The sequence below is a fragment of the Actinomadura sp. 6K520 genome (genome assembly GCF_004349245.1).
GTDB lineage: Bacteria > Actinomycetota > Actinomycetes > Streptosporangiales > Streptosporangiaceae > Spirillospora.
Genome location: NZ_SMLC01000034.1, coordinates 1 through 55,910 on the forward strand (window position 1 = coordinate 1; position 55,910 = coordinate 55,910).

The 55,910-nt window shown below is 74.6% G+C and carries 53 protein-coding genes and 1 tRNA gene (1 of these 54 running past the window's edge); 26 read left to right on the plus strand and 28 right to left on the minus strand.

Annotated elements, in window-relative coordinates; translation table 11 throughout:
* The 4 genes from E1289_RS11870 to E1289_RS11885 all read left to right on the plus strand — a co-directional run.
* A partial coding sequence (locus E1289_RS11870; protein ID WP_131978991.1) for a LacI family DNA-binding transcriptional regulator occupies positions 1-1,009 on the plus strand: 1,009 nt, incomplete at its 5' end.
* Between the two features lie 114 nt (positions 1,010-1,123).
* Positions 1,124-4,048 carry a glycoside hydrolase family 48 protein gene (locus tag E1289_RS11875; RefSeq protein WP_131978994.1) on the plus strand — a complete coding sequence of 975 codons (2,925 nt, stop codon included), beginning with the start codon at positions 1,124-1,126 and terminating at the stop codon, positions 4,046-4,048.
* A gap of 77 nt (positions 4,049-4,125) precedes the next feature.
* Complete coding sequence (gene dinB, locus E1289_RS11880; protein WP_131978997.1) at positions 4,126-5,316, plus strand: DNA polymerase IV; 1,191 nt, start codon at positions 4,126-4,128, stop codon at positions 5,314-5,316.
* 73 nt (positions 5,317-5,389) lie between these two features.
* Positions 5,390-6,196 (plus strand): SAM-dependent methyltransferase, encoded by an 807-nt coding sequence (locus tag E1289_RS11885; RefSeq protein WP_131979000.1) that lies wholly within the window; start codon positions 5,390-5,392, stop codon positions 6,194-6,196.
* Between the two features lie 3 nt (positions 6,197-6,199).
* On the opposite strand, the gene E1289_RS11890 is transcribed toward E1289_RS11885, so the two are convergent.
* Positions 6,200-6,958: a hypothetical protein gene (locus tag E1289_RS11890; protein ID WP_243712765.1), complete on the minus strand. Its 759-nt coding sequence runs from the start codon at positions 6,956-6,958 to the stop codon at positions 6,200-6,202.
* Between the two features lie 316 nt (positions 6,959-7,274).
* Here E1289_RS11890 and E1289_RS11895 point away from each other — a divergent pair, with 316 nt between their 5' ends.
* The 3 genes from E1289_RS11895 to E1289_RS11905 all read left to right on the plus strand — a co-directional run bounded on the left by E1289_RS11895 (position 7,275) and on the right by E1289_RS11905 (position 11,805).
* The gene (locus E1289_RS11895) at positions 7,275-9,086 is read left to right on the plus strand and encodes a histidine kinase (RefSeq protein ID WP_131979003.1); all 1,812 of its coding nucleotides are present in this window, start codon (positions 7,275-7,277) and stop codon (positions 9,084-9,086) included.
* The gene (locus tag E1289_RS11900; RefSeq protein ID WP_131979006.1) at positions 9,077-9,751 is read left to right on the plus strand and encodes a response regulator transcription factor; all 675 of its coding nucleotides are present in this window, start codon (positions 9,077-9,079) and stop codon (positions 9,749-9,751) included. Before E1289_RS11895 ends, E1289_RS11900 begins: the two co-directional genes overlap by 10 nt.
* Positions 9,752-10,029: 278 nt before the next feature.
* Positions 10,030-11,805, plus strand: coding sequence for an ATP-binding protein (locus E1289_RS11905; protein WP_131979009.1), 1,776 nt, complete (start codon positions 10,030-10,032; stop codon positions 11,803-11,805).
* On the opposite strand, the gene E1289_RS11910 is transcribed toward E1289_RS11905, so the two are convergent.
* The 3 genes from E1289_RS11910 to E1289_RS11920 all read right to left on the minus strand — a co-directional run bounded on the left by E1289_RS11910 (position 11,802) and on the right by E1289_RS11920 (position 13,948).
* Positions 11,802-12,431, minus strand: coding sequence for a TetR/AcrR family transcriptional regulator (locus E1289_RS11910; RefSeq protein WP_243712766.1), 630 nt, complete (start codon positions 12,429-12,431; stop codon positions 11,802-11,804). The genes E1289_RS11905 and E1289_RS11910 overlap by 4 nt on opposite strands.
* 157 nt (positions 12,432-12,588) lie before the next feature.
* Positions 12,589-12,993 carry an STAS domain-containing protein gene (locus tag E1289_RS11915; protein WP_131979012.1) on the minus strand — a complete coding sequence of 135 codons (405 nt, stop codon included), beginning with the start codon at positions 12,991-12,993 and terminating at the stop codon, positions 12,589-12,591.
* Between the two features lie 85 nt (positions 12,994-13,078).
* Positions 13,079-13,948 (minus strand): PaaX family transcriptional regulator C-terminal domain-containing protein, encoded by an 870-nt coding sequence (locus E1289_RS11920; RefSeq protein ID WP_243712767.1) that lies wholly within the window; start codon positions 13,946-13,948, stop codon positions 13,079-13,081.
* 132 nt (positions 13,949-14,080) lie between these two features.
* On the opposite strand from E1289_RS11920, the gene E1289_RS11925 reads away from it, so the two are divergent.
* The 4 genes from E1289_RS11925 (at position 14,081) to E1289_RS11940 (ending at position 17,758) form a co-directional block, all read left to right on the plus strand.
* On the plus strand, positions 14,081-15,595 hold the full coding sequence (locus E1289_RS11925) for a long-chain fatty acid--CoA ligase (protein ID WP_131979015.1): 1,515 nt from the start codon (positions 14,081-14,083) through the stop codon (positions 15,593-15,595).
* Positions 15,592-16,416: an IclR family transcriptional regulator gene (locus E1289_RS11930; RefSeq protein WP_131979017.1), complete on the plus strand. Its 825-nt coding sequence runs from the start codon at positions 15,592-15,594 to the stop codon at positions 16,414-16,416. Before E1289_RS11925 ends, E1289_RS11930 begins: the two co-directional genes overlap by 4 nt.
* Before the next feature lie 107 nt (positions 16,417-16,523).
* Positions 16,524-17,543 carry an aromatic ring-hydroxylating dioxygenase subunit alpha gene (locus E1289_RS11935; RefSeq protein WP_131979020.1) on the plus strand — a complete coding sequence of 340 codons (1,020 nt, stop codon included), beginning with the start codon at positions 16,524-16,526 and terminating at the stop codon, positions 17,541-17,543.
* A 14-nt stretch (positions 17,544-17,557) separates the two neighbouring features.
* Positions 17,558-17,758, plus strand: coding sequence for a hypothetical protein (locus E1289_RS11940; RefSeq protein ID WP_165970447.1), 201 nt, complete (start codon positions 17,558-17,560; stop codon positions 17,756-17,758).
* Between the two features lie 59 nt (positions 17,759-17,817).
* Here the strand turns inward: E1289_RS11940 and E1289_RS11945 are convergent, their stop codons facing one another.
* Complete coding sequence (locus E1289_RS11945; protein ID WP_131979025.1) at positions 17,818-19,767, minus strand: PhoX family phosphatase; 1,950 nt, start codon at positions 19,765-19,767, stop codon at positions 17,818-17,820.
* Positions 19,768-19,891: 124 nt separating this feature from the next.
* Positions 19,892-20,761 (minus strand): PHB depolymerase family esterase, encoded by an 870-nt coding sequence (locus E1289_RS11950; RefSeq protein ID WP_131979028.1) that lies wholly within the window; start codon positions 20,759-20,761, stop codon positions 19,892-19,894.
* Positions 20,762-21,288: 527 nt separating this feature from the next.
* Between E1289_RS11950 and E1289_RS11955 the strand changes: the two genes are divergently transcribed.
* Positions 21,289-21,741 (plus strand): MaoC family dehydratase, encoded by a 453-nt coding sequence (locus E1289_RS11955; RefSeq protein WP_131979031.1) that lies wholly within the window; start codon positions 21,289-21,291, stop codon positions 21,739-21,741.
* Between the two features lie 15 nt (positions 21,742-21,756).
* Here E1289_RS11955 and E1289_RS11960 read toward each other — a convergent pair whose 3' ends face one another.
* From E1289_RS11960 to pfkB, 9 genes are all read right to left on the minus strand, one after another.
* Positions 21,757-22,359 carry a TetR/AcrR family transcriptional regulator gene (locus tag E1289_RS11960; RefSeq protein WP_131979034.1) on the minus strand — a complete coding sequence of 201 codons (603 nt, stop codon included), beginning with the start codon at positions 22,357-22,359 and terminating at the stop codon, positions 21,757-21,759.
* Positions 22,360-22,498: 139 nt separating this feature from the next.
* Complete coding sequence (locus E1289_RS11965; protein ID WP_131979037.1) at positions 22,499-23,260, minus strand: DeoR/GlpR family DNA-binding transcription regulator; 762 nt, start codon at positions 23,258-23,260, stop codon at positions 22,499-22,501.
* 30 nt (positions 23,261-23,290) lie between these two features.
* Positions 23,291-25,045 (minus strand): phosphoenolpyruvate--protein phosphotransferase, encoded by a 1,755-nt coding sequence (gene ptsP, locus E1289_RS11970; protein ID WP_131979040.1) that lies wholly within the window; start codon positions 25,043-25,045, stop codon positions 23,291-23,293.
* Positions 25,038-25,322: an HPr family phosphocarrier protein gene (locus E1289_RS11975; protein WP_131979043.1), complete on the minus strand. Its 285-nt coding sequence runs from the start codon at positions 25,320-25,322 to the stop codon at positions 25,038-25,040. Before E1289_RS11975 ends, ptsP begins: the two co-directional genes overlap by 8 nt.
* Positions 25,323-25,338: 16 nt before the next feature.
* On the minus strand, positions 25,339-26,379 hold the full coding sequence (locus tag E1289_RS11980) for a zinc-dependent dehydrogenase (RefSeq protein WP_131979046.1): 1,041 nt from the start codon (positions 26,377-26,379) through the stop codon (positions 25,339-25,341).
* Positions 26,376-26,870, minus strand: coding sequence for a PTS sugar transporter subunit IIA (locus tag E1289_RS11985; RefSeq protein WP_131979049.1), 495 nt, complete (start codon positions 26,868-26,870; stop codon positions 26,376-26,378). The genes E1289_RS11980 and E1289_RS11985 overlap by 4 nt, the downstream gene beginning before the upstream one ends.
* Positions 26,863-27,162 (minus strand): PTS lactose transporter subunit IIB, encoded by a 300-nt coding sequence (locus tag E1289_RS38945; RefSeq protein WP_207928922.1) that lies wholly within the window; start codon positions 27,160-27,162, stop codon positions 26,863-26,865. Before E1289_RS38945 ends, E1289_RS11985 begins: the two co-directional genes overlap by 8 nt.
* A 39-nt stretch (positions 27,163-27,201) precedes the next feature.
* Positions 27,202-28,398, minus strand: coding sequence for a PTS mannitol transporter subunit IICB (locus E1289_RS11990; protein ID WP_207928923.1), 1,197 nt, complete (start codon positions 28,396-28,398; stop codon positions 27,202-27,204).
* Between the two features lie 82 nt (positions 28,399-28,480).
* Positions 28,481-29,407: a 1-phosphofructokinase gene (pfkB, locus tag E1289_RS11995; protein WP_243712768.1), complete on the minus strand. Its 927-nt coding sequence runs from the start codon at positions 29,405-29,407 to the stop codon at positions 28,481-28,483.
* A gap of 354 nt (positions 29,408-29,761) precedes the next feature.
* Between pfkB and E1289_RS12000 the strand changes: the two genes are divergently transcribed.
* Positions 29,762-30,643 carry a DMT family transporter gene (locus E1289_RS12000; RefSeq protein WP_131979055.1) on the plus strand — a complete coding sequence of 294 codons (882 nt, stop codon included), beginning with the start codon at positions 29,762-29,764 and terminating at the stop codon, positions 30,641-30,643.
* A 57-nt stretch (positions 30,644-30,700) separates the two neighbouring features.
* On the opposite strand, the gene ligA is transcribed toward E1289_RS12000, so the two are convergent.
* The 5 genes from ligA to E1289_RS12025 all read right to left on the minus strand — a co-directional run bounded on the left by ligA (position 30,701) and on the right by E1289_RS12025 (position 36,841).
* Positions 30,701-32,692, minus strand: coding sequence for an NAD-dependent DNA ligase LigA (gene ligA / locus E1289_RS12005; protein WP_131979058.1), 1,992 nt, complete (start codon positions 32,690-32,692; stop codon positions 30,701-30,703).
* A gap of 34 nt (positions 32,693-32,726) precedes the next feature.
* Complete coding sequence (locus E1289_RS12010; RefSeq protein WP_131979061.1) at positions 32,727-33,905, minus strand: PucR family transcriptional regulator; 1,179 nt, start codon at positions 33,903-33,905, stop codon at positions 32,727-32,729.
* A 104-nt stretch (positions 33,906-34,009) separates the two neighbouring features.
* Positions 34,010-35,305: an acyltransferase gene (locus tag E1289_RS12015; protein WP_165970448.1), complete on the minus strand. Its 1,296-nt coding sequence runs from the start codon at positions 35,303-35,305 to the stop codon at positions 34,010-34,012.
* Positions 35,306-35,524: 219 nt separating this feature from the next.
* The gene (locus E1289_RS12020; RefSeq protein ID WP_131979067.1) at positions 35,525-36,322 is read right to left on the minus strand and encodes an SAM-dependent methyltransferase; all 798 of its coding nucleotides are present in this window, start codon (positions 36,320-36,322) and stop codon (positions 35,525-35,527) included.
* A gap of 75 nt (positions 36,323-36,397) precedes the next feature.
* The gene (locus E1289_RS12025; RefSeq protein ID WP_131979070.1) at positions 36,398-36,841 is read right to left on the minus strand and encodes a hypothetical protein; all 444 of its coding nucleotides are present in this window, start codon (positions 36,839-36,841) and stop codon (positions 36,398-36,400) included.
* A gap of 235 nt (positions 36,842-37,076) precedes the next feature.
* Between E1289_RS12025 and E1289_RS12030 the strand changes: the two genes are divergently transcribed.
* Entirely contained in the window at positions 37,077-37,637 is a 561-nt protein-coding gene (locus tag E1289_RS12030; RefSeq protein ID WP_131979073.1) for a DUF2269 domain-containing protein, read from the plus strand.
* Positions 37,638-37,658: 21 nt separating this feature from the next.
* Here E1289_RS12030 and E1289_RS12035 read toward each other — a convergent pair whose 3' ends face one another.
* Entirely contained in the window at positions 37,659-38,606 is a 948-nt protein-coding gene (locus E1289_RS12035) for a sensor histidine kinase (RefSeq protein WP_131979076.1), read from the minus strand.
* Positions 38,607-38,847: 241 nt separating this feature from the next.
* On the minus strand, positions 38,848-39,936 hold the full coding sequence (locus tag E1289_RS12040; RefSeq protein ID WP_131979079.1) for a glutamate--cysteine ligase: 1,089 nt from the start codon (positions 39,934-39,936) through the stop codon (positions 38,848-38,850).
* Positions 39,937-40,124: 188 nt separating this feature from the next.
* On the opposite strand from E1289_RS12040, the gene E1289_RS40100 reads away from it, so the two are divergent.
* On the plus strand, positions 40,125-40,253 hold the full coding sequence (locus E1289_RS40100) for a hypothetical protein (protein ID WP_279487328.1): 129 nt from the start codon (positions 40,125-40,127) through the stop codon (positions 40,251-40,253).
* Between the two features lie 6 nt (positions 40,254-40,259).
* Here E1289_RS40100 and E1289_RS12045 read toward each other — a convergent pair whose 3' ends face one another.
* From E1289_RS12045 to E1289_RS12055, 3 genes are all read right to left on the minus strand, one after another.
* Positions 40,260-40,442, minus strand: coding sequence for a hypothetical protein (locus E1289_RS12045; protein ID WP_131979082.1), 183 nt, complete (start codon positions 40,440-40,442; stop codon positions 40,260-40,262).
* Between the two features lie 2 nt (positions 40,443-40,444).
* Positions 40,445-40,654: an HGxxPAAW family protein gene (locus E1289_RS12050; RefSeq protein ID WP_131979085.1), complete on the minus strand. Its 210-nt coding sequence runs from the start codon at positions 40,652-40,654 to the stop codon at positions 40,445-40,447.
* Between the two features lie 136 nt (positions 40,655-40,790).
* Entirely contained in the window at positions 40,791-41,969 is a 1,179-nt protein-coding gene (locus E1289_RS12055; protein ID WP_131979088.1) for an acyl-CoA dehydrogenase family protein, read from the minus strand.
* A gap of 121 nt (positions 41,970-42,090) precedes the next feature.
* Here E1289_RS12055 and E1289_RS12060 point away from each other — a divergent pair, with 121 nt between their 5' ends.
* The 8 genes from E1289_RS12060 (at position 42,091) to E1289_RS12095 (ending at position 51,007) form a co-directional block, all read left to right on the plus strand.
* A complete protein-coding gene (locus E1289_RS12060) occupies positions 42,091-43,929 on the plus strand; it encodes a methylmalonyl-CoA mutase subunit beta (protein ID WP_131979091.1) in 1,839 nt (612 codons plus the stop codon).
* The gene (gene scpA, locus E1289_RS12065; RefSeq protein ID WP_131979094.1) at positions 43,926-46,136 is read left to right on the plus strand and encodes a methylmalonyl-CoA mutase; all 2,211 of its coding nucleotides are present in this window, start codon (positions 43,926-43,928) and stop codon (positions 46,134-46,136) included. The genes E1289_RS12060 and scpA overlap by 4 nt, the downstream gene beginning before the upstream one ends.
* Positions 46,133-47,125, plus strand: coding sequence for a methylmalonyl Co-A mutase-associated GTPase MeaB (meaB, locus tag E1289_RS12070; RefSeq protein ID WP_131979097.1), 993 nt, complete (start codon positions 46,133-46,135; stop codon positions 47,123-47,125). The genes scpA and meaB overlap by 4 nt, the downstream gene beginning before the upstream one ends.
* 78 nt (positions 47,126-47,203) lie before the next feature.
* On the plus strand, positions 47,204-48,187 hold the full coding sequence (locus E1289_RS12075; RefSeq protein WP_131979100.1) for a GNAT family N-acetyltransferase: 984 nt from the start codon (positions 47,204-47,206) through the stop codon (positions 48,185-48,187).
* A 156-nt stretch (positions 48,188-48,343) separates the two neighbouring features.
* A tRNA-Asn gene (locus tag E1289_RS12080) sits at positions 48,344-48,415 on the plus strand.
* 26 nt (positions 48,416-48,441) lie between these two features.
* On the plus strand, positions 48,442-48,882 hold the full coding sequence (locus tag E1289_RS12085; protein WP_131979103.1) for an HNH endonuclease: 441 nt from the start codon (positions 48,442-48,444) through the stop codon (positions 48,880-48,882).
* A gap of 196 nt (positions 48,883-49,078) precedes the next feature.
* Entirely contained in the window at positions 49,079-50,110 is a 1,032-nt protein-coding gene (locus tag E1289_RS12090) for a hypothetical protein (RefSeq protein WP_243712769.1), read from the plus strand.
* A gap of 51 nt (positions 50,111-50,161) precedes the next feature.
* Entirely contained in the window at positions 50,162-51,007 is an 846-nt protein-coding gene (locus tag E1289_RS12095; RefSeq protein ID WP_131979106.1) for an endonuclease/exonuclease/phosphatase family protein, read from the plus strand.
* Here E1289_RS12095 and E1289_RS12100 read toward each other — a convergent pair.
* Positions 51,001-52,056, minus strand: coding sequence for a Gfo/Idh/MocA family oxidoreductase (locus tag E1289_RS12100; protein WP_131979109.1), 1,056 nt, complete (start codon positions 52,054-52,056; stop codon positions 51,001-51,003). The genes E1289_RS12095 and E1289_RS12100 overlap by 7 nt on opposite strands.
* A 49-nt stretch (positions 52,057-52,105) precedes the next feature.
* Positions 52,106-52,900: a class II aldolase/adducin family protein gene (locus E1289_RS12105; RefSeq protein WP_131979111.1), complete on the minus strand. Its 795-nt coding sequence runs from the start codon at positions 52,898-52,900 to the stop codon at positions 52,106-52,108.
* Between the two features lie 125 nt (positions 52,901-53,025).
* Between E1289_RS12105 and E1289_RS12110 the strand changes: the two genes are divergently transcribed.
* The 3 genes from E1289_RS12110 (at position 53,026) to E1289_RS12120 (ending at position 55,447) form a co-directional block, all read left to right on the plus strand.
* A complete protein-coding gene (locus E1289_RS12110) occupies positions 53,026-54,186 on the plus strand; it encodes a helix-turn-helix domain-containing protein (RefSeq protein WP_131979114.1) in 1,161 nt (386 codons plus the stop codon).
* A gap of 62 nt (positions 54,187-54,248) precedes the next feature.
* Positions 54,249-55,118, plus strand: a complete 870-nt coding sequence (locus E1289_RS12115; protein WP_207928924.1) for an LLM class flavin-dependent oxidoreductase — start codon at positions 54,249-54,251, stop codon at positions 55,116-55,118.
* Entirely contained in the window at positions 55,118-55,447 is a 330-nt protein-coding gene (locus E1289_RS12120) for a multidrug efflux SMR transporter (protein ID WP_131979121.1), read from the plus strand. The genes E1289_RS12115 and E1289_RS12120 overlap by 1 nt, the downstream gene beginning before the upstream one ends.
* A 31-nt stretch (positions 55,448-55,478) precedes the next feature.
* Here the strand turns inward: E1289_RS12120 and E1289_RS12125 are convergent, their stop codons facing one another.
* Positions 55,479-55,910 carry the 3' portion of an AraC family transcriptional regulator gene (locus tag E1289_RS12125; protein ID WP_131979124.1) on the minus strand. 387 nt of this gene lie beyond the right edge of the window, so 432 of the gene's 819 nt are visible here — the last part of the coding sequence; its start codon lies off the right edge, out of view; its stop codon occupies positions 55,479-55,481.

Genomic DNA, 55,910 nt, shown 5'->3' on the forward strand with positions numbered 1-55,910 from the left:
CGTCCTCTCCGCCCGCCCGCCGACACTCGCGCACGTCGCCCAGCTCGCCGGAGTCTCCCCGGCGACCGCGTCCCGCGTGCTCAACGGCTCCGCCCGGGTGAGCCGGGCCGCCCGGCTCCAGGTCGAGGCCGCCGTCGAGCGGCTCGGCTACGTCCGCCGCCGCGCGGGCTCCCCCGACCGCGTCTCCTCCGGGACGATCGCCGCCGTCGTGTGCGAGGACGGCTGCCGCGTCCTCGGCGACCCCTACTTCGCGCGCCTGCTGTGGGGCGTGCGGCGCGAGCTCGCGGGCCGCGCGCCGCTCGTCGTCCTCATGGCCGGCCGGGCGGAGGAGTGGCGGGCGACCACCGGCTACCTGCGCGGCGGGCAGGCCGAGGGCGTGCTGCTCCTCGGCGCCCGCCGCGACCATCTCGCGCCGCTCGTGCAGGCGGCCGCGGGCGCACCGGTCGTGCTGGCCGGCCGGCCCCTGGAGGACGTCGCGCTCCCGTACGTCGACGTCGACAACCTGGGCGGGGCGCAGGCCGCCGTCCGGCACCTGCTCGCCTCCGGGCGGCGCCGCATCGGCACGATCGCCGGGCCCGCCGACATGGGCGCCGGCGTCGACCGGCTGGCCGGCTACCGGCTCGCCGCGCAGGAGGCCGGCATGGGCGTCAACGGGCTCGTCTGCCAGGGCGACTTCGGCCGGCTGTCCGGTGAGCGGGCGATGCGCCGGCTGCTGGAACGGCGGCCGGACGTCGACGCCGTCCTCGCCGCGTCCGACCAGATGGCCGTGGGCGCCCTGAGCGCGCTGCGCCGCGCCGGCCGCCGCGTCCCCGACGACGTGGCCGTCGTCGGATTCGACGACGCCCCGGTCGCCCGGCAGGTCCGGCCCCGGCTGACCACCGTCCAGCAGCCGGCCGAGGACCTCGGCGCCCGGCTGGCCCGCGAGCTGCGGGCCTGCACCGGGGGCCGGCCCGCCGGCGAGCGCGCCGTCGTGCTGCGCACCAAGCTGATCATCCGGGAGTCCGGCTGACGACCCCGGGCTGACGCGGGCCGCTCGTCCCGCCCCTCTCCGCACCGCCACCGGACTCCGCCGGTGGTGGAGCCCGCCGTGCCCGGAGAACGGGCTCTAGAGGAAGGAACACAGGTGAGAAGACGACAACGATGGCGCGTGCTCACCGCCGTGGGCACCGCGCTGACGCTGCTCTTCGGCGGCCTTGGGGCCGTGGTGCCCGCGCGGGCCGCCGCGGCGTCCTGCAAGGTCGCCTACACGGCCAACGACTGGGGCAGCGGCTTCACGGCGAGCATCGACATCACCAACCAGGGCGACCCCCTCGACGGCTGGGAGCTCACCTACTCCTACTCGGGGAACCAGCGGCTGACCAGCGGCTGGTCGGGCAGATGGTCCCAGTCGGGCTCGGAGGTCACCGTCACCAGCGAGAGCTGGAACGGGTCACTGGGCACCGGCGCGACCGTCAACGTGGGCGCGCAGTTCACCTACAGCGGGACGAACGCCGAACCCACCGCGTTCACCCTCAACGGCACGCGCTGCAACGAGAGCGCGCCCGCGCCGACCGTGGCGCTGACCAGCCCGTCCGCCGGGGCGACGTACTCGGTGGGCGCCTCGGTGCCGCTGGCGGCGACCGCCCAGGCCGCGGACGGAGAGTCCATCGCCAAGGTCGAGTTCTTCAACCAGGACGGGATCCTCGGCGCGGCCGACACCACGGCCCCCTACAGCCTGAACTGGACGCCGTCCGAGGCCGGCGCCCACTCGGTCTACGCGAGGGCGACCGACGGCAACGGCACGACAGGCGAGTCGACCCCGGTGGGCATCACGGTGACCGCGGAGGCGAGCGTCGTGGCGAGCCCGGCCGCGCTGACCGTCGCGCAGGGCTCGACCGCCACGTTCGGCGTGCGGCTGTCCGAGGCCCCGTCCGGCGACGTGACCGTGACGACCGCCCGCACCGCGGGCAACAGCGGCCTGTCGGTCACCGGCGGCGGCACGCTCACGTTCACGCCGCAGAACTGGTCCACCGCCCGCAACGTGGAGATCACCGCGGACGACTCCGGGACCGGCACCGCCACGTTCACCTCCACCGCGCCCGGCTATTCGGCCGCCGAGGTGACGGCGACGCAGGTCGAGACCGGCGGTGACACCTACACCCAGCGGTTCCTCGACCAGTACGACAAGATCAAGGACCCGGCGAACGGCTACTTCAGCCCCGAGGGCATCCCGTACCACTCGGTCGAGACGTTCCTGATCGAAGCCCCGGACCACGGGCACGAGACGACGTCGGAGGCGTACAGCTACCTCATCTGGCTGGAGGCCATGTACGGCAAGGTCACACAGAACTGGCAGCCGTTCAACGACTCCTGGTCGCTGATGGAGAGGTACATGATCCCGACCAGCGAGGACCAGCCGACGAACTCCTTCTACGACCCGTCCTCGCCCGCCACCTACGCCGCCGAGCATCCCGACCCGAGCGACTACCCGAGTCCGATCGACGACAGCGTCCCCACCGGCCAGGACCCGATCGCGTCGGAACTGGAGGCCGCGTACGGCACCGACGACGTCTACGGAATGCACTGGCTGCAGGACGTGGACAACGTCTACGGCTACGGCAACACGCCGGGCGGCGGCTGCGAGGAGGGGCCCGGCGCCGACGGCCCGTCCTACATCAACACCTACCAGCGCGGCTCCCAGGAATCGGTGTTCGAGACCGTCCCGCAGCCGACGTGCGACAGGTTCGAGTACGGCGGCCCCAACGGCTTCCTCGACCTGTTCATCGAGGACGACTCCTACGCCGAGCAGTGGAAGTTCACCAACGCCCCCGACGCCGACGCCCGCGCCATCCAGGCCGCGTACTGGGCGAACGTGTGGGCCGGTGAGCAGGGCAAGGCCGGCGAGGTCTCGGCCACCGTCGCGAAGGCGGGCAAGCTGGGCGACTACCTCAGGTACGCGTTCTTCGACAAGTACTTCAAGGAGATCGGCGACTGCCACCCCGCCACGTCCTGCCCCGGCGGGACGGGCAAGAGCAGCGCCCACTACCTCCTGTCGTGGTACTACGCGTGGGGCGGCGCGCTGGACTCCGGCGCCGGCTGGGCGTGGCGCATCGGCGACGGCGCCTCGCACTTCGGCTACCAGAACCCCTTCGCCGCCTGGGCGCTGGTGAACGACCCGGCGCTCGCCCCGCGCGGCGCGACGGCGAAGGCCGACTGGGAGACCAGCCTCACCCGGCAGCTGCAGCTCTACAAGTGGCTGCAGTCCGCCGAGGGCGGCATCGCGGGCGGGGTCACCAACAGCTGGGAGGGCAGCTACAGCACACCGCCGTCCGACCTGACGACCTTCTTCGGCATGGCGTACGACTGGCAGCCCGTCTACCACGACCCGCCGAGCAACCAGTGGTTCGGCTTCCAGGCGTGGTCGATGGAGCGGGTCGCCGAGCTGTACCAGGTCACCGGTAACGCCGACGCCGAGGCGATCCTCGACAAGTGGGTCGACTGGGCGCTGTCGGAGACGACGGTGGACCCGGCCACGGGCACCATCCAGATCCCGTCCACGCTGAGGTGGTCCGGGGCGCCCGACGCCGACTGGTCGTCCGCGAGCGGAATGCCGCCGGCGAACAGCGGCCTGCACGTCTCCGTCGAGGACCACACCGACGACGTCGGCGTCACCGCCGCGTACGCCAAGACCCTGACGTACTACGCGGCCAGGTCCGGCGACGAGGACGCCAGGCAGACCGCCAAGGATCTCCTCGACGCCCTGTGGCAGCACACCGACGGCAAGGGCATCGCCGTCGAGGAGACGAAGGGCGACTACGACCGCGTCAACGACCCGGTCTACATCCCGCCGGGCTGGAACGGGACCATGCCGAACGGAGACCCGATCAACTCGAACTCGACGTTCATGTCCATCCGCTCCTTCTACGAGGACGACCCCGATTTCGACCGTGTGTGGGCCTACGCCAACGGCGAGACCTCCACACCGCCGGTGTTCACCTACCACCGGTTCTGGGCCCAGGCCGACATCGCCCTGGCGATGGCGGACTACGGCCGCCTCTTCAACGAGTGACCCCCTTCGGGGCCCGCGGCGGAGCCACCCCCGCCGCGGGCCCCGCAAGGGCGGACCGGCGCGGACTATGCGAACATATGTTCGTGTCGGGTGGTGCTGTGATCTTGCATGCCGATCTGGACGCGTTCTACGCGTCGGTCGAGCAGCGTGACGATCCCGCGCTGCGCGGGCGGCCGGTGATCGTCGGGGCCGGGGTGGTGCTGGCTGCCAGCTACGAGGCCAAGGCCTGCGGTGTGCGGACCGCGATGAGCGGCGGGACGGCGCGGCGGCTCTGCCCGCGGGCGGTCGTCGTCCCGCCCCGGATGAGCGCCTACGCCGCGGCGAGCAAGGCGGTGTTCGCCGTCTTCCGCGCCACGACCCCGCTGGTGGAGGGGCTGTCGATCGACGAGGCGTTCCTCGACGTGGACGGGCTGGGGACGCCGCCCGCGGACGTCGCGGTGCGGCTGCGGCGGGTGGTCGCCGAGGAGGTCGGGCTGCCGATCACCGTCGGGGTGGCGCGCACCAAGTTCCTCGCCAAGGTCGCCAGCGGTGTCGCCAAGCCCGACGGGCTGCTGGTGGTGCCGCCCGAAGGGGAGATGGAGTTCCTGCGCCCGCTGCCGGTCCGGAGCCTGTGGGGCGTCGGCCGCGCGACCGCCGCCCGCCTCGCCCGGTACGGCGTCACGACGGTCGGGGACGTCGCCGACATGCCGGAGAGCACCCTCGTGTCGCTGCTCGGCCCCGGCGCCGGCGGCCACCTGCACGACCTGGCCCGCAACCGCGACCCGCGCCCGGTGCGCACCGGTGTCCGGCGCCGGTCGATGGGCGCGCAGCGGGCGCTGGGGCGCCGCGCCCGGTCGCCGGAGGAGCTGGACGCCATGCTCGTCGGCCTGGCCGACCGCCTCGGGGGCCGGCTGCGCGCGGCGCGGCGCCTGTGCCGGACGGTCACGCTCCGGCTGCGGTTCGGCGACTTCGCGCGGGCCACGCGCTCGCGCACGCTGCCGCAGGCGACCGCCGAGACGCCGCGGATCCTGGACGTGGCGCGCGGCCTCCTCGCCGCCGCCGCGCCGCTGATCGGCAGCCGCGGCCTCACCCTGATCGGCCTCTCGCTCGGCGACCTGCGCGACGACCGGGCCGTGCAGCTCGCGCTCCCGCTGGACGGGGTGCCGTGGGCCGGGGACGTGGACGCCACGGTCGACGGCGTACGTGGCCGGTTCGGGACGTCCGCGATCACCCGCGCCGTGCTCCTCGGCCGTGATCAGGGGACGTCCGCCCCGCTGCCGCCCGACTGAGCCGCGCGGCCCCGCGGGCGGGCGCGCCCGGCGCCCGTGAGACCATCGTCCTCCGGGGACGAGTGGAGTGGTGATGGCCGATGAGAGGTGGCCTCCGGCCGAGGTCGATCTGACGACGCCCAACACCGCGCGGATCTACGACTACCTGCTCGGCGGCAAGGACAACTACGCCGCCGACCGCGAGGTGGCCGAGCAGCTGATCGAGCTCATCCCCGAGGCGCGGACGGCGGCCCGGGAGAACCACGCCTTCATCGGGCGCGCGGTCCGCCTCCTGGCCCGCGAGGGCGTCCGCCAGTTCATCGACATCGGCAGCAAGCTGCCCGCCCGCGGGAACGTCCACGAGGTCGCCGCCGAGGTGGCGCCGGACGCGGCGGTGGTGTTCGCCGACGGCGACCCGGTCGTGCTGGTGCACGCGCGGGCCCTGCTCGCCGGGACACCGCGCACGGCGGTGGCGAGCTGCGACCCGCTGCGCCCCGAGACCGTGACCCGCGACCGGCAGGTCCGCGCGCTCATCGACTTCGAGCGGCCGGTGGCGTGCGTGCTCGACCGCGTCCTGCACTTCATCGACGACGCCGCCGAGGCCGCCGCGGCCGTCCGGCGCCTGCACGACGCCCTGCCGCCCGGCAGCCACCTGGTGTTCACGCACATCACCCAGGACCCGGAACCGGAGTCCGGCGGCGACGTCGGCAAGGTGTTCAAGCCGACCAGCGGCCACTTCTGGGGCCGGAGCCGCGCCGAGATTCTCGACATCGTCGGATGCTTCGACCTCCTCGAACCGGGCCTGACCTACACCCCGCAGTGGCGGCCCGACCCGTCCGTTCCCGCGGTCGAGCATCCGGAACGGACCTTCACCCTGGCGGGCGTCGGCCGCCGGCGCTGACCGTCAGCCGGCGCGCCGGTGCAGCAGGCGCCGCGTCCGGGCGGCCAGGCCGGACGGCGCGGCGGGCGCCAGGGCGGTGCCGGTGTCAACCCAGCCCCGGTGGCTCCGGCCGGTGACCCGCAGCCGGACGAGCGGGACGTACGACTCCGCCCTGATGCCCTCGTAACCGTGCCGGACGATCGAGTGGTAGATGTCCTCGGACACGACCAGGACCAGCGGCGCGGCGGTGCGCCGCAGCGCGAGCTTCGCCTCCGGCGAGTCCAGCAGCCGGCACGCCACGTCGAGGGCCTCGCCGAAATTGCCGCGCCCGTCATTGTGCACCTCTCCGGCGTGCACGACGACGCGAATGCGAATTCGGCGGTCGCCGCCCGGGGCGATCAGCCGCTCCGCATTGTATTCCGCCAGCAGGGCGGACAGGAGGGGCACGACCGGGTGCAGCAGCAGCGTTTTCGGAACCTCGTCTAGCGGCGGGATGAGAACGAGCACCCCGTCGCCGCGGTCGACGTAGGCCTCCCGGAGGCCCGCCACGATCCCGGACCGGTTGAACGCCTCCTCCAGCAGCCGGTACAGCACGCGGCGCAGTTCCGCCTTGACCGGGTCGGTGCGTGTGGTCGAGCCTTCGATGTCGACCGCCAGGATGGTGCGGTAGCGCGGCCGGAGCCGCGCCCTGTCGAGGACCGGCGGCCGCGGTCCCGACGCGTCGACGAGGACGGGCCGCCGGGCCCCCGCCCGGCCCCCGTCCACCAACGTCTCACGCTTCATTTCCCCCGCGCCCCTTTCGCCCCTTGGGCCCCTGTCGGGCGAAAACGATCCTGGCATTAGCGAATCGAATCGGCAATCCAGGTGATCCCGGATATGATCCCGGGGTTTCCCGGGGGCGTTTTCCGGCAGTGTGAATTCCGTTCGGTTAAGGGGAGAATCCGCATCGATCGGATAACGCCTTCGCGATCAGGCGGGACGGGCGGGGAAACTGCCCGTGCGGCCGGTTCCGCCGTCCGCGCGGCCGGGCCGGCCCCGGGAAAGCACGGACCCCGGCACCGTGGGTTTCCGGTGGCAGGACGTGTCCGCAGGTCCGAGCATGGAGAGGGTGGTCGTGGTGATTCCCGCCCCCCGGAGACGCAGGTCCCCGCCGTGGTTCGGCGCGGAGACGAGGCGCGCCCTCGCCGCCGGGTCGGCGGTGGCGGGGCTCGCGCTGGTCGCGGGCTGGCCGTACTGGCGCGGGCATCAGGGGGCCGCGGCGATCACGCTGGTGAGCTGCGCCGGGCTCGCGGTGGTGGGCGTCCTGCTCGCCACCGGCGGGCGGACGCGGCGCACCGGGCTGCTGTTCCTGACCGCGTCGGTGTGCTGGGCGGCCAACTGGGCGGCGAGCTGGGACGCGGGCATCGGCCCGATGATGTCGCCGTACGCGCAGGCCGAGTTCTACCTCGCGCTGGGCGTGGGCGTCCTGCTGTATCCGAGCGGGCGGCTGGAGTACCTGGCCGACCGGATCTGGACGGCCGTGGCGTGCGTGATCCTGCTCGGCTGCCCGACGGCGCTGTGGGTGACGTCCGAACCGGAGTGGGCCGCGTTCCGCGGCGAGTCGGTCTGGTGGCCGGCGCCGTTCCCCGACTTCGGCGCGTTCCAGGCCGTGCTGCGGGTCTCCGCGGCGCTGTACCTCCTCCTGGCCCTGTCGTTCGCCGTCGTGCTGCTGCTGCGGCTGCCCCGGATGGGACGGCTGCGGCGCCTGCTCACCCTCCCGGTGACCGTCGCGCTGGCGTTCGTCGGCATCTCCGCCGCGGTGACCCAGAAGCCGATCATGGAGGCGTCGATACCGCTCGACGACCTCCTGCAGGTCTACGTGGTCCAGGGCGCGGTCGTCGTCCTCGTGCCGCTGACGCTGCTGGCGTCCGGGCTGCGCCTCCGCATCGGCGAGCTGACCGTGGCCGGGCGGATGCTCCGGCTCACCGCGCCGGTGTCGGTCGAGCGGGTCCGCGACGCGCTGCGCGACGTCCTGCACGACCCGACCCTGGAGCTGTGGTTCTGGGCGCCGATGGAGGAGACCTACGTCGACACCGGCGGGCGTCCCGTCACCATCGGCCCGGACGGCGAAGCGGAGGCGGACGGGGACTCCGCCGGGGGACGGTGGCGGCACCGGGTGCTCAGCGCCTCCGGGGACAGGCTCGCCGTCGTGGAGCTCGGCGGCGCGCTCCGCGACCACGAGTCCCTGGTCGAGGCCGCGCTGGTCGCGGGCGGCCGGGCGCTGGAGACCGCGCGGCTCCAGGCCAGCGTGCACGCCGGCCTGGAGCAGGTCCGCTCCGCCTACCGCCGGCTCGTCCGCGCCGAGACCGTGGAGCGCGAGCGCCTCGCCCGCGACCTGCACGACGGCGCCCAGCAGCGGCTCCTGGCGCTCGGCGCGATGCTCGGCACGCTGGAGGCCGTGACCGACGACCCCGTGGTCAAGGAGCACGCCCGGACCTGCCGCGCCGAGCTGGTGGCGGCGCTCGGCGAACTGCGGGCGCTCGCCCGCGAGGTGCGGCCGGCGCTGCTCGCACAGGACGGCCTCGGCCCCGCGCTGGAGGTCGTCGCCGAGCGGCTCGGCACCCGCGTCAAGCTCGACGTCACCGCCCGGCGGTTCTCCGGCGAGATCGAGTCCGCGCTTTACTCCGCACTTTGCGAGGCGCTGTCGTACGCTGTCGACCGCGCGGGTGCGTCCGAGGTGCTGGTGCGGGTCCGCGCCGAGGACGGGCGGCTGGCCGCGGAGGTGAGCTGCGACGGCGCGGGCGGCCCGGCCGCCGGTCCCGCCGACCTGCCGGGGCTGTCCGGCCGGCTCCGGGCGCTGCGCGGGCACGTGGAATTCGACGGCGGCCCCGGGCGGGGCACGACGGTGAGGATGGACCTCCCATGCGAGTAGCGGTGGCCGAGGACAGCGGGATCTTCCGGCAGGCCCTGGTCACCCTGCTCACCACGGTCGGCATCGAGGTCGTCGTGTCCGCCGGCTCCGGCGACGAGCTCGTCGCCCGCGTCGCGGGCGACCCGCCCGACGTGGCGATCGTCGACCTGCACATGCCGCCGACGTACACCAACGAGGGCGTCGTCGCCGCACGCCGCCTCCTTGAGCGGCACCCGGGCATCGGCGTGCTCGTCCTGTCGGCCTACAACGAGACGCCGCAGGCGATGGAGCTGTTCCGCGACCAGCCGCGCGGTGTCGGCTACCTGCTGAAGGACCACGTCACCGACGTGGAGAACCTGCGGTCCGCGCTGGAGCGGGTGATGCGCGGCGAGGTCGTCATCGACCCGGACGTGGTGAGCAGGCTCGTCGAGGCCCGGCACCGGGAGCACGAGCTGGCGAGGCTGTCCGAGCGCGAGCGGGAGGTGCTGGCGCTGATGGCCCAGGGCCACTCCAACGCGGGGATCGGCAGGCGGCTGCACCTGTCCGCCCGGACCGTCGAGGACCACGTCCGGGCGATCTTCACCAAGCTCGGGATCGTCTCGTCGGGCGGGCCGCCGGGGCCGCAGGACAGCAACAAGCGCGTGCTCGCCGTCCTCACCTGGCTGCGCGCCGCGGACGCGCGCTGAGCCCGCGGGCATCAATCGGGTAACGGGCCCTCGCGTCCGGTGCGCCGGGTGCGGAACACTGACCGTGCCGGTCGGACCGCGTCAGCGATCCGGTGGGCGGTCCCCGCGTGCCACCGGGACGCGCCCCGGGCCCGCCCTGCCCGAGGTCGCGCCCGGCATATCCCCATGCTCCCGGCGCCGCCGCCCCGCGCGCATCCGGGGAAACCCCGGAGCCGGCCCGGGACGGCACGGAAGACCGCCCCGGCACGCACTGCCCCGGACGACTCGAAGGGACCGCGGTGAGGCCCGTTCCCTGGCGGCCGCCCCTGTGGCTCGGCGCGCGGGTCCGCCGCGCCGTGGCCGCGGGCGCGGCCGTGGCGGCGGGCGCGCTGGCGTGCGGCTGGCCGTACTGGCGCGGGGAGCCCGCCGCCGCCGTCGTCACCCTCGCCTGCTGCGGCGGGTTCGCGGTCGCGGGCGGGCTGCTGGCCGCCGGGCGGCTCGGCCGGCGGACGGGCAAGGCGTTCGTCGTCGCGGCGGCGGCGTGGGCGGGCACCTGGTCGGCGGCCTGGGACGCCGGCGCGGGCCCGGTCGTGTCGGTGTTCGCCCAGTCGGTGTTCTTCACCGCGATCGGGATCGGCGCCCTGCTGTACCCGGGAGGGCGGCTGGAGGGGTTCGCCGCCCGGGCGTGGACGGGCGCGGCCGTCGTGATCATGGTCGGCGGCCAGGCCGTCCTGTGCGCCTACTCGCGGCCGGCCTGGAACGGCTTCGCCCCCACGGTGGCCTGGCCGGCGTTGGCCCCCGACTTCGCCGCGTTCCAGGCCCTGCAGCGCGGGCTGACGGCCGCGGCGGCGGCGCTGGCCGGCGCGCTGGTGATCATCCTGGTGGCGCGGCTGCCGCGGATCGGGCCGCTGGACCGCGCGCTCACCGTCCCGGTCGCGGCGACCGTGACGGTCGGCGTCACCGGCGCCCTGGCCGTCCAGGGGAAGCTCATCGGCCATGGCGTGGCGCTGGAGGACGTCATGCGCGTCTACCTCGTCCAGGGGGTCTTCGCCACGATGGTGCCGCTGGCCTTCCTGGGCACGGCGCTGCGCTCCCGGCTCGCCGAGCTGACCGTCGCCGAGCGGATGCAGCGCCTCACCGACCCCGTCTCCGTGGAGAACGTCCGCGACGCCCTGCGCAGCGTCCTGCGCGACGGCACCCTGGAGCTGTGGCTCTGGGCCGGCGGCGGCTACGTCGACGTGACCGGCCGCCGGGCCGGCGCCTCGCCCGGCGAGGCCCCCGGGCGGTGGCGGCACGAGGTCAGGACGTCCGGCGGCGGGCCCCTGGCCGTCGTGGACGTCGACGTCGCGCTCCGCGACCACGAGCCGCTCGTCGAGGCCGCGCTGACCGCCGGGGGCCGCGCGCTGGAGACCGCGCGGCTGGAGGCCGAGGCCCAGGCCGCCCTCGAACAGGCCCGCGATGCCCGGGAGCGGCTCGTCCGCGTCCAGGCGGCCGAGCGCGAGCGGCTCGCCGCGGACCTGCAGCGCAGCGCCCAGCAGCGGCTCCGGGCACTGGAGGGGCTGCTCACGGAGCTGGAGTCCGCGGCCGGGGACCCGCGGGCGCGCGAGCAGGCCCGGACCTGCCGCCGCGAGCTGGCCGAGGCGGTCGCCGAACTGGACGAGCTCGCCCGCGGCGTGCATCCGGCGATCCTCGCCGACGCCGGCCTGGCCCCGGCCATGGAACTCGTCGCGGCCCGGGCGGCCGTCGCGGTCTCGCTCGACATCCCCGCCGGCCGGTTCCCGCCCGAGATCGAGTCGACGCTGTACTTCGCCCTGTGCGAGGCCCTCGCCAACGCCGTCAAGCACGCCGCGGCCGGCTCCGTCGAGCTGAGCGTCCGCCCCGGCCCGGACCGGATCGTCGCCGAGGTCCGCGACGACGGCGTGGGCGGCGCCGCCCCGTCCCGCCGCGGCGGCCTCGCCGGCCTGACCGACCGCGTCCGCGCCCTCCGCGGCGACGTCACCGTGCACAGCCCGCCCGGCGCGGGCACCACCCTGGAGATCACCCTTCCCGCCCCCCGGCCGGGCGGCGGTGGCTAGGGGGCCGCGTCGCGGACGATGGGGAGGAGGTAGCGGCGGGCGAAGGCGCGGGCGCCCTCGTCGTCGAGGGGGATGTGCCCGTCGGGGGTCAGCATGAGGGAGTGGGTGAGGCGGATGAGGATCTCGGCGACGACCGCGGGGTCGGCGTGCGGCGGTGCGGCGCCGGCCCGCTGGGCGGTGCGCAGGCGCCCGGCGAGGTAGCCGCGGGCCGCCGCCAGCAGCGGGCCGGCCCGCACCGTGGCGTGCGGGAGGAAGAGCTCGGGCTCGACGACCATGAGCCGGGTCATCAGGCGCTGCTCCCGGCTGATCCGCAGCGTGACGGCGAAGCCCTCGACCAGGCGCTCCTCCAGGGTCGGCAGGGCCGCGACGGCCGCGTCCAGCTCGGCGAAGAAGCGCCGCGCCTCCCGCAGCAGGACGCCCGTGACCAGGTCGCCCTTGGTGGGGAAGCGGCGGTAGATGGTGGCGCGGCCGAGCCCGCACTCGCGGGCGACGTCGTCCATGGTGGTGCGGCGAGGCCCGTAGGTCTCGAACGACCGCAGCGCGGCGTCCAGGATCCGGTCGGTCCGGGGTTCGCTCTCCGGGCCGCCGGTCAGGAGGCTGCGCAGGAGTTCGTCGTCGCTCTTCACCGTGCGGCCGATTCTAGCCGCCCGGTGCGCGGCGGGCCGTCCGCGCGGCGCGGGCCGCGACGGGGGAGTAGTACAGCGGCCCGGGCGTCGCGGCGCCCGCGTGAGACGTTAATACGAAATGCGTATCATCACGCACGGGGCGGCGAGGCCGGGGCCGTCAGCCCGCGCCGGTCTCGTGCAGGGCGGCGACCGCGTGGTCCTGTGTCGGGTGGGCGACGAGGTGGCGGTCCAGGCCGCTGCGCTCGAGGATCGTGCGGAACCGCCGCTCCGGCCGCGCCAGCACGAACTCGCCGCCGGCCCGGTGCGCGTTCTTCCAGAGGACGATCAGCGCGTTGAGGCCCGAGGAGTCGCAGAAGTCGACCTCGCCGACGTCCATGACGACCCGCGGCGGCCCGTCCAGCAGGCGCATGTCGGCGAGGACATGGTCGCGCAGCAGGTCCGAGGTGAGGATGGTGAGCTCCCCCTCGGCCTCCACGACGAGGCAGGAACCGCGGGTGGTGCTGCGGACGCGCAGCGGTTCGGGTGGGACCGAGCCCGGCGGTCCGTCCGCTCCTGGAGACATGCCGATCACCTTCCGTTGGCGCAGGCAGATCGCCTACCCGCGGCGGGGCGGGTCATGCGGGCCGCCGGCCGGAGGTCCCGGCGGATCAGCGGAGGCGGATGAACTCGATGGCCTCGTCGGCGAGGCGCCGGGCGGACGGCGCGTAGCGGTCGCGCAGCTCCCGCACCACCCGCTGCGCCCGGATGGCGGGCCAGTCCGCGGGCAGGTGCTCGACGGGGAGCCGGGGGTCGGCGCGGACGAGCTGCAGCCACTCGGTGGTCAGCCACAGGTGGCGGGCGAGGTCGTCGGGGGCGCCGGGCAGCGGGTCCGGGCGGTCCCAGCGGCCGAGGAACGCCAGGTACCCGCCGGCGAGGCCGTCCAGGTCGAACGCCTCGCGCAGCATGGCGCCCACGTCCGTGGGCTGCTCGGCCGCCCCGGCGAAGACCTTGAGGTGGCCGTTCAGGCCGAGGCCGGCGACGATCGGGCGGACGTCCACCCGGGACGGCGCGATCCACGTGCCGTTGCCGAGCGAGCCGAACCCGGCCCAGGTGAGCCGGGCGCGCAGATCGTGGCGGACGCGCTGCCACGACTCGGGCATGGAGAACGCGAGCACCGTCCAGGTGCCGTCCCAGTCGTCGTTGAGGACGCCGCGCCGCCAGACGCGGTCCTCGCCGTCCCGCAGGATCTCCTCCGACCGGGGGGTGAGCCCGAAGTGCATGCGCCGGCCCGAGCGGTGCCGCATGAGCAGGCCCCGGCCGACCATGCGGCTGAGCGTCGACCGGACGGCGTGCTCGCCGACGCCGAGCCGTGCGAAGGTCGTGATGAAGCTTCCGGAGAACACCGCGATGTCGCGGCCGAGGACGTAGTTGCCGAGATAGGTCAGCATCAGCGACTGTGGCCGGAGCCTCGGGTGCGGCTCACCTGCCGCCCGCGGCCCGGCCGCGCTGCCCGCGTTCACGCTTCCGGCTCCCGTCATCCCGCCAGCGTAACGACGGCGGCGGGACCCGCCGCCGCGCCGTGGCACAGATCTTCTGCAGAAGATTGACCGGTGTGAAGAATACGCCTAACTTCGCCCGTAGGCCCATCCCGCCGGGAGAGGACAGCCCGAATGCGCAACGAAGGACTCGGGTCCTGGCCGGCCCGCCGTGCCCGCAAGACCCCGCGGGCGGCCGCGCTGGTCCACGAGGGGCGGACGCTCGGCTACGCCGGGCTGCTCGGCCGTGTCGCACGTTTCGCGCACGCGCTGCGCGGACTCGGCGTCCGGCCGGGCGACCGGGTCGCCTACCTCGGCCCCAACCATCCGGCCTTCCTGGAGACGCTGTTCGCGACGGGCATGGCGGGCGGCATCTTCGTCCCGCTCAACACGCGCCTCGCCGCCCCCGAGATCGCCTACCAGCTGGCCGATTCGGGTGCGTCGGTGCTGGTGTACGGGCCGTCCCACGCCGAGCTGGCGGACGCCGTCCGCGGCGGCACCGCCGACCGCGCGCACATCGCGGTCGGCGACCGGGGGGAGGGCGGCTACGAGGCGCTTCTCGCCGCCGCGCCGGACGAGCCGCTCGACCTCCCCGTCGCGCTCGACGACCCCTGCATGATCATGTACACGTCCGGGACGACCGGGCGGCCCAAGGGCGCGACGCTCACCCACGGCAACATCACCTGGAACGCGGTCAACGTCCTCATCGACCACGACCTGGTGGCGGGGGAGGTGGCGCTCGTCTCCGCGCCGCTGTTCCACACCGCGGGGCTCAACATGCTGACGCTGCCGGTGCTGCTCAAGGGCGGGACGTGCGTGCTGGTCGCGGAGTTCGACCCCGCCGCGACCCTCGATATGATCGCCGAGCACCGGGTCACGTTCATGTTCGGGGTGCCGACGATGTTCCAGCGGGTCGCCGCGGAGCCGGGCTGGGCCGGCGCGGACCTGTCCTCCCTGCGCATCCTCACCTGCGGCGGCGCGCCGGTCCCGCCGTCGCTGATCGAGACGTACCAGAGCCGGGGCCTGACGTTCCTGCAGGGCTACGGGATGACCGAGGCCGCACCGGGCACGCTCTTCCTCGACGCCGCGCACGCGGTGTCCAAGGCCGGGTCGGCCGGCGTGCCGCACTTCTTCAGCGACGTGCGCGTGGTCGGTCCCGGCATGGCGGACGTGGCGCCCGGCGAGACCGGGGAGGTCGTCGTCCAGGGCCCGCACGTCATGCGCGGCTACTGGGGACGCCCCGACGACACCGCCGCGGTCCTCGCCGGCGGCTGGTTCCGCAGCGGCGACGCGGCCCGCGTCGACGAGGACGGCTACGCCTACATCGTCGACCGGATCAAGGACGTGATCATCTCCGGGGGCGAGAACGTGTACCCGGCCGAGGTGGAGAACGCGATCCTCGCCGACCCCGACGTGCTGGACTGCGCGGTCATCGGCGTCCCGGACGACACCTGGGGCGAGGTCGGCCGCGCCGTCATCGTCCCCCGCCCCGGCGCGGACGTGGACCCCGGCAGGGTCCTCGGCGCGCTGGCCGGGCGGCTCGCCCGCTACAAGATCCCCAAGTCCGCGGTGCTGGCCGGCGCGATCCCCCGCAACGCCGCCGGCAAGATCCTCAAGGCGCGGCTGCGCGAGGAGCACGGCTTGCCATGACGGCGCCACGCGACCCGGCGCCGTCCGCCGGGCCCCGGGGCGGCGGGCGCCCGACGGTCACCAGCCGCGTCCTGGACATCCTGGAGGCGTTCTCCGCCGAGAGCGCCGCGCTGAACATCACGCAGATCGCCCGCCGCGCCGGGCTGCCGCTGTCCACCGCGCACCGGCTGGTCGGCGAGCTGGCCCGCTGGGGCGCCCTGGAACGCGACGGCGACGGCCTGTACCGGATCGGCCTGCGGCTCTTCGAGGTCGCCGCGCTCGCGCCCCGCGGCCCCGCGCTGCGCGAGGCCGCGATGCCGTTCCTGGAGGACCTCTACGAGGCGACGCACGAGAACGTCCACCTCGCCGTCCTGGACGGCCTGGAGGTCGTCTACATCGAGCGGATCTCCGCCCGCGACGCCGTGCACGTCCTGTCGCGCGTCGGGGGACGCTGGCCCGCCCACGCGACGGGCGTCGGCCTCGCGATGCTCGCGCACGCCGACACCGCCCTCCAGGAGCGCGCGATCGCGGGCCCGCTGCGCCGCTTCACCGACAAGACGATCACGTCCGGGCCGCGGCTGCGGCGCGTCCTCGCCGAGGTCCGCCGGACCGGTGTCGCGGTCAGCGACGGCCAGGTCGAGACGTTCGCGCTGTCGGTCGGGGCGCCCGTCTTCGGGCCGGACGACGCCGTCGTCGCGGCCGTCGCGATCGTCGTCCCGTCCGACGGCTGGGACGCGCGGGCGCTGACGCCCGTCGTCCGCGCCAGCGCCCGCGGCATCTCCCGGGCGCTCGGCGCCCCCCGCGCCCTGCGTCCGCCGGAGACCGCGCTGCACGCCCGCTGACGGGCGGTTCTTCCGCTGGACGGAATGGGTGTGGCTCACCTCACCGCGCGGCCGGGATGGTCGGAAACGATCCCCCGTCCACCCGCCGTCCTCCGGAGGAGCGACCGATGGTCTTCGCACGCAACCAGTGGTACGTGGCCGCCTACAGCCAGGAGGTGGGCGACGGCCTTCTCGCCCGGACCGTCTGCGGTGAACCCCTCGTCCTGTACCGGACGCGGGCGGGGAAGGCGGTCGCCCTCCACGACCGCTGCGTGCACCGCCGGTTCCCGTTGTCGGAGAGCAACCGGAACGGTGACGACATCGTCTGCGGCTACCACGGATTCACCTATGCGCCGGACGGGGTGTGCGTCGCCGTTCCGGGGCAGACGCGGGTTCCCCGCACAGCCCGCGTCCCCGCGTTCCAGATCGTCGAGCAGGACTCGCTCGTCTGGGTCTGGATCGGCGAAGGGGAGGGCGACGAGAGGGCCGTCCCGCGCGCTCCGTGGCTGGACTCGCCGGGCTATGTGACCGTCCGCGGCATGGAGCCCCTCAACGCCCGCTACGAACTGCTCGTCGACAACCTGCTCGACCTGTCCCACGAGACGTACCTCCACGCGGGCTACATCGGCACGCCCGAGGTGGCGCAGACGCCCATCACCACCGAGGTGGACGAGGACGCGGGCGTCATCTACGTGAGCCGCCGCATGAAGGACGTCGAGTGCCCGTCCTTCTACCGCGAGTCCACGGGCATCGAGGGCCGCATCGACCGCTGGCAGGACATCGAGTACCACCCGCCGTGCCTGTACCTCCTGCACAGCCGCATCGCCCCGACCGGCGTCGAGCCCGGCCCGGACGGCGACGACCCGCGGGCCTGCCACGCCGAGATCGTCTACGCCATCACGCCGGAGACCGAGACCACCACGCACGACTTCTGGATGGTCGCCCGCGACTTCGCCCTCGACGACGAGGGCGTCTCGGCGTTCCTCGCCGAGAGCAACCGGACGGTCGTCCTCCAGGACGTGGAGGCGCTGAACACCCTGGAGAAGGTGATCGCCACCGAGCCGGCGGGGTACCGGGAACTGTCCATCAACATCGACACCGGCGGGCTCGCCGCGCGCCGCATCCTGCAGCGGCAGACCGCCCGATGAGCCCCGCCCGCCCGGTGAGCGCGGCCGGTACGGTGAGCGCGGCCGGTACGGTGAGCGCGGCCGGTCCGGTGGCGGGCGGGCGCCTGCGGGTGGAGTGGTCCCCGGGCTCGGACCGCCTCACCGGCAGCTGCCACTGCGGCGCGCAGCGCACCGCCGAGGACCCGGCCGAGATCTGGACCTGGCTCCTGTCCCACCCCGGCCATCCGACCCGCTGACCCGGCGCACCGGAACGGCGGGCGGGGCCGGGGCGTGCGCGGCCCCGGCCCCGGGGGGATCAGGTGCCGATGATGCCGCCGTCCTTGCGGCGGATGACGACGGTCGCGGGCCGGGGACGGCCGGCCGGGTCGAACTCCGGCCAGTTGCTGACCGCCCGCGGGTTCTGCGGGGTCGGGCTGCCCCAGGCGGCGGTGGCCTCGCCGGGGTGCTGGATGTTGACGAACAGCGTCCGCTGGTCGGGGGCCAGGGTGAACCCGGTGACCTCCGCGCCGCGCGGCCCGACCAGGAAGCGGCGGATCTCACCGGTGCGGGGGTCGGCGGCCAGCAGGGCGTTGTTGCCGATGTTGTCGTAGCCCTTGCCGGCGAGGTTCTGGGACGAGTTGGAGATGTCGGTCTGGATCCACAGGCGGCCGGCCTTGTCGAAGCCGAGGCCGTCCGGCGAGCCGAAGACGGCGTCCGGCCCGTGCGTGACCCGCGGGTCGTAGGCGGGGTCGCCGGCCAGGGCGAAGATGTCCCACTCGAAGGTCAGCGCGGTGTTGTCGCGGTTCTTCTCGCGCCACCGGACGATGTGCCCGTACGGGTTCGGCGTGCGCGGGTTGACCTTGCCGCCGTTGCCCCCGCCGTTGGTGAGCGTGAGGTAGACGTCCCGGTCGGTGGGGTGGACCGCGACCCACTCGGGACGGTCCAGCTTGGTGGCGCCCACCGCGTCGGCCGCCGTGCGGGTGCGCAGCACGACGTCGGCCTGGTCCTTCCACCCGTTGGCCGCGGTCAGCGGGCCGGTGCCGAACTTCAGCGGCAGCCACGTCCCCGTGCCGTCGTCGTCGAACCTGGCCACGTACAGCGTGCCGTGGTCCAGCGGGCTCTTGCCCCGCGCCCGCAGCCGGCGCCAGCCGTGGTCGCCGACGAACTTGTAGACGTACTCGCCGTCCTGGTCGTCACCGCTGTAGACGACGACGCGGCCGCGGGACTCGGTGACCGTGGCGCCCTCGTGCTTGAACCGGCCGAGCGCGGTCCGCTTCACCGGGGTGCCGCGTGGGGAGGACGGGTCGATCTCGACGACCCAGCCGAACCGGTTGGCCTCCTCGGGGCCGGCCGCCACGTCGAAGCGCGGGTCCACCGTGTGCCACCTGTAGCCGAAGCCGGCCGCGCTGATCCCGTACCGGGCCTCCTCGGCGGACGGCCTCCAGGAGGGGTCCTCGGTGCCGAAGTAGCCGTTGAAGTTCTCCTCGCAGGTGATGTAGGTCCCCCACGGCGTGTACCCGCTGGAGCAGTTGTTGAGCGTGCCCCGCGCCCGGCCCTCGGCGGCCAGCGCCGGGTGGTCGGCCTTGAGCGGGCCGGAGAAGGCCATCGGGGTGTTGCCGGTGATCCGCCGGTTGTACTTGGAGTCGACCATGCGCCAGCGGGCACCCTGCCGGGCCACCCGCACCACGCTCACCCCGTGCGCGGCGAGCGCCTTGTTCACCTTCTCCGGGGTGAGCGTCGCGTCGCCGTCACGGTAGAGCAGCGTGGTGTCGGTGTACTCGTGGTTGATCGCCAGCAGCCCGCCGTCCCGGCCCGAGCGGCCGCGGCCACCGGACCGCAGCGGGAACAGGTGCATGCCGTCGTGGTGCATGCCGATCTGCTGTTCCTGCTCCGCCGCGGTGTTGGAGGCGTCCTTCTTCCACTTGGGCCCGCGGGAGTCGATGGGCGTGCCCCACGGGACGAGCACCTCGGTGGTGTACCCGGGCGGCACCGACACCGTGTCGGCGCTGCTGGCCGCGACCGCCTTGAACCCCAGCAGCGAGCGCCCCCGGCCGCCGGGGCCCTTGGTCGGGTGCGGTCCCGCCACGGCGGCCGCCGCCGTACCGCCGCCGGCCGCCCCGATGAAGCCGACGGCCGCGGCGACGGTGCCGCCCCTCAGGACGCCGCGCCGCGACATCCTCCGCTCCAGCACCTGCTGGAACGCCTCGTTCGCGGAGGGGTTGGTGCTCTGGTCGTCGGGATCGACCCTGGCGAACTCTTCGGACATGAAAGAAACCTCGTTCACGACAAGCCGAGGCCCGGCTGACGCCGGGCCGGATCACCGACAGTCTGCGAATCCGCCGGTGAGCGAGGGGAGATGAACAAGGTGAACAGTTAAGGCATTCTGGCGGTCACGCGGCCTTCGGCAGCGAGGGGCGGGCGGTGAAGAAGTCGAGCATCAGGCCGCTGGCGTAGCCGGGCCACTCGTGGCCGCCCTGCTGCTCCGTGCAGAGCGCGACGACGAGCGGGCCGGGGCCGGTGCCGACGCAGCCGTCCGGGCCGCCGGGCACCGGCCACGACAGCGCGGGCAGCCGGTTCAGCCACCGCCAGAACTCCATGGTGACCTGGACGGAGAAGAACGGGAACTTCACGTCCGCGTCCATGTTCCCGCCGCCGTGGTAGGGGACGGACGGATCCCAGGTCCCGTGGAAGGCCAGCACCGACGTGGGGTGGTCGGGTGTGCAGCCGATGGCGAGGGCGCCCGACACCACCGCGATCCCGGCGACCCTCGCCGAGCGCTCGCACGCGTAGCGGTAGGCCATGCCGCCGCCGTTGGAGAACCCGGTCACGAACACCCGGCGCGGGTCGGCCACGCGCTGCTCCACCAGCGTGTCGATCAGCCTGTCGAGGAACGCGACGTCGTCGACGCCCGTCCAGCGGGCGAACCAGCAGCACGCGCCCGCGTTCCACGTGCCGAGGAGGCCCTCGGGGTAGGCGACGGCGTAGCCCGCCTCGTCTGCGGCCTCGTCCAGGCCGCTCTGCCTGCGGACGTACTCCGGATCGTTCAGGCCGCCGTGGAGCGCCACGACGAGCGGCAGCGGCTCGCCGGACTTCCGCTCCGGCGGGACGTGCAGGAGGTAGGGGCGATTCCAGTCGCCCATGGCGATCGTGTGCTTGGACGTTCCAGGGGCGTCGTCGGACGCCCCGGCGGGCAGGGGGTGGGCGCCGAGCGTCGCGAGGAGGGTCACGACGATCGTCGCCGCCCGCGCGGCGATCTTCATAGCGCAGATCTAACGCGGGCGGCGCCGCCACGGCTAGGCAGCCGGGCGCACAAAAACCGAGATCGTTTTGTGGCCAGATGTACAGCCTGCGCACGTTCCGGCACGTCGCTGCGATTTTCGGTGCCTGTGGCCAGGTGTCGGCTCGTCCGAGGGGCGCGACTGGGACACTGGTCCCTGCAACCGGTGCCGGGGCCCGTGTCCTGCGGGGCCATGCGGCGGCACCGGCCGGACGGTGGCGTGCGTGACACATCACGGCGTGCGGGCGCTGTGCATGGTGAGCCGGAGATGTGGCGGTGCCGGCGGGCCGTGTGCAGGAGGGGGGCCCGCGCGTCAGCCGCACGCGCCGGTGACCTGCCGGCGGGCCGGAGGGCCTCGCGGCGCCGGGGCGGACGCCGCGGGGCCGTCCCGCCCGCCGGCCGGGGACGGTCCGCACGTCGCGGGCCGTCCACCCGACCGTTGCATACCAACCGGTCGGTATGTTCTGATCGGTGGTGTTCACGGCAGGTGCCCTACACGGAGGTCGCGGGATGCGGACGTTCAGCGGAGTGGACGAGCTGGAGAAGGCCGTCGGCGGCCACCTGGGCCACAGTGAGTGGCACACGATCACGCAGGAGCGGGTCGACATGTTCGCCGACGCGACCGGCGACCACCAGTGGATCCACGTCGACACAGAGCGGGCGGCGCGGGGCCCCTTCGGCGGGACGATCGCGCACGGCTACCTGACGCTGTCGCTGCTCCCCATGCTCGCCGCCGAGATCTACCGGGTCGAGGGCCTGTCGATGGGCGTCAACTACGGCTCGGACAAGGTCCGCTTCCCCGCGCCGGTGCCGGTCGGCTCACGCGTCCGCGCGGGCGCCGAGCTGGTGTCGCTGGAGCGGGGGCCGTCCGGGGCGCGGGCCACGGTGCGCGTGACGATCGAACGCGAGGGCGGCGACAAGCCCGTCTGCGTCGCCGAGATCCTCTCCCTGCTGGTCGAGTGACCCCGCCCGCGCCGGTCAGTTCCTGAGGCCGTTCAGGAAGAGGTCGACGTAGTGCTCGCTGATGGCGGCCGTGTCGAGGCGGCCGTCCTGGCGGTACCAGGTGCCGATCTGGTGGACGGTGCCGAAGAAGAAGTGCACCGCGATGTCGGCGGGCGGCCGGTCGCGGAACGCGCCCTCGCGCTGGCCCTCCTCGACGAGGCCGCGGAAGCGCTCGTGGTAGCGGCGGCGCTCGGCGCGGACGGCCTCGCGGTGGTCGCGCGACAGCAGGTGGGTGGAGCGGAAGAAGACGGTGAAGTCGTCCAGGTGCCGGAACGAGGTGTCGAGGACGTCGACGGCCGCCGCGCGGAGCCGTTCACCGGCGCTGCCGGGGCCGTCCGCGATGCGCTCCAGGCGGGACATCTGCAGCCGCAGGAGCCGGTGGTAGATCTCGTAGAGGAGGCCGTCCTTCGAGCCGAAGTAGTGGTACATCGCGCCCTTGGTGACGCCGGCGGCGGCCACGATCTCCTGGACCGAGGTGTTCTCGAAGCCCTTCTCGGCGAACATGCGCGTCGCGACGGCGAGCAGCCTGCCGGGGAGCGGCAGGTCGCCGGCGGCCCGGTGCGCGGGTGCCCGCGTCATGCTCCACCTCCGTCCGGGATCGGCCGGAATGTCCCTCCGACCCCGGCGCGGCGCCGACAGCCTACCGGCGGGCGGGACGGCCCGCCGACGCGCCCGGACGCGGCGGCCCGCCCGGACACGGTGTCCGGGCCGGACGGCGTCACGCCCGGATGATCTCCGGGCCGGCGGCGGCCAGGTCGGCGGCCAGGTCGGTGTCCAGCCCGGTGTCGGTGATCAGCACGTCGATGTCGGCCAGGCCGGCGAACCGCACCAGGTGGTCGTGCCCGATCTTGGTGCGGTCCGCCAGCAGCACCCGGCGCCGCGACGAGGCGATCATCGCCCGCTTCACCGCGGCCTCGGCCTGGTCGGAGGTGGTCAGCCCGCGCTCGGCCGAGCAGCCGTTGGTCGCCATGAAGGCGACGTCCACCCACAGGTCGGCCAGCGGGCGCAGCACCCAGTCGTCCACGGTGGCGAGCGTCCGGGCGCGCACCCGCCCGCCGAGGATGATCACGGTGAGGTTGGGGCGCGCGGCCAGCACCGATGCGTGCGGCGGCGAGTTCACGATCACGGTCAGCTCGCGGTCGGCCGGCAGCAGCTGGACGAACCGCGCGGTCGTCGTGCCGGCGTCCACGATGACCGAGCCCTCGTCGGGCAGTTCCGCCAGCGCGGCCTTGGCGATGCGCTGCTTCTCCTCGGTCATCACCGCGTCCCGCGCCGCGAGCTCCGGCTCGAAGCCGAGCCGCTCGACCGGCATCGCGCCGCCGTGCACGCGCCGGACCGTCCCGGCCCGCTCCAGGACGGTCAGGTCGCGGCGGATCGTCTCGGTGGTGACCGAGAACTCCTCGGCCAGCGCGACCACGTCCACCCGGCCCTTGGAGCGCGCCAGCGTGAGGATCGCCTGCTGTCGTTCTTCGGCGTACATGACCGTCGTCCCACCCGTCCCGTCGCGCTCCTAACCGCCTCCATTGTGGTGGGCCAGGGCCAGTCCGCGCGCCTCGGCCGGGTCGTCGGCGGCCAGCACCCGCTCGGCCAGGTCCGCGCACTCGCCGAACGTGCGCCGCAGCAGCGCGGCGCGCACGGCGGGCAGCGCGCGCGGCGCCATCGACAGCCGGGTCACGCCGAGCCCGGCCAGCACGGGGGCGAGGAGCGGGTCGGCGGCCGCCTCGCCGCAGACCCCGACGGACTTGCCCGCGGCGGCGCCCGCCTCCGCGCAGCGGGCGACCAGGTCGAGGACGGCGGGCTGCCAGGGGTCGAGCAGCTCCGGGACGTCGCTGCTCTGCCGGTCGGCGGCGAGGGTGTACTGGCCGAGGTCGTTCGTGCCGATGCTGAGGAAGTCCGCCTCGCGCAGGATCCGCGCGGCGCGCAGCGCGGCGGACGGCACCTCGATCATGACGCCGGCCACCGGCAGCCCGCGGTCGCGGGCGAGCGCGACGAACTCGTCCGCCTCGGCCGGCGTGGACACCATCGGCGCCATGACGGCGACCCGGGCGCGGGTCCCGGCGGCGGCGCGGGCGATGGCCTCCAGCTGGGTGGTGAGGACGCCGGGGCGCCGCCGGGCGACGCGGAGGCCGCGGACGCCGAGCGCCGGGTTCGGCTCGTCCGGCATGCGCAGGAACGGCAGCGGCTTGTCGGCGCCCGCGTCCAGCGTCCGGACGACGACCGTCCGGTCGCCGGCCGCGTCGAACACCTTCGCGTATGCGGCTGCCTGCTCGTCCGGCCCGGGTTCCTCCCGGCGGCCGAGGAAGAGGAACTCGGTGCGGAACAGCCCGACTCCAGCGACGCCGGTGAGGTCGACGCCGTCGAGGTCGGCGGCGGAGCCGACGTTGACCATCAGGTCGACCGGGCGCCCGTCGGCGGTGCGGCCCGGCCCGGCGGGGACCGCGGCCTCCCGGGCGGCCGCCGCCGCACGCGCGTTGATCTCGGCCGCCTCCCGCTCGGTGACGCCCGTCCGGACGCCGCCGCCCGTCCCGTCCACCGCGACCGGCTCGCCGGGGACGGCCGCGCCGAGGATTCCCCTGCAGCCGACCACGGCGGGCAGGCCGAGCGAGCGGGCCAGGATCGCGGTGTGCCCGGTGGGCCCGCCGCGCTCGGTCACCAGCGCGAGGACCGCGGTGGTGTCGAGCGCCGCGGTGTCGGCCGGCGACAGGTCGTCGGCGACGAGGACGAACGGGTGCCCGGGGGACGGGACGCCCGGCACCGGGCGGCCGAGCACCGCGGCGACGGCGCGGCCGGACAGGTCGGCGAGGTCCGCGGCGCGCTCGGCGAAGTGGCCGCCCGCGGCCAGCAGCGCCTGCGCCGCCTCGGCGAACGCGCCGTGCAGGGCGTGGGCCGCGTCCGCGCCCTGCTCGACGCGGCTCCGGACACCGGTGACCAGCATCGGGTCCGCGGCCATCGCCGACTGCGCCGCGAGGATCTCGCGGGCCTCCGGCGTCGGCGCGGCCGCGGCCCGCCGGTCCAGCTCGGCCTCGACCGCCGCCAGCGCGCGCACGGCCCGGCCGGTCTCCGCCTCCGGGTCGGTGACGGGCCGGGGCGGCGGGAGCTCGGGCGGAGGCCCCAGCACCTCCGCCGGTCCCGCCGCCGTGCCCGGGCTGACGCCGAGGCCGCGCAGCTCGGCCGGCAGCTCGGCCGGCAGCTCGGCCGGCAGCTCGGCCGGCAGCTCGGCCGGCAGCTCGGCCGCCGCCGGCCGCGACGGTGCCGCGTCAGACATGATCGGGTTCCTCGGCGTCCAGGTCCCCGGCGAGCAGCTCGGCCAGCTCGTCCAGGACGGCGTCCGCGCCGTCCCCGTCGGCGGACAGGACCACCTCCGTCCCCTGGGCGGCGCCGAGCGACAGCACGCCGAGGATGCTGCTCGCCGGGACCGGCGCGCGGTCCCCGGCGCGGATGGACACCGGGACGGGCTGCTGCGCGGCCCGGTGCACGAAGATCTTCGCGGGGCGGGCGTGCAGGCCCTGCGCCGAGCCGATGATGACGGTGCGTTCGGGCACGGCTGCCTCCTTCGGGTCAGGGTTCGATCGTCACCTTGATCGCGGCGCCCCGGGTGACGAGGTCGAGGGCGTCGTGCAGGGAGTCCAGGGGCAGGCGGTGGGTGATGAGGTCCTCGACCGGCACCTGCCCGGAGCCGATCAGGTCCAGCGCGCGGGCGTTGTGCGCGGGGCTCGACCCGTTGGCGCCGACCAGGGACAGCTCCCGGTAGTGGACGCGGTTGGCGTCGACGGAGATGACCGGGTCGTCCTTGGGCAGCCCGCCGAACAGGCTGACCCGGCCGCCGGGCGCGACGAGCCGCTGCGCCTGCTCCTGCGCCGCGCCCGAGGCCGCCGCGGTGATCGCGACGTCGGCGCCGCGGCCGCCGGTGAGCGCCAGGACCTCCGCGACGACGTCGGTGGCGCTCCCGTCGATCGCGGCGTCGGGCTTCACGGTCGCCGCGGCCCGGCCGAGCCGCTCGGCGTTGACCTCGACGAGGAACACCCGGGCCGCGCCGCGCGCGCGGGCGACCCGCACGTGCAGGCAGCCGACCGGCCCGGACCCGAACACCACGACGTCGTCGCCCTCGCCGACGCCCGCCAGCTCCTGGCCGTTGAGGACGCACGCGAGCGGCTCGGCCACCGACGCCTCGGCGAACGAGACGCCGTCCGGGATGCGGTTCACCCCGTCCACCGCCAGCACCTTCGCCGGGACGATCATGTACTCGGCGAACCCGCCGTCGTAGTGGTACCCCATCGACTCCTGCGCGTCGCAGACGGTCATCCGGCCGCGCCGGCACTCCGGGCATGCGCCGTCGGGGATGGCGGCGATGACCTGGACGCGGTCGCCCGCCGCCCAGCCGGTGACGCCCGCGCCGGCCTCGGTGACCTCGCCGGCGATCTCGTGCCCCGTCACCCGCGGCGGATCGATGTGGTGGTGCCCGAACCGGGAGATCTTGACGTCGGTGCCGCAGGTCGAGCAGTTGCGGACGCGGATCTTCAGCTCACCCGGGCCGGGCGCCGGCTCCGGCGCGTCCTCCAGGCGGATGTCGCCGGGTGCGTAGAAACGGGCGACCTTCATACGATGTGTCCTTGTCCATTCTGTAGCGGATCTGTCGTCTGCTCTTCTTCGTCCGGCGGGGCGAGGAGGGCGAGTATCCGGCCGGGCTCGTCCGACTCGCGCAGGTCGCGTGCCTTGACCGGGTCCATGAGCACCTGCGCCAGCTCGGCGAGGATCTCCATGTGGCCGTCGCCGCGCGCCGCGATCGCGATGCACACGGTGACGGGGTCGCCGTTCCAGTCCGTCCCCTCGGGGAACCGGACGAAGGCGAGCGCGTCCCGGTGGATGAGGTCGCGGCCGTCGTTGGTGCCGTGCGGGATGGCGACGCCCTCGCCGAGGTAGGTGGAGATCGACCGCTCCCGCTCCAGCATCGCGTCGACGTAGCCGGGCTCGACCGCGCCGATGTCCACCAGGACCCGCCCGCACACGCGGACCGCGTCGTCGCGGCCGGCGGCCCGGGCGTCCAGCCGGATCGCCTCGGGGGTGAGGAGGCCGGCCGCCCGGTCAGCCACCGACCTCACCGCCGTCCTTGATCGCCTTGACCAGCCGGTCGACGGCGGGGTCGCCGAGGTAGACCTCGAACGTGATCACGGGTGCCTCGCCGGCGCCGCGCCGGGCGCGGTCGGCGAGCCCGGTGTGGGTGACGACCACGTCGGCGTCGGCCGGGATGGAGTCGACGGGCGTGTGCTCGACCGCCACGTCGCTCTTCTTCAGCGCCTTGCGGAGCTGGCCGGCGAGCATGACGCTGCTGCCCATGCCGGCGTCGCAGGCGATGACGAGCTTGCGGACGTCCTTGCCGTTCATCGTGATGTGCCTTTCGGGAAGGGTGCTTCGGTACCCGGGTCAGCGGGTGCTGGTCTCCTTGGCGGTGTCGCCGGCGTCCTCGCCCCCGGCGGCGGTGCGCTCGCCCTCGGCGGCGGTGCGCTCGCCCTCGGCGGCGGTGCCGGCGGTGTTCTCCTCGGTCTTCTCGTCGTCGCCGCGGGGCTCGGCGAGCCTGCCGAAGCCGAGCAGGGCGGCGCCGACGGCGAAGGAGACCGCGGTGGAGGCGAGCATGCCGGTGTAGACGCCGATCCAGTTGCCCGCGCCGCGCGGTGTCTGCGCGAGGTAGGCGAAGATGCTGCCCGGCGACGGGGTGGCGACCAGGCCGGTGTCGCTGATCATGAAGATCGCGACGCCGGTCATGCCGCCCGCGATCGCGGCGAGGATCATCCGCGGCTTCATGAGGATGTACGGGAAGTAGATCTCGTGGATGCCGCCGAAGAAGTGGATGATCGCGGCGGCCGGGACGGTCGGGCGCAGCCGCCTCGGCCCGAAGAACCAGTACGCGAGCAGGACGCCGAGGCCCGGCCCGGGGTTGGACTCCAGCATGAACAGGACCGACTTGCCGGTCTCGGCGGCCTGGTCCACGCCGATCGGGCCGAGGACGCCGTGGTTGATGGCGTTGTTGAGGAACAGGACCTTCGCGGGCTCGATGAGCACGGACGTGAGCGGCAGGACGTCGTGGTCGACCAGCCAGCTGACGCCGTCCCCGGCCCAGTTGGTGAAGGCGTTCATGACCGGGCCGATCGTCAGGTTGCCGGCGACCGCCATGGCGCCGCCGATGATCCCGGCGGAGAAGTTGTCGACGAGCATCTCGAACCCGGGCCGGACGCGCTCCTGGACGAGGCCGTCGAACAGCTTCAGCAGGTACGCGGTGAGCGGACCCATGATCATCGCACCGAGGAACATCGGCACGTCGGCGCCCACGATGATGCCGACGGTGGCGACCGCGCCGACGACCGCGCCGCGCTGGCCGTGCACCATCCGGCCGCCGGTGTAGCCGATGAGCAGCGGCAGCAGGAACTTGATCATCGGGTCGACCAGCTCGGCCAGGTCCTCGTTGGGGAGCCAGCCGGTGGGGATGAACAGCGCGGTGATCAGACCCCAGGCGATGAACGCGCCGATGTTCGGCATGACCATCCCGGCCAGCTTGCCGCCGAACCGCTGGACCTGCGCGCGGAGCCCCGTTCCCGTGGGCTCTGGGGTGTAGTCGGTGGCCATCTCGGGCCTCCTGTCGATCGGGGGTGGGTTCTCTCGGATGTCGGTGACCGGAGCTCGGGCGGCGGGGGGCTCTCGCGGGCGGTCAGGTGACGAGCGGCCGGGCGAGGTCCGGCCGCGGATGGATGCGGACGATGTCGCGCCGGATGTCGTCCTCGCCCGGCATCCGGCTGGCGGGCAGCCGGACGGCGGCCGCGCCCCAGGCGAGCGCCTCGGCGAGGGCGGCGGACCCGCGCGCACCGGCGGCGAGGAACCCGGCGAGCAGCGCGTCGCCGGCGCCGACCGTGCTGCTGGGCCGGGAGACGGGCGCGTCGCCGGTGAGGACGCCGTCGTCGTCGACGAGCACCGCCCCCTCCGCGCCGAGGCTGACCAGCACCGCGCGGGCCCCGCGCGTCCTGAGCTCCCCGGCGGCCTCGACGACGTCGGCGACCGTGCCGACCGGGCGGCCGACGGCCTCGGCGAGCTCCTCCCGGTTCGGTTTGATCAGGTCGGGCCCGGCCGGGACGGCGGCGCGCAGCGCCGCGCCGCTGGAGTCGACCGCGACCCGGATGCCGTCCGGCGCGAACCTGCGGCACAGCGCGGCGTAGGTGTCGTCCGGGACGCCGGGCGGCAGGCTCCCGCACCCCACCACCCAGCTCGCGGCGCCGGCCTCCGCCTCGACGGCGGCGCCCAGCTCGTCCAGCTCCCCGGGCGCGAGCGGGCCCCCGGGCTCGTTCAGCTTCGTCGTGACGCCGCCCGGCTCGACGATCGTCACGTTGGACCGCGTCCGGCCCGCGACGCGGACGGCGCGGACCCGCATGCCCTCGGCCTCCAGCAGCCGGCGCAGCCGGTCCCCGTCGGCGCCGCCGACCGCGACCACGGCGGTGGAGGCGACGCCGTTGGCCAGGAGGGCGCGGGACACGTTGACGCCCTTCCCGCCCGGGTCGACCCGCGCCGACCGCGCCCGGATGACCGCGCCGCGCGTCAGCACGTCCACCTCGATCGTGCGGTCGAGGCTCGGATTGAGCGTCACCGTGACGATCATGCGGGCGCCGTTCCCCGAGGCATGTGGTTTCCTTCCCGTTTGAGTTTGTTTCCCTTGTATTTATGCCCGTTTGCAGCCGGGGTCAAGAGGTGCGCGGGAGTTTTCCCTGGAGAACCTGTCCCCGGGGCCGGACGGCGATGGGACGCGTGTGGGAACGCAGGCCCCCGTGGAGGCCGTCCGCGCCCGCCCGGCCGGGCCGCGTCGCGCGGCTCCGCCTTGCGGGGAACCGGCCGATCATGGGAAGGATGTGCGGAGGGCGGCGGGCGGACGAGGACGGGGGAGAGGCGTGGTGAGCCGGTCCGGAGCGGGCGCGGCCGGGGCCGAGCGGGCGGGGACGTCCTGATGGCGTGGCCGGTCTGCTTCGGCCTCCTCGCCGCGTTCCTGTTCGCCGCGGCCGCCACGCTCCAGTACCGCGCGGCCAGGCGCGCGGTGGGCGGCGGCATGGACGCCGCGGCCGCGCACGGGCTGATCCGCAGGCTGGTCCGCGACCCGGTGTGGCTCACAGGGTGGGGCGTGAACCTGGGCGGGTTCTTCGCCCAGGCGGCCGCGCTGCACTTCGGGTCGACCGCCGTCGTCCAGCCCCTGCTGGTCACCCAGCTGGTCTTCACCATCCTGCTCGGCGCGGCCGGCGCGGGACACCGCCTCGTCCGGACGGACCTGCTCGGCGCCGTCGCCGTCTCGGCGGGCCTCGCCGTCCTGTTCACGGTCCCGGGGGCGATCCCGCCCGCGGGCGAGCCCTCGCGGCCCCGGCTCTACGTCGCCGGGCTGATCGCCGTGCCGCTCATCATCGTGCTGTCCCGGGCGGCGTGGCTGCGCAAGGGGCCGGTGCGCGCCGCGCTGCTCGGCGTCTGCGCGGGGCTGTGCTTCGCGGCGAGCGCGGTGCTGATCAAGCTGACCACCGCGAGCCTCCTCGACCACGGCGTCGCCGCCACCGCCGCCGACTGGCCGGGCTACACCCTGGCGGTCAGCACGCTCGCCGGGCTCCTGATCGAGCAGCGGGCCTTCGCCGCCGGGTCGCTGCCCGCCGCGATGACCGCGATGACGATGACCAACCCCATCGCCTCCTACCTGGTGGCCGTCCTCGCCTTCGACACGCTGCCGCCGCGGACGACGGCGGCGTTCGCCGCCCTCTCCGGCAGCGCCGTCCTCCTCACCGCCGGGGTCTCCCTGCTGTCGCGCTCCGCGGCCGCCGCCCGGCAGCACGGCGGCCCGCCCGGCCGCTGACGCGCCCCGGACCGGCGACCGGCGGCACGGGGCGCGCGTGCGGCGCGCTCCCGCTGTTCAGATGACGCCGGCCTCGGTGAGCCAGCGCCACAGGCGATCCTGCTCCACGACCGTGACCCCGAGCTTCTCGGCCTTGGTGGTCTTGGCGGCGCCGACGTTGTGCCCGGTGAGCAGGTAGTCGGTGCCGGCCGAGACCGAGGAGGCGGTGGTCGCCGCGGCCAGCTCGACCAGGCGGGTGACGTCCGGCCGGCTGATCTTCGCGCCCGAGCGCGGGTCGGTGAACGCGCCGGTGATCACCACCGTCGTGCCCTTGAGCGGCGAGTCCCCAGCGGCCGCCGTGTCGATCGGCCGGTCCTCGGGCAGCACGTCGAGGTGCACGCCGCGCTCGCGCAGCGCAGCTATCTCGTGCCGCACCTCCGGGCGGGCGAAGAAGGCCACGATGCTCTCGGCGGCCTTGGGGCCGATGTCGCGGATCGCCACGAGATCCTCGACCGTGGCCGCCGCGACGTCCTCGATGCGCTGGTAGCCGGCCAGGCACAGGCGCTTGGCCGTGCCCTCGGAGGCCATCGGGATCGCCAGCCCGATCAGCGCGCGCCGCAGCCCCAGCCCCTTGGAGGCGGCGATCGAGCCGACCATGTTCCGGGCGCTGACCTCGCCCATCCGCTCGTAGCCGAGCAGCTGCTCGGCGGTCAGGTCGTAGAAGTCGCTGCGGTGCCGGAGCACGCCGTCGTCGGCGAGCTTCTCGATCCAGGTGTCGCCGACGCCCTCCATGTCGGCCGCCTGGCGCGAGGCCCAGTGCATGAGCCGGCGCGCCGCCTGCGCCGGGCACTGCAGGTTCAGGCACCACCGCTCCTCGCCGGTGCCGCGGACCTCCAGCGCGGAGCCGCACGACGGGCAGTGCTCGGGCGGGACGATCTCGACCTCGGTCCCGTCCCGCCGCTCGGGCAGCGAGCGCCCCGCGAACGGGATCACGTCGCCGCGCCGCACGACCGCGACCGTGTCGCCGATCCGCAGGTCGCGCTCGCGGATCAGGCGCGGGTTGTGCAGGGTGACGTTCTCCACCGTCACGCCGCCAACGAACACCGGCGCGACCTTCGCGCGCGGGGGGACGCGGCCGATCTTGCCGACCGGCCACTCGACCGACAGCAGCGTCGTCAGCTTCTCCTCCGGCGGGTACTTGAACGCGATCGCGCCGCGCGGCTCGGCGCTGTTGAATCCCGCCGCGTCGAACGCGGCCGGCTCGTGCAGCCGCACGACCGCGCCGTCGATGTCGTAGTCCAGCCCGTCGCGGCGGGCGCCGATGGCGTGGATGGCGTCCATCACCTCGCCGGCACCGGCGCACACGTACTGCGCGACCGTCTCGAAACCCGCGGGGACCTCCACCGCGGCGCCGTGCCGGTCGGCGCCGAAGGCGAAGAACCGCAGCAGCCGCTTCGCCTTCGCGGCGGCTTCGGGGTCCTTGAGCACCAGCGTCCCGGCGGCGCCCGACCGCGGGTTGGTCAGCGTCCGCTCGGGGTGCGCCGCGTTGTAGGCGGACCACACCGACCGCGGCATCACCGCCTCGCCGCGGACCTCGACGCGCCCGGAAGCCTCGATCTCCGCCGGCAGCCCCGGGATCACGTGGCGCACCTTCCCGGTCACCAGTTCGCCGACCGCGCCGGTGCCGCGCGTGGCGACGTAGTCGAGTCTCCCGTCGACGTAGACCGCGCTGAGCGAGAGCCCGTCGAGCTTCTCCGACACCCGGAAGACCTGGCCGGCGAACCGCTCGCAGAACGTGCGGATCTGCTCCTCGCCCGTCGCCTTGGCCAGCGAGAGCATCGGGCGTGCGTGCCGGACGGTCGGGCCGGTCAGCTCCGCCGGCGCGTTGACCCTGCCGAGCGGGCTGCCCGCCGGCTCGAGCTCCGGATGCTCGGCCACCAGCGCCGCCAGCTCGTCCTTCAGGGCGTCGTAGTCGGCGTCCGGCAGCGGGCTGTCTCCGGTGCCGTAGTACAGGTCGTTCAGCCGCTTGACCTCGGCGGTCAGCTCGATGATGCGCTTCGCAACGTCCACCCCCCGATTAAACGACACGGCACCGACAGCGGGGCTAGGCGGACTTCTCGGCGCGGGCGGTGCGGACCAGCCAGCTCAGCATGAGCATCAGGTCGAGCCTGCCCTCCGGCTCGGTGAACCGGCCGTCGGTCAGCTCGGTGATGCGGCGCAGGCGGTAGCGGACGGTCTGCTCGTGGATGTGCAGCCGCTCCGCCGCGACGACCGCGTTGTCCCCGCACTGCAGGTAGGTCAGCAGGGTCTCGGCCAGCGGCAGGCGGCGGGCCGGCGCCAGTTCGAGCAGCGGTCCGAGGACGGCGCCCGCGGTCGCGCCGACCAGTTCCTCCGCGGCGAGCGTCGCCAGCGGCGCGATGTGGTCGACGCACCGGACCGGGGCGCCGCCCGGCAGCAGCCCCCGCTCCGCCAGTGCGAGCGCGTGCCGGGCCCAGCGCAGCGAGACGGCGCCCTGCCCGACCGGGACGGTCGGCCCGATCGCCGCCGTCCCGAGCCTGCGCAGCGCCGGCCACAGCCGGTCCTGGCCGGGGCCCTCCGGATCGGGCACGACCAGGTACGGGATCGGCGCCTCCCAGTCGGCCAGCACGGCGGGCGGCAGGATCCGCGCCCCGGTGGGCGCCCGCTGCGGCAGCGCGACCAGGCCGATGCTCTTCGGCAGGTCCCAGCGGGCCGCCACCGCCACCTCCGCGATGGTCTCCGGTCCGGGCGGCGGCTCGGCGACCAGCAGGTCGCGCAGCCGGTCCCGGCGCCGCTCCCGCTCGGTCGCGAGCTGCCCCTGCTCCCGCGCGTACCCCTGCGCGGCGGCGTCGGCGACCCGCGCCAGCAGCATGAACAGCGAGTCGGTCAGCCGGCCCAGCGTCTCGCGCGACCAGCCGAGCCGGTAGGCGTCCATGATGAACCGGCGGCAGGCGACCTGGCTGCTCACCCGCATCGCGTTCTGCAGGGCGTCCAGGCTCCGGCCCTGCCTGGCCTCCTGCTCCCCGAGCTGCATGTACAGCTCGGTCAGCTTGCGCGCGTCGGCGTTCGGGTGGTCGACGGAGTCGACGAAGAACGCGACGGTGTCGCTGACCGTCCGCTCGACCCGCTTGGCGTACTCGCCGCCGTCGTCGCCCGCGTACTCGGGCACCTGGTCGCGGATCTCCCGCTCCATCTCTGCGACGGCGGACTGGAGGTGCTGGCGCAGCAGGTCGGGCAGTTCGGCGGGCATGGGCCCCTGTGTCATCCGCTATCCGTTTCCGCCGGGGGTGGGGGTGGAACGGCCTCACCTTAGGCAAAAAAGGGAAAAGCTGTCATCACACCCGCTCGTCCTCCGGGACCGGGCCCCGGTCAGGGCCGGGCGGGCCGCGGCGCACCGCGGGGCGCGGGCGCCGGGCGCCGGGTCAACCGGCGTCCGAGGCGCTGAGCAGGGAGTTCGACGTAGCGGTACGCCATCGCGGCGGAGAGCAGGACGACCGTGACCAGCACGACTCCCCAGCCGAGCCGGACGACGCCGGGGAGCTTCTGCGGATCGCCGCCCGCGGCGTACCAGACGCCCTGGATCACGAGCGGGTGCAGCAGGTAGACCGAGTAGCTGACCAGCCCGGACCACACGAGGAACCGGGGCATGGGCCTGGCGCGCAGGGCGAGCCCGCCCAGGAACGTCAGCCAGGCGGCGCCCACGGCGATGGACCAGTCGGCGCCGAGCGGGTCCGGGTTGGCGTGCAGCGCCCACCTCGTCGGGGCGCGCAGGCCCGCCGCCAGCGTGAGGACGGGGACGACCGAGACCATCGCGATGGCGGGCCAGGTGCGCAGCCGCCCGTCCTGGACGCCGCGTACGGCGGTCCCGGCGAACATCGTGGCGATGATGCACAGGCTCTCGATGGCGCCGATGCGGCTGTTGAGGACGAGCAGTGTGAGCGCGAGCGTCGCCACGACCGCTACCCCCGCCCGGCGCACCGGGCGCGGCCCGGCGAACATCGCGGCCAGCCCGCCGGCCATGAGCAGCACGGTGCCGAGGATCGTCCCGTCCGGCCACCGGGAGGCCAGCAGCCCGGACGGCAGCGCCACGCCCATGATCGCCGCGCCGACGCCGAAGCCCAGCGCCACCCGGGCGCTGGACCGGTGGACGCCCGCCACGAACATCGCCGTCACCAGCAGGTAGAAGACCATCTCGTAGGACAGGGTCCAGAAGACGCTGAGGACGTTCGGCACGCCCAGCAGGTCCTGGAGCATCGTCAGGTGCGCGACGGCGGACGCCCAGGGCCGCTCGCCGAGCCCGCCGGGCAGCCCGTAGGAGACGCCGGCCGCGCCGAGCGCCAGCGCGAGCGCCACCGCCACCCCCCAGAGCGGGTACAGCCGGAAGAACCGCCCGGCCCAGAAGTGCCGGACGCTTCCGCGCCGCTCCAGGGAGAACGGCACGACGTAGCCGCTGACGAGGAAGAACACGAACACGCCGTACCGGCCGAAGTCGAACCAGGGGCTGGCCGTCCGGCGGACCTCGGGCAGCAGCACGTCGAGGGAGTGCTCGAAGACCACCACCATGGCGGCAATGCCGCGCAGGGCGTCGAGCCAGTCCATCCGGGGCGCCGTCTCCGTGCGGGAGCCGGTCTTTCCTTGGGGTGGGGTCAGGGTGTTCGCCGCCATCCGGGCCACCATAGGCGCCGCCGGTTCCGGGATTCGACCGGGCGGAAGGGCCGGCGCTGACGCGGGCGCACCGCCGGCTGACTCAGCGTGACGGCCGCGGGGCGGCCGAAGGGCGCCGGGAGCAGGGCTGCCGCGAGCCCGGCGGGGACGCGGGCCGGCGGCCCCGGCGGCGACGGAGTGTGATCAACCCCACACTCCCCGCCGGGCCGGGCGGGACGGTCAGCGGACGCCCACGGTGCCGTACATGATCGCCTCGGGTGCCGCCGCCCGGAACGCGGCGCCCGGATGGCCGCCGCCGAGCGGGACGAGGCCGGGCGACAGCGGGCGGTACGGCCCGAGCAGCCGCGCGATCTCCCCGGCGCCGCGGGGGATCAGCGGGACGGTGCCCGCCTCCCGGTGGCGCCGCGCGGCCTCGGCGATCGCGGCCGGCGCGAAGTCGGCGGTGGCGTGCGAGACGACCACGGCGCTGCCGGGCGCGGCCGTGCCCGCCAGCGCGGCGACGAGGCCCCCGGCGGCGGGCAGGTGGTGCAGGACCGAGGAGAAGACGAACGCGACCGGTTCGGACGGGTCGATGAGGCGGCGCACTTCCGGGCTGCCGAGGATCGCCGCGGCGTCGCGGACGTCGGCCCGCAGCGCGGCGATGTTGCCGCCGTCGAGCAGCAGCGCGCGGGCGTGCGCGATGACGAGCGGGTCGTCGTCGACGTAGACCACGCGGCTGCCGCCGATGTGCCGGGCGGCCATCTGGTGCAGGTTGTCGTCCTTGGGCAGCCCGCAGCCGAGGTCGACGAACTGGCGGACGCCGCGGCCGGCCAGCAGCCGCACGGCGCGGCCGAGGAAGCCGCGGTCGGCGCGGGCCGCGTCCGCCGCCTGGGGCAGGACCTCCAGGATCCGGTGGGCGAGCTCGCGGTCGGCGGCGTAGTGGTCCTTGCCGCCGAGGAGGTAGTCCTGGACGCGGGCCGACGCGGGCCTGTGCAGCGCGAGGACCGTCTCCGGGGCCCGCGTGGCGGCCGTCGTCATGTCGTTTTCACCTGTCGCCTTCACAGAGGGGAGCGGTGTGCCGGCTCCTTCGACGGTAGCCGCCGGGATCGGGGCTCAGCCGCGGCCCCGGCGCCCGGCGCGGGCCCGGCCGAGCTCCTCCAGCAGGAGCGCGGTGCCGATGCCGATGAGCCAGGTGTCCTTGGCGAGCCCGATGCCCTGCGTGGTGGGACGCAGCCCGCCGGGCTCCCGCATGCCGGGTATCCGCAGGTACAGGCCCGTCAGCCCGCCCGCGAACGCGGTGAGCGCGGCGCCGGCGACCGCCGACGGGACCACCGGCAGGATCAGGGCGGTGCCGAGCGCGACCTCGGTCCTCCCGAGGTTGCGGGTGAAGTCCCGCGGGTCCTGCGACTCCAGGACCGGGTAGGCGGTCTTGGCCGTGCCGTGGGTCTGCTCCGCCGCCTCTTCGTCGCCCTTGAGCTTCGACACGCCGGAGTTCAGGACGAACGCCCCGACGATCAAGCGGACGGGCAGCTGGTGAGCGCGAACGAGAAAACGCATCGTTCCCCATAACGATCGGGTGGGTCAGGCAGCCCGGATGATTCCCGTGGTGCGCCCGCTACACCTGGAACCGGGTCAATTCTCGACATTCCGCGCGGTACCCCGCGGGGAGCAGGCGCCGGGCACCGGACTGCGCCGAGGGGAGCAGCACGGGTGCATCCGGTCGTCCGACGACCGCGCCCGTGATGCCCCTGGACGATCGGGACGTCGGCACCGGAAACCAGGGAGCATTGAGATGCCCGTCCTCCAGACACCGCCGCCCGCCACCGCCGCCACCCCCGCCGCGCAGCGGTGGCGGCCCCGGCCGGCCACCCGCAAGCTGCTCACGGTCGTGCACGTCGTCTCGTCCGTCGCGCTGGTGGGGGAGGTGTGGGGCCTGGTGCTCCTCAACCTCACCGCGACGCTGACCGCCGACGGGACGCTCGCGAACTCCGCCTACCGGCTCATGGGCGTGCTGGTGTTCGGCGGCGGCATCCCCCTCAGCCTCACCGCCCTGGCCAGCGGCATCGCGCTCGCGCTCGGCAGCAGGTGGGGTCTCGCCCGCCACTACTGGGTGTTCGCGAAGCTGCTGCTGCTGATCGGGGTGATCCTCGCCGGGATGCTGCTGTTCACGCCGGAGGGCATGGCGGACGCCACCGCCGGTGGCGCGGCACCCCCGGCCGGGCGGGGATGGTGGCAGGTCGCGGTCGTCTCCGGCCAGCTCGCGATGCTCCTCACCGCCACGGCCCTGTCGGTGTTCAAGCCGCGCCGCCGCATCACCTGGCGCCGCCCCGGGGCAGCGGCGGCCCGGTCCTGACGCGGCCCTGGCGCGGTGCTCTCACGTGCGCATGTAGACGCGGATCGCGGTGCCGTCCGGGCCGGTGTGGACGCGGACGAGGTCGGCCAGGTGGTGGACCATGAGGATCCCCCGGCCGCCGTTGGGGCTCATGTCGGCGGGACGGCGGCCGGCGAGCGGGTCGGTGATCGTCCCGGCGTCCCGGACCTCGCAGAGGACGTGGCCGTTCTCCGCCCACAGCCGCGCGGTTCCCGAGCCGCCGCCGTGCAGGCAGGAGTTGGCGGCCAGTTCGTTCACGGCGAGTTCCAGGTCGCCGACCGTGTCCGGGCGGAGGCCGAAGCGGGCGCCCCAGCGGCAGGCGAACTCGCGGACGATGGGCAGCGCGTCCAGGTCGAAGCGCATCGAGACCGCGCCCCGCGGTTCCGGGAACGGCCGGTTGTAGGCGCGCACGACGCGGTCGGGCGCGTAGTCCCCGCTCGCGTGCTCACCGCGGCGGTCGATCACGACGGGGTGGGTGGCGCGGGCGTCGGCGAGCACGCCCGGGTCCAGGCCGGCGACGTCGTAGGGGCACAGGATCGACACCCCGCGGCCCGCGAACGCCATGTTGATCAGCGCCTCGTGCTGGGCGCAGGCCGGGTACTCGTCGGCCGTCCGGCCGGGCCATATCGGCTCACCGATGATCCGGACGCGCCCGGCGGTGTGCCGGTCGGCGAACTCGCGCAGCACGCCCGGGATGATGCGGCCCGGGTTGCGCCCCGCTTCGGTCATGTCCAGCCAGGTCACCTCGGCGGCCGCGGCGCCGAGCGCCTCGCGCAGCAGTGCGAGGCGGGCCGGCGGCGCCGCGACGGCGACGGGCTCGCCGGCTGCACGGCCCGCGCGCACGAACGGCACGGTGCCGGCGAGGTACTCGTCGGCGTCGCGGTAGAAGAGGGCGGGATGGACGAAAGCGCCACCGTTCACCGTGCGCGGCCTCTGGGGCGCGAGGCTCATGGCGCGGTCACTCCATTCGGGCCTGTTCTCGGAATCATGTGTTCCCAGCGAGCGTACGCGGAGGACACCATCGCGCGAGACCGGCCCACACGTGCATCCCCCGAGGTAAAGCTGATCTTTCGTTGACGACGATCAACTCACGACTACCCGGAGATGAGCGCCGAAAAACGGACGATACCCGGGAAATCACGTTCGGCGATCATCGAATCGCTTCCGCCACCGCCGACCGGCTCGCGCCCGGTCACCGGCCGCGCAGGATCGCGGCGTCGACCACGTCGGTCAGCCGGCCGCGCCGGCGGTAGGCGCCGCGCTGCCGCTCGGCGCCGGTCCCGTCCGTCAGCAGCCGGCGGACGCCGCCGGCGACGGCGCCGAGGTCGCCGCTGTCGCGCAGCGCGGGCAGCACGTGCGCCAGCAGGTCGCCGGCCAGTTCCCGGTGACCGGCGGGGCGGCCCGTGCGCACGTCCATCCCCGTCCCGGCGAGGCCGTCCCGCGCGGCCAGCCAGTACGCCGCGCGCAGCATCTCCTGGGACGGGTCGGGCGCCCGCTCGCCGGCGTCCACCGCGGCGGCCGAGACCTGCACCAGCGCCCGGATCAGCGCGGCGAACGCGGCGGCGTCCGCGGCGGTCGGGGCGACGTCGGCGAGCCGGATCTCCACGGTGGGCAGCCGCGCCGACGGCCGCACGTCCCAGAAGATCGTGCCGGTGTCCATCAGGGCGCCGCAGCCGAGCAGCGTCCCGACGAGGTCGTCGTAGTGCGCCGCCGACTCGAAGTACGGCGGCGGGCCCGCGACCGGCCACCGCGCCCACGCCATCACCCGCCAGCAGGCGTGGCCGGTGTCGCGTCCGGCCCAGTACGGCGAATTGGCCGTCAGCGCCAGCAGCGTCGGCAGCCAGGGGCGCAGGTGGTTGCTCACCTGGACCGCGCGCTCCCGGTCGGGCATCTCGACGTGGACGTGGCAGGAGCAGATGCTCTGCTCGTCGTCCAGGGCGCGGTAGACCGCGCGGCTCTCGGCGTAGCGGGGACCGGCGGCGATCGGCGCGGGGATCACCTCCCCCAGGACGGGCGTTCCGGTCGCGGCGAGCCGCACGCCCTCGGCCGCCGCGGCGGCGGCCATGGCCGACCGCATCGACCGGATCTGCTCGTCGAGCTTTCCCAGGTCGTCGCACGGCGGGGTCTTGGCCTCGGCGAGGAAGTCGACCAGCTCGGTCGAGGCGCGCTCGCCGAGCGCCGCGGTCGCCCGCCGCACGACGGCGGCGGCCCGGGGAACGACCTGCCGGGAGACGGGATCGACGACGAAGTACTCTTCCTCGATTCCGAGTCGCAGGGGCATCCCACCACCTCTGGCTCGGGGCGACGCGGGCGGCCACTTCCCTTCGACGGTACGTCGTCGCCGCCCCGTCCGCACCCCGCCGGCGGGCGGCGGGGAAGACCCCGGGGACCCTCTTTACCCCCTTTTGATCCGCTGTTCAGCGGGCAGGACCAGGGGAGGCGCCGCGCAAGGCGAGGAAGGTGGTTCCCGTGTCCGGATCGGCTCTGTTCGGCGTGCTGGCCATCCTGGCCGCCGTCGCGATCTTCGTCCTGGTGGGGCTGTTCTACCTGGGTGACCGGGGGGAGGGCCCGCCGGACGGCTCGGACCGCGGCCGCTGAGCCGGGTCAGGGGCCGGAATCGACGAACAGCAGCGAGAGCGCGATCAGGTGGGTGACGACCACGACCCCCATGCTGACGAAGAACAGCATCTTGGCGGGGGCGTGCGGGAACACCCTGCCCGCCTTGAGCGGCCCGCGCTCGCGCTGCCGCGCGGCGATGCGCTCTTCGATGGGAGGGCGGCCGAACAACGCTACAGCCGCGGCTCGTCGACGACGACGTCGGTCATGATGTCGACGGCCAGGGCGATGATGCCGCCGAGCACCGTCACCGCCGCGCCGATCCCGAAGACGATCCAGTCGGGGCCCATGACGATGCCGACGCCGCCGATGATGAACCCGATGAAGATGATGCTCACGGCGACCCAGGACTTGGGGCGCCCGGCGTGGCTGCCAGTCGACATGCGTCTCGTCTTCCTCACACGGTTCCGTTGGGGCCTACGGCGCCGAACTTTAGCAACGCCCCTCACCAGAAGCTCCTGCGGGGTGGGCCGTATCCCCCTCGGGCCGGGGACCGGGGGCCGGGCCGGGAGCGGGGCGTCAGACGAAGGCGCCCATCCCGGTCGCCGCGCGCCCGACGATCAGAGTGTTGATCTCCCGGGTGCCCTCGTAGGAGTAGAGCGCCTCGGCATCGGCGACGTACCGGCCGATGCCGTAGTCGAGGACGATGCCGTTGCCGGCCATCAGCTCGCGGGCCCACCCGACCACCTCCCGCATGCGGGTGGTGCAGTGGGCCTTCGCGAGCGCCGAGTGCTCGTCGCGGTAGAGGCCCTCGTCCTGCAGCTGGGCGAGCCGCACCACCATCCCGAGCGAGGAGGTGACGTTCCCGAGCATCCTGACCAGCAGGTCCTGGACGAGCTGGAACTTGGCGATCGGCCGGCCGAACTGCTCGCGCTCCACGGCGTAGTCGCGGGCGAGCTCGTAGGCGGCGAGCATGACGCCGACGGCCTGCCAGGCGACGCCGCTGCGGGTGCGGCGCAGGATCGCGGCGGTGTCCTTGAAACCGTTCGCCCCCGCGAGCCGGTCGGCCTCGGGGACGCGGCAGTCCGCCAGCACGATGTCGGCGTTCTGCACCGTCCGCAGGGCGATCTTGTGCTCGATCCGGGTGGCGGTGAACCCGGGCGCGTCCTTGCCGACGACGAAGCCCTTCACCTGGTCGTCGGCCTCGTCCCGGGCCCAGACGACGGTGTGGTCGGCGAACGTCGCGTTGCCGATCCACCGCTTCGCGCCGTTCAGCACCCACGTGTCGCCGTCGCGGCGCGCGGTGGTGCGGAGCCCGAGCGCCACGTCCGAACCGCCCTCCGGCTCGGTGAGCGCGAACGCGCCGATCTTCTCCATGCGCCCCATCGCGGGCAGCCATCGCTCGCGCTGCTCCGGCGAGCCGCACCGGCCGATGCTGCCCATCGCGAGGCCGGTGTGGACGCCGAAGAACGTGGCCATGGACGGGTCCACCCGCGCCATGTCCATCGCCAGGAACCCGGTGAGCAGGCTGCTCGGCTTCTCGCCCGGGCACTCGTCGTGGGCGAGCCCGGCGATGCCGAGCTCGCCGAACCCGGGGATCAGGTCGAACGGGAACTCCGCCCGCGCCCAGCAGTCGTTCGCGATCGGCGCGACCTTCGCCTCCAGGAAGGCGCGTACCCGCCCGACGATCTCCTTCTCGCGATCGTCGAGGAGTTCCTGCATGTGGTAGAGGTCACCGGGGAGGGAGTCCAAGGTCATGGCACCCCCCTTCCCGGACGCCGCACCGCTAACCGGGGCGCCGGGCCCGCGCGGGCCCGGCGCCGTCCTCACCGGGACCCGCTTCAGAGCGGCGTTCGGTCGCTCGCCTACGATCCAGGGCATGACGGTGCCGCCTGAGGAACTGGAACTGGCCGCCGCCTTCCCCCCGGCCGAACGGGACCGGTGGCGGGAGATGGTGAAGGGGGTGCTGCGCAGGTCGGGCGCGGCGACCGAGGACACCCCCCTTGACGAGATCGAGGGCCTCCTGGCCCGTGAGTCGTACGACGGGGTGCCGATCGCCGCCCTGTACACCCGCGACGACGCCCCGCCCGGACGCCCCGGCCTGGCCCCGTACGTCCGCGAGGTGCGGCCGGACGGCGAGGGCATCGCCGGATGGGACGTGCGGCAGCGGCACGCGCACCCCGACCCCGCGGTCACCCGTGCGGCGGTCCTGGCCGACCTGGAGAACGGCGCCACGTCCATCTGGCTGCGGCTGGGCGACACGGGCATGCCGGTCGCCGGGCTCGCCGAGGCGCTGCGGGACGTGCTGCTCGACCTCGCGCCGGTCGTCCTGGACGCGGGGGAGCGCGCGGGCGAGGCCGCCGAGGCGTTCCTGGCCCTGGCCGCCGAGCGGGGGAACGCGCCGGACGTGTCCGGCAACCTCGGCGCCGACCCGCTCGGCCTGGCCGCGCGCACCGGCGCGCCGGGGTCGCTCGACGAGGCGGCCGCGCTGGCCGTCCGCTGCGTCCGGGACTTCCCGGGGCTGCGCGCCGTCGTCGCCGACGGCACCCCGTACCACGACGCGGGCGGGAGCGACGCCGAGGAGCTCGGCGCGGCCGTCGCCGCCGGCGTCGCCTACCTGCGCGCGCTGACCGCGGCGGGGCTGAGCGTGGCCGAGGCGTTCGGGCAGATCGAGTTCCGCCTCGCCGTCAGCGCCGACCAGTTCTCCTCCATCGCCAAGCTCCGCGCCGCCCGGCGGCTGTGGGCGCGGGTCGCCGAGGTCAGCGGGGCGTCCGAGGGGACGGCCGCCCGCGTCCACGCGGTCACGTCGTCGGCGATGATGACGCGGCGCGACCCGTGGGTGAACATGCTCCGCACCACGATCGCGGCGTTCGCCGCCGGGGCCGGCGGCGCCGACGCGGTCACCGTCCAGCCGTTCGACGCCCGGCTCGGGCTGCCGGACGACTTCGCCCGGCGCATCGCCCGCAACACCCAGACGCTGCTGCTGGAGGAGTCGAGCCTCGCCCGCGTCGTCGACCCGGCCGGCGGCTCCTGGTACGCCGAGAGCCTCACCGAGGGCCTCGCCCAGGCCGCCTGGACCTGGTTCACCGAGATCGAGAAGGCCGGGGGCCTCGCCGCCGCCCTCGACTCGGGCCTCGTCGCCGGCCGGCTCGCCGCGACGTGGGAGCGGCGCCGCAGGGACATCGCCCGGCGCAAGGCCCCGCTCACCGGCGTCAGCGAGTACCCCAACCTCGCCGAGGCCCTCCCGGAGCGGGAACCCGCGCCGTCCGCAGCCGACGACGGGGAGCCGCGCGGCGGGCTGCCCGTCGTGACCTACGCGCGGGACTTCGAGGCCCTCCGCGACCGCTCCGACGCCCACGCCGAGGCGACCGGCGCCCGCCCCAGGGTCTTCCTCGCCACGCTCGGGCCCGTCGCCGTCCACACCGCCCGCGCCTCGTTCGCCGCCAACCTCTTCCAGGCGGGCGGGATCGAGACGGTCGCCGGCGCGCCCGAGGAGTTCGGGACGTCCGGCACGCCCGTCGCCTGCATCTGCTCCAGCGACAAGGTGTACGGGGAGCAGGCGGCGGACGCCGCGCGGCTTCTGCGGGACGCGGGTGCGGTGAAGGTCTGGCTGGCGGGTAAGGGAACGTACGAGGGTGCCGACGCCGGCGTGTACGCGGGATGCGACGCGATCGAGGTGCTGGAGACCACCCTCCACGATCTGGGAGTGAGCGAATGATCCCCGACTTCACCGAGATCGAGCTCGGGACGGCGCCGCCCGCGGACGAGACGGCCAAGCGCTGGCGCGCCGCGGTGACCGAGGCGGGCACGGACCCCGCCGCCCAGACCTGGGAGACCCCGGAGGGCATCGGCGTCAAACCCCTCTACACCGGGGACGACCTGGCCGGGCTCGACTTCCTGGACACCTATCCCGGCATAGCGCCGTACCTGCGCGGCCCCTACCCGGCGATGTACGCGACGCAGCCGTGGACGATCCGCCAGTACGCCGGGTTCTCCACCGCCGAGGAGTCCAACGCGTTCTACCGCCGCAACCTCGCGGCGGGGCAGAAGGGGCTGTCGGTCGCGTTCGACCTGGCCACCCACCGCGGCTACGACTCCGACCATCCGCGCGTCTCCGGCGACGTCGGCATGGCCGGGGTGGCGATCGACTCGATCTACGACATGCGGCAGCTCTTCGACGGCATCCCGCTGGACCGGATGAGCGTGTCGATGACCATGAACGGCGCGGTCCTGCCCGTCCTGGCGCTCTACATCGCCGTGGCGCAGGAGCAGGGGGTGGAGCCGGAGGCCCTCGCGGGGACCATCCAGAACGACATCCTCAAGGAGTTCATGGTCCGCAACACCTACATCTACCCGCCGCAGCCGTCGATGCGGATCATCTCCGACATCTTCGCGTTCACCTCGCAGCGGATGCCGAAGTACAACTCCATCTCCATCTCCGGCTACCACATCCAGGAGGCCGGGGCCACGGCCGACCTGGAGCTGGCCTACACCCTCGCGGACGGCGTCGAGTACATCCGCGCGGGACGCGACGCGGGCCTGGACATCGACGCGTTCGCGCCCCGCCTGTCGTTCTTCTGGGCGATCGGGATGAACTTCTTCATGGAGGTCGCCAAGCTCCGCGCCGCCCGCCTGCTGTGGGCGAAGCTCGTGAAGACGTTCGGCCCGCGGAACCCCAAGTCGCTGTCGCTGCGGACCCACTGCCAGACGTCCGGCTGGTCGCTCACCGCGCAGGACGTCTACAACAACGTCGCCCGCACCTGCATCGAGGCCATGGCCGCCACGCAGGGCCACACCCAGTCGCTGCACACCAACGCGCTGGACGAGGCCCTCGCCCTCCCCACCGACTTCTCGGCCCGCATCGCCCGCAACACCCAGATCGTCCTGCAGCAGGAGTCCGGGACGACCCGCACCATCGACCCGTGGGGCGGCAGCGCCTACGTCGAGCGCCTCACCTACGACCTCGCGCGCCGCGCCTGGGGCCACATCACCGAGGTCGAGCAGGCCGGCGGGATGGCCAAGGCGATCGACGAGGGGCTGCCCAAGATGCGCATCGAGGAGGCCGCCGCCCGCACCCAGGCCCGCATCGACTCCGGGCGGCAGCCGGTCATCGGCGTCAACAAGTACCGCCCCGGCACCGAGCAGGAGATCGAGGTCCTCAAGGTCGACAACGCGTCCGTCCGCGCGCAGCAGATCGACAAGCTGCGCCGCCTGCGCGAGGAGCGCGACGAGGCCGCGACGGGGGCCGCGCTGGACGCGCTGACCCGCGCCGCCGAGGCCGCGGAGAACGGGACCCGCGCGCCGGGACTGGAGCAGAACCTGCTCGGCCTCGCGATCGGGGCCGCCCGCGCCAAGGCGACCGTCGGCGAGATCTCGGACGCGCTGGAGAAGGCGTACGGGCGGCACGCCGCGCAGATCCGTACGATCTCCGGGGTGTACCGGGAGGAGGCGGGACGGGTGTCCTCGATCGAGAAGGCCCGCGCGGCGACCGCCGCGTTCGAGGACGCCGAGGGGCGCCGCCCCCGGATCCTCGTCGCCAAGATGGGGCAGGACGGCCACGACCGCGGCCAGAAGGTGATCGCGACCGGGTTCGCCGACCTCGGCTTCGACGTCGACGTGGGCCCGCTGTTCCAGACGCCGGCCGAGGTCGCGCGGCAGGCCGTCGAGGCGGACGTGCACATCGTCGGCGTCAACTCCCTCGCCGCCGGCCACCTCACGCTGGTGCCCGCGCTGCGCGAGGAGCTGGCCGCGCTCGGCCGCGCCGACATCATGATCGTCGTCGGCGGGGTCATCCCGCCCGGCGACTTCGACGAACTGCGCGCCGCCGGCGCCGCGGCGATCTTCCCGCCCGGCACCGTCCTGGCCGACGCGGCGACCGGCCTCTTGGCCGAGCTGACCGCCGCCCTCGGGCACTCCGCGCAGTGAGCACAGGGACCAGGGGCCTCGACGAGTACGCGGCGGGGGTACTGGACGGGTCCCGGGCGTGGATCGCGCGGGCCATCACGCTGGTCGAGTCGACCCGTCCCGACCACCGGGAGCTGGCGCAGCGGCTGCTGGTCGAGCTGACCTCGCACGCCGGCGGCGCCCGCCGTGTCGGGATCACCGGGGTGCCGGGCGTCGGCAAGTCCACGTTCATCGACGCGCTCGGCACCCGGCTGACGGAGGCGGGGCACCGGGTCGCGGTGCTCGCCGTCGACCCGTCCTCGACCCGGTCCGGCGGCAGCATCCTGGGCGACAAGACCCGCATGCAGCGCCTCGCCACCGACCCGAACGCGTTCATCCGGCCCTCGCCCACGGCGGGGACGCTCGGCGGCGTCGCCAAGGCGACCCGCGAGGCGATGGTCGTCATGGAGGCCGCGGGGTACGACGTCGTCCTGGTCGAGACCGTCGGCGTCGGCCAGTCCGAGACCACCGTCGCCGAGATGGTCGACTCCTTCCTGTTCCTCACCCTCGCCCGCACCGGCGACCAGCTCCAGGGCATCAAGAAGGGGGTGCTGGAGCTGGCCGACGTCATCGCCGTGAACAAGGCCGACGGCGAGCACAAGATGGAGGCCAAGCGCGCCGCTCGCGAGCTGTCGGGGGCGCTGCGGCTGCTGCGCAGCGACGAGCGGGTCCGCGACATCCCCGTGCTGACCTGCAGTGCCAGGGAGGGGACCGGGCTGCCGGAGATCTGGGACCGGATCGTCGAGCATCAGGAGGGGCTGCGCGGGTCGGGCGAGCTGGAGGCCCGGCGCAGGCGGCAGCAGGTGGGCTGGACGTGGGCGATGGTCCGCGAGCGGCTGCTCGCCGAGCTGCACGCGCACCCCGGCGTCCGGAAGCTGGCGCCCGGCCTGGAGCAGGAGGTCGCCGACGGCTCGCTCACGCCCGCCCTGGCCGCCGAGCGGATCCTGGAGGCGTTCTCGCGCGGCTGCTGAGTCCCGTTCCCGCAGACCGAAACCACCGGTTGCCGGGGGACGCGGCCACGCCGGGTGACGATCAGGTACAACAGTCGGATGGACGTCATCGCGCTCGATGATCCGACGGACGCGCAGCTCCGGCAGTGGCACGACGTGCTCGCCGCCGTGCACGCCGCCGACCCGGCCGCCGAGCCCGAGCCCGATCCGGAGCGCCCGGCGCGGCGGCTGCTCGGCGCCGATCCGGGGGCGCGGCGGCGGCTGTGGGCGGTGGCCGACGGCGCGCGGCTGGCCGCGGTCGCGGCGCTGCGGCTGCCCGGTGAGCCCGGCGCCGGCCGTCCCGGCGAGATCGACATCCAGGTCCGTCCCGGCGAGCGGCGCCGCGGGCTCGGCGGGCGGCTGCTCGCCGCCGCGGCCGGCGGGCTGCGCGCCGACGGGCGCACCAGCGTGATCGCGCAGGTGCTCGCGGGCACCCCGGCCGTCCCGTTCCTGGAGTCGCACGGGTTCGAGTGCGTCCTGACCCTGCGCGGGCTGCTGCTGCGGCTGGACGACGTCCCCCCGGAGCACGTCGCCCGGCTCCTGGCCGGGGCCCCCGCCGGGTACCGGCTCGTCCGCTGGCGGGGCGTGGTCCCAGACGAGCACGCCGCCGCGTTCGCCCGCGCCAAGTACGCCATGGCCGACTTCGCCGAGTACGAGGGCGCACCGTGGGACGCGCGCCGCGTCCGCGAGATGGCCGAGGTCGTCGCCAAGCGCGGCGACGACCTCTACACCGTCGCGGCCCTCTCCGGCGGCGCCGTCGCGGGGTTCACCGAGGTCGTCGTCCCGGAGGGCTGCACCGGCCGCGCCGCCCAGTACGACACCGCCGTGGTCCCCGAGCACCGGGGCAGGCGCATCGGCATCTGGGTGAAGGCGGCCATGCTCGAATGGCTCGCCGCGACGCGCCCCGGCGTCCGCGAGATCGAGACCGACAACGCCGGCGACAACGCCCACATGCTCGCCGTCAACGAGGAACTCGGCTTTCGCGTGGAACGCGAGTCGATGGAATACCAGGCCGCGGTCACGTCCCTCCCCGCCTCCCGCTGACCGCGCCGGCGGCCTTCCGGGACCGCGGAACCGCCGGAGCCGCCGGGTCTCCGGATGACCGCCGGGAGCGAAAACACGTTGCCTCCCCACCGCCGTATCGGCACTCTTAAGGAGGCTTCCGGGAATGCCCGGAATCCTGGAGAATTGCCGAAGTATTCCCCTGGAGTTCAACGGCGGAACGCCGCGCCGTTAATGCGGATTACCCAGGTTCGAATCCTGGCGGGGGAGCGGCGGGAAGGGTGGGAGGTGACCCGGTGAACGTGCTCGTCCTGAACGCGTCGTACGAACCCTTACAACGGGTCGACCTGCGGCACGCCATCCGCATGCTGGTGCGCGAGGTGGCGGTGGTCGAGGAGGCGGTCGAGGGCCGGACCTTCGGCAGTTTCCCGGTGCCGCGGGTCCTGCGGCTCGTCCGGTACGTCGCGATGCGCTGGCGGCACGGGAGGCGCCCGCCGTGGAGCAAGCGGGGCGTGTACCTGCGCGACCGCGGCCGCTGCTGCTACTGCGGCGGCCGGGGTAACACGATCGACCACGTCCACCCGCGGTCGCGGGGCGGCGGTGACACCTGGGAGAACACCGTCCTCGCGTGCGGCAGGTGCAACAACCGCAAGGGGGACCGGACGGTCGCCGAGGCGGGCCTGCGGCTGCTGTCCCGGCCGCGGGTCCCGCGCTGGGAGGAGCTCACCGCGCCGTGACGGGGGAGCGCCGCGGAGGGGGACCGCGGCGCCGCGGGGGAAGGGGCCGGGCCGTTGAACCACGGCCCGGCCCCCGGCCGTATGGTTCATCGGTAGCCGGCGGTCACGCTATGTGGTTCTTTGATGCTTCCGAGGCTAAAGGGGCTGTTGTGGTAATGTGCCGCCAATCTTGAGCTTTGTTATCTAGGAGATATCTGTGGCGGCCCTCGACCCCCTCGGCAGGACGGCTCGCGCATCGGGCGGGCGCGGCACCGCGCGGCGTCTGGCGGCGCTCGCCCTCGCGGCGGGCGTCACGGTGGCGCTGCCCCCGGCGTCCGGGAGCGCGGCGGCGCTCCCGCAGGCGCCCGAGGACATCAAGAAGAAGTACGCCAAGCTCAAGGCGCAGTCGGAGAAGCTGTCGAAGGAGTACCGCGGCGAGCTCGTCACCCTGGAGGAGGCGAAGAAGGCCGCCGAGCGCGCCGGGGCGGACGCCGCCCGCGCCGACCGCGAGTACGACGTCGCCCGCGCCGACGTCGCCCGCCTCGCCTCCACCTCCTACATGACCGGCCGCCTCGACGTGGTCCCGATCATCTCCTCGGCCGAGCCGGGCGCCGCCGTCCGGGACGCCGCCGTCATCGAGCACATCAGCCGCAACAACGGCCGCCGCCTGGTGAACCTGAAGACCCTCACCGCCCAGGCGGAGAAGTCGGACGAGACCGCCCGCAAGAAGCTGGACGCGGTCGAGAAGGAGCTCAAGGACCTCACCAGCCAGCGCACCCGCGTGCGGAAGCTGCTGGCCAAGTACGAGCCCCAGGTGGCCCGGACGCAGGCCCCCGCGGCCGGAGGCGGCGCGGGCCGCCCCGACGGGGCGAGCGGCACCAAGTCGCCGATCGTGGGCAACTCCATGACCGCGCGGATGCGGACCGTGCTGGTGGAGGTCGACGGCAAATTCGGCCCGTTCCCCTCGATCGGCTGCGCGCGCCCCGGCGACCCGCAGGACCACGGCTCCGGCACCGCCTGCGACTTCATGGAGAGCACCGGCGGCGCGATGCCGAGCGCCTCCGCCCAGGCGCACGGCGACAACGTCTCCCAGTACCTGATCAACAACGCGTCGCGGCTCGGCCTCAAGTACATCATCTGGAAGCAGCGCATCTACGACTTCCGCAGCAGCGGCGGCTGGCGCCAGATGGAGGACCGCGGCAGCGTCACGCAGAACCACTTCGACCACATCCACGTCTCGGTCCTCTGATCCCCGGCCCGCCGCCTGGCGGTCCGCGGCGCGCGCTGGGACGCTCGCACCATGGCCTATGACATCGAGCAGCCGTACGGCCCGCTGGTCGAGACGACGGTCCGGGTCGCCACCTGGAACGTCTGGCACCGCTACGGCCCCTGGCGCGAACGCGAGCGGGCGATCACCGCGACCCTCGGGGACGCCGCGCCCGACCTCGTCGTCCTGGTCGAGGCGTGGGAGGACGACGACGAGGCGCAGGCCGGCCGGCTCGCGGAGGCGCTCGGCCTGCCGCACACCGTGTTCCGCGGATTCCCGTCCGCCGGGGGCCGGGACAGGTCGGGGATCGCCCTGCTGTCCCGCTGGCCCCTCGGCCAGGTGGGGCGGCAGTGGCTCGCCCACGAGGAGCACCCCGCCACCGCCACCGACCCCGGCCTCGCCGTGCACGCCAGGGTGGACGGGCCGCGCGGCCCCCTGCACGTCCTCGGCGCCGCGCTCGGCTGGCGGCTCGGCCACAGCGCGCAGCGCCAGGAGCAGGTCCGCACCCTCGGCGCGTTCGTCCGCCAGGTCGCGGGGGACGACGCGCCGGTCGTGGTGGCCGGCGACTTCAACGCGGCGCCCGACTCCGACGAGATCCGCATGCTGACCGGCCGCGCCGCCGTCGCCGCGCCGGGCGTGGTCTTCTACGACGCCTGGGAGACGGCCGGCGACGGGACCGCCGGATACACCTGGAGCCGGGCCAACCACTGGACGAGGCCCGTGCTGTGGCCCGACCGCCGCATCGACTACGTCTTCTCGGCCTGGCCGCGGGCCGGAGGCGCCGGGCACCCCGTGCGCTGCGAGCTGCTCGGCGAGCGGCCGGTGGACGGCGTCGTCCCGTCCGACCACTACGGGGTGCTGGCCGACCTGCGCTACTGATCGCCGAGCGCGGCGACGACGCCCTCCCGGGCGGAGCGGACGGCGGCCTCGATGACCTCCAGGCCGGTGATCGCGTCGGCGAGCGCCACCGGCGGCGGCGCGCCGTCCCGGAGGGTGCGGGCGACGCCCGCGTAGAAGTCGTGGTACGCGCCGGGCGCCGTGGGTTCGGGAGCCTGCTCACCGGGCGTGCCGAGCAGGCCGTACGACTCCGGCGGCGCGATGCCGTAGCCGGGGTCCCTGGGCGTGCGGCCCCCGCGGAGCTGCTCCTCCTGCCCGTCCATGCCGGAGACCGTGTAGGACGCGCGGCTGCCGAGGATCCGGAACCGCGGACCGAGGTGCGCGGCCGTGGCGCTCATCCACAGGTGGGAGCGCTGCCCGCCCGGGTGCGACAGGGCCACGAACACGTCGTCGGCGGCCGCCGCCCCGGGACGGCGCGTGTCGGCCTCGGCGTAGACCCCGCCCGGCCGGCCGAACAGCGTGATCGCCTGGTCGACGAGATGGGAGCCCAGGTCGAACAGGATGCCGCCCGCGTCGAGGGGGTCGGTGCTCTCCTTCCAGCCCCGCCGCACCTCGGGGCGCCAGCGTTCGAACCGCGACTCGAACCGCTGGACGTCGCCCAGCGCCCCGGAGCCGACCAGCCGCCGCGCGGTCCGGTAGTCGCCGTCCCACCGGCGGTTGTGGAACGGGAACACCGGCAGGCCCCGGACGGCGCTCAGCGCGGCCAGCGACCGGGCGTCCGCCGCGGAGGCCGCGACCGGCTTGTCCACCACGACGGGGACGCCCGAGGTCAGCGCCGCCCTGGCCAGCGGCACATGCTGCCGGTTCGGCGCGGCGACCACGACCAGGTCGTAGCCTTCCGGCGCGCTCCAGAGCCGGTCGGCGCTGTCGAAGACCTCCGCCTCCGGGTACCGCTCCCGGACGGCCTTCCGCCGCCCCGGGTCCCCCGTCACGACCGCGGCGAGCCGCATGCCCGGCACCGCCGCGATCAGCGGGGCGTGGAAGACCGAGCCGCCGGTGCCGTATCCGATCAGCGCAACACGCAGGTCCATCCCCCGATGATGGCCGATGCCGCGGTGCGGCCCGGCGCCCGGGGGGTCGCTACTCGAACAGGTCGGGCTGCTCGCGGGTGATCTGGTCGTAGAGGGGCTGGTAGTTGATCCAGCCGACCAGGTCGTTGCCGATCTGCCCGTGCGTCAGGACGGCGTTGTCGTGCTCGATGGGGACGACCGGCCCGGCGGCCTTGGCGAGGAGCTGCACCTGGCACGAGCGCTCCATGGTGATGAACCACCACGCGGCGGCGTCCACGGTGTCGCCGACCGTGAGCAGGCCGTGGTTGCGCAGGATGACGGCCTTGGTGCCGCCGAGGGCGGCGGCGATGCGCTTGCCCTCCTCCAGGTCGGTGACGACGCCGGTGTAGTCGTCGAACAGCCCGTGGTCCTGGTAGAACGCGCACACGTCCTGCGTGATCGGCTCCAGCTTCCGGCCGAGCGCGGACATCGCCCGCCCGTACGTGGAGTGGCTGTGCGCGGCGGCCACCACGTCCGGCCTGGCCTGGTGGACCTGCGAGTGGATCGCGAACGCGGCCTCGTTGACGGGGTAGCGGCCCTCGACGACCTGGCCCTGGTGGTTCACCAGGATGAGGTCGCTGACCTTGATGTGCTTGAACGACATGCCGAACGGGTTGACCCAGAAGTGGTCGGTGCGCTCGGGGTCGCGGGCCGTGATGTGCCCGGCCACGCCCTCCTCGAAGCCGAACTTGCCGAAGATGCGCAGCGCGGCGGTGAGGCGCTCCTTGCGGTGCCGGCGCTCGTCGGCCACGTCGTCGAACGTGGGCGGCAGCCGGAAGATCAGGTCGGTCGGCAGCTTCTCCAGGAACTCGTCTTCATCCGACATCGGCGCACTCCTTGGGTGTTTTGGGACCACCGAACACCATCGTCCGGCGTTCCGGCTAGACGTGGCCGCCCAAACCCCGCGCGCGGGATTGTCCATCCGGGACAACGACGGCGCAGAATGGGGCGATGGACGCCAGCGTGAGCGGCCGCTTCCGGCGGCTGCTGATCGAGCACAGCGACGACCCGGCGGTGCTGGAGGAGACCGTCCGCGCCGCCCGGAGCAAGTCCGAGCCGGTCGCCGCCCTGCCGGTGGAGGAGACCCGCCGGCACACGCGCGCGCTCGTGCGGGGGGTGGCCGCCGCGCTGCGGAGCGGCGGCCCGGGGGAGGACGTGCTGGCCGCGGCCGAGCGGCTCGGCTCGGACCGGGCCCGGCAGGGCGTGCCGGTCGCGGCGTTCCTGGACGGCTTCCAGGCCGGGCGCGCCCACCTCGTCCGGACGCTCATCGCCGAGGGCCGCCGGCTGGGCGTCCCCGACGCCGTCCTGCTCGACGGCGTCACCCGCATCGACGAGATCACCACCGCGCTCGTCCACCGGATGGTGCACGCCCACCGGGTCGCGGAGCTGGAGATGGCCCGCACCGTGCGGGAGGGCCGCGCGCAGATGCTCCGGCAGCTGCTGCACGGCGAGTCGGTCCCGGTGCTCGCGCCGCTCGACCCGTCCGGTGCCTACCACTGCGTGGTCTCCGACGTCAGCGACCCCGCGGTGGCGGCCCGGCTGGAGTCGGAGCTGTCCGCCGCGGGGACGGCGCTGTGCGGGCTGGTCGACGGCCGGCTCGCCGCCCTCGTCGCGCGGCTGCCCGACCCGGGGACGATGGCCGGCCCGCCCGCCGGCCCGCCCGCCGGTCCGCTGCTGGTGGCCGCGCCGCCCGCGCCGCCCGCCGGGATCGCGCCGATGTACGCGCTGGGGCGGCGGGCGCTGCGGGCGGGCGCCGCCGCGGGGATGACGGGCCTGCGGGGGCTCACCGAGCTCGCGCTGCTCACCGCCACGGAGGCGGAGCCGGAGCTGGGCGGGCTGCTCGCCGCCGAGCTGCCCGCCGGCCTCGACCCCGACGACCCGTTCCACGTCGAGCTCGCCGGGACGGCGCTCGCCTACCTCGACCACGGCGGGCGGATCGAGCCGACGGCCGCCGCGCTGCACGTCCACGGCAACACCGTGAAGTACCGGGTCCGGCGCCTGCAGGAGCTGACCGGTCGCCCGCTGCTGGACCCGTCGTCCGGGGCGGCGGTGTCCCGCGCCGCGAACTGGTGGTGGGCACTGCACCGCTGGCTCGCGCGCACCCGTCCGTAATCTGGTCTGGTGCGGTGATGCGCCCGGGGCCCCGGGCGTACGGCAGGGGAACGGAGGGACCGGTGACCACACCGAGGATCGGCACCGTGATGTGGCCGACGCGGTCATGGCCGGAGGCGGGCGAGCTGTGGCGGCGCGCCGAGGATCTCGGTTTCCGGCACGCGTGGGTGTACGACCACATCGCGTGGCGCGGCGCGACGCCCTGGTACGACGCGTACACGACGCTCGCCGCGGCCGCCGCGGTCACCTCCCGGGTGCGGATCGGCACGCTGGTCACCTCGCCGAACTTCCGGCACCCCGTGCCCACGGCGCACGCCGTCAAGACGATCGACCACGTGAGCGGGGGGCGGCTCACGGTCGGCGTCGGCGCGGGCGGCACGCGCCGCACCTCCGACGCCGGCGTCCTCGGCGGTGCCGGCTGGACGCCCGGCGAGCGCGCGTCCCGCTTCGCCGAGTGGGTCGAGCTGCTCGACCTGCTGCTGCGCGGGCCGTCGACGACGTTCGAGGGGACGTACTACTCGGCCCGCGAGGTCGTCCAGGAGCCCGGCTGCGTGCAGCGTCCCCGCGTCCCGTTCGTGATCGCCGCGAACGGGCCGCGCGGCATGCGGGTCGCCGCGCGGCACGGCGACGCGTGGGTCACCAGCGGCGCGGCCGAGGGCATGGCGCCGCAGGACGCGGTGCGCTCCCGCCTGGCGGCGCTCGACGCGGCGTGCGAGGCGGCGGGCCGCGAGATCGCCGACCGGATCCTGCTGACGGGCTTCGCCGACGAGCCGTGGCTGGCGTCGCCCGGCTCGTTCGCCGACCTCGCGGGCCGCTACGCCGAACTCGGCATCACCGAGATCGCGCTGCACTGGCCGCGGCCCGGCACGCCGTTCGACGCCGACATGGCGGTGTTCGAGGCGATCGCCGCCGAGTACGGCGGGGACCGCTGATGCCGTTCGCCCTGCTCGCGGTCGCGATCGCCTGCGAGGTCACGGCGACGCTGGCGATGCGTGCCTCCGAGGGCTTCACCCGGCTCTGGCCGTCCGTCATCGTGGTGGCCGGCTACCTCGTCTCCTTCGTGCTCCTGGCGCGGGCGCTGCTGTCGCTGAACGTCGGGCCGGTCTACGCGATCTGGTCCGCGCTCGGCACGGTCGGGGCCTTCGCCGGCGGCGTGCTGCTGTTCAAGGAGGAGGTCAGGCCGGTGACGATCGCCGGCGCGGTGATCATCGTGGTGGGCGTGGTCGTGCTGAACCTCGGCGGGGGAGTGCGGCAGGGGTAGCCGCCCGTGCCGCCGCCCGTGCCGGCGCCCGTCACCGGGCGAGCAGCTCGGTGGGGGTGCAGCCCGCCAGCGCGCGGAACTCGCGGTTGAGGTGCGCCTGGTCGTAGTAGCCGGAGGCGGACGCGGCCTCCGCGAAGCCGGCGCCGCCGGACAGCAGCTCCACGGCGCGCTGGAAGCGCAGGACCCGGGCCATCACCTTCGGTGGCAGGCCGGCCTGCTCGCGGAACCGGTTCGTGAGGTGCTTGCGGCTCCAGCCGACGTCGGCGGCGAGGTCGGCGACGGTGACGGTGAGGTCGCGGTTCAGCAGCCGCCACGCCCGGGCGACCTCCGGGTCGGGGGCGGGACCGACCTCCAGGCGGCGCAGCAGGAAGTCGTCGACGAGGTCGAACCGCTCGCCCCACGAGGGGGTGGCGGCGAGCCGCTCCACGAGTGTCCGCGCGCCGCGGCCGAGCAGCTCGGGCAG

Excerpts from the sequence above, each read along its gene's own strand:
- dinB (WP_131978997.1), top strand. The coding sequence starts at position 4,126 with ATGTTCGTGTCGGGTGGTGCTGTGATCTTGCATGCCGATCTGGACGCG.
- E1289_RS11885 (WP_131979000.1), top strand. The coding sequence starts at position 5,390 with ATGGCCGATGAGAGGTGGCCTCCGGCCGAGGTCGATCTGACGACGCCC.
- E1289_RS11890 (WP_243712765.1), bottom strand. The coding sequence starts at position 6,958 with ATGAAGCGTGAGACGTTGGTGGACGGGGGCCGGGCGGGGGCCCGGCGG.
- E1289_RS11895 (WP_131979003.1), top strand. The coding sequence starts at position 7,275 with ATGGAGAGGGTGGTCGTGGTGATTCCCGCCCCCCGGAGACGCAGGTCC.
- E1289_RS11900 (WP_131979006.1), top strand. The coding sequence starts at position 9,077 with ATGCGAGTAGCGGTGGCCGAGGACAGCGGGATCTTCCGGCAGGCCCTG.
- E1289_RS11915 (WP_131979012.1), bottom strand. The coding sequence starts at position 12,993 with ATGTCTCCAGGAGCGGACGGACCGCCGGGCTCGGTCCCACCCGAACCG.
- E1289_RS11920 (WP_243712767.1), bottom strand. The coding sequence starts at position 13,948 with ATGACGGGAGCCGGAAGCGTGAACGCGGGCAGCGCGGCCGGGCCGCGG.
- E1289_RS11925 (WP_131979015.1), top strand. The coding sequence starts at position 14,081 with ATGCGCAACGAAGGACTCGGGTCCTGGCCGGCCCGCCGTGCCCGCAAG.
- E1289_RS11930 (WP_131979017.1), top strand. The coding sequence starts at position 15,592 with ATGACGGCGCCACGCGACCCGGCGCCGTCCGCCGGGCCCCGGGGCGGC.
- E1289_RS11935 (WP_131979020.1), top strand. The coding sequence starts at position 16,524 with ATGGTCTTCGCACGCAACCAGTGGTACGTGGCCGCCTACAGCCAGGAG.
- E1289_RS11945 (WP_131979025.1), bottom strand. The coding sequence starts at position 19,767 with ATGTCCGAAGAGTTCGCCAGGGTCGATCCCGACGACCAGAGCACCAAC.
- E1289_RS11950 (WP_131979028.1), bottom strand. The coding sequence starts at position 20,761 with ATGAAGATCGCCGCGCGGGCGGCGACGATCGTCGTGACCCTCCTCGCG.
- E1289_RS11955 (WP_131979031.1), top strand. The coding sequence starts at position 21,289 with ATGCGGACGTTCAGCGGAGTGGACGAGCTGGAGAAGGCCGTCGGCGGC.
- E1289_RS11960 (WP_131979034.1), bottom strand. The coding sequence starts at position 22,359 with ATGACGCGGGCACCCGCGCACCGGGCCGCCGGCGACCTGCCGCTCCCC.
- E1289_RS11965 (WP_131979037.1), bottom strand. The coding sequence starts at position 23,260 with ATGTACGCCGAAGAACGACAGCAGGCGATCCTCACGCTGGCGCGCTCC.
- ptsP (WP_131979040.1), bottom strand. The coding sequence starts at position 25,045 with ATGTCTGACGCGGCACCGTCGCGGCCGGCGGCGGCCGAGCTGCCGGCC.
- E1289_RS11980 (WP_131979046.1), bottom strand. The coding sequence starts at position 26,379 with ATGAAGGTCGCCCGTTTCTACGCACCCGGCGACATCCGCCTGGAGGAC.
- E1289_RS38945 (WP_207928922.1), bottom strand. The coding sequence starts at position 27,162 with ATGAACGGCAAGGACGTCCGCAAGCTCGTCATCGCCTGCGACGCCGGC.
- E1289_RS11990 (WP_207928923.1), bottom strand. The coding sequence starts at position 28,398 with ATGGCCACCGACTACACCCCAGAGCCCACGGGAACGGGGCTCCGCGCG.
- E1289_RS12000 (WP_131979055.1), top strand. The coding sequence starts at position 29,762 with ATGGCGTGGCCGGTCTGCTTCGGCCTCCTCGCCGCGTTCCTGTTCGCC.
- E1289_RS12010 (WP_131979061.1), bottom strand. The coding sequence starts at position 33,905 with ATGACACAGGGGCCCATGCCCGCCGAACTGCCCGACCTGCTGCGCCAG.
- E1289_RS12015 (WP_165970448.1), bottom strand. The coding sequence starts at position 35,305 with ATGGCGGCGAACACCCTGACCCCACCCCAAGGAAAGACCGGCTCCCGC.
- E1289_RS12020 (WP_131979067.1), bottom strand. The coding sequence starts at position 36,322 with ATGACGACGGCCGCCACGCGGGCCCCGGAGACGGTCCTCGCGCTGCAC.
- E1289_RS12025 (WP_131979070.1), bottom strand. The coding sequence starts at position 36,841 with ATGCGTTTTCTCGTTCGCGCTCACCAGCTGCCCGTCCGCTTGATCGTC.
- E1289_RS12030 (WP_131979073.1), top strand. The coding sequence starts at position 37,077 with ATGCCCGTCCTCCAGACACCGCCGCCCGCCACCGCCGCCACCCCCGCC.
- E1289_RS12035 (WP_131979076.1), bottom strand. The coding sequence starts at position 38,606 with ATGAGCCTCGCGCCCCAGAGGCCGCGCACGGTGAACGGTGGCGCTTTC.
- E1289_RS12040 (WP_131979079.1), bottom strand. The coding sequence starts at position 39,936 with ATGCCCCTGCGACTCGGAATCGAGGAAGAGTACTTCGTCGTCGATCCC.
- E1289_RS12050 (WP_131979085.1), bottom strand. The coding sequence starts at position 40,654 with ATGTCGACTGGCAGCCACGCCGGGCGCCCCAAGTCCTGGGTCGCCGTG.
- E1289_RS12055 (WP_131979088.1), bottom strand. The coding sequence starts at position 41,969 with ATGACCTTGGACTCCCTCCCCGGTGACCTCTACCACATGCAGGAACTC.
- E1289_RS12060 (WP_131979091.1), top strand. The coding sequence starts at position 42,091 with ATGACGGTGCCGCCTGAGGAACTGGAACTGGCCGCCGCCTTCCCCCCG.
- scpA (WP_131979094.1), top strand. The coding sequence starts at position 43,926 with ATGATCCCCGACTTCACCGAGATCGAGCTCGGGACGGCGCCGCCCGCG.
- E1289_RS12075 (WP_131979100.1), top strand. The coding sequence starts at position 47,204 with ATGGACGTCATCGCGCTCGATGATCCGACGGACGCGCAGCTCCGGCAG.
- E1289_RS12095 (WP_131979106.1), top strand. The coding sequence starts at position 50,162 with ATGGCCTATGACATCGAGCAGCCGTACGGCCCGCTGGTCGAGACGACG.
- E1289_RS12100 (WP_131979109.1), bottom strand. The coding sequence starts at position 52,056 with ATGGACCTGCGTGTTGCGCTGATCGGATACGGCACCGGCGGCTCGGTC.
- E1289_RS12105 (WP_131979111.1), bottom strand. The coding sequence starts at position 52,900 with ATGTCGGATGAAGACGAGTTCCTGGAGAAGCTGCCGACCGACCTGATC.
- E1289_RS12110 (WP_131979114.1), top strand. The coding sequence starts at position 53,026 with ATGGACGCCAGCGTGAGCGGCCGCTTCCGGCGGCTGCTGATCGAGCAC.
- E1289_RS12120 (WP_131979121.1), top strand. The coding sequence starts at position 55,118 with ATGCCGTTCGCCCTGCTCGCGGTCGCGATCGCCTGCGAGGTCACGGCG.